Origin of the sequence: Streptomyces zhaozhouensis, from assembly GCF_900230195.1 — a bacterium.
Classification (GTDB): domain Bacteria; phylum Actinomycetota; class Actinomycetes; order Streptomycetales; family Streptomycetaceae; genus Streptomyces; species Streptomyces zhaozhouensis.
This window is the reverse complement of the sequence record NZ_OCNE01000003.1, coordinates 225,362-280,150: the sequence shown is the minus strand read 5'-3', so window position 1 is coordinate 280,150 and position 54,789 is coordinate 225,362. Positions and strand designations below refer to the sequence as shown.

Sequence of the window (54,789 nt, the reverse complement as noted above, 5' to 3'; positions counted from 1 at the left end):
TTGCTCCGGCGTGTCCCGCGATGCCGGAACATTCCGCGCAGCCGGTGCCCGACGGCGAACGGCGGGATCGCCGCGCTGGTCAGCGCCATCCGCCCGATCTCCTCCGCCGTGCGCGGCCCGGGACCGATCCGGGCGACCGCGAACTCGGCCGTCACCGCCAGCCACAGCGCGCCCCCCAGCGCCGCGGCCCGCGGCCGCCGGGCCAGCAGCGCCGCCGCCGCGCCGACCGCCGCCGCGCTGGCCGCCAGATGACCGGGGAACCGTCCCAGCGGCGCCTCGGCCCGCGCCCGCCAGCGGCGCCCGTGCACCCGCGCCATCAGCACGTCGTCCGCGTTGCCGGCCTGGGTACGCAGGGAGACCCAGTAGCCGGCCGGCCGCACCGGGTGCGTCGTGCGCCGCCTCCCGGTCGTCAGCCGCCAGCCGGCGTCCAGGACGCGCAGCGCCAGGTCGGCGTCCTCGCGGAAGGCCCGGGGGAAGCGTTCGTCGAACCCCCCGACCTCCGCCAGCGCCGCCCTCCGGTAGGCCATGTCCGCGGTGATCCAACGCGCCCCGGCCAGGCCGGCCGTGGCCCGTTCCCAGTCCGTCGGCGCCCGGTCCCCCGGCAGCGGCACCTCGATCCGGCCCTGGGTGCCGCCGGTCCCCTCGTCGGCCGCCGCCAGGTCGTCCGCCAGCGCCCGGCGCCAGTCGGGCCCCGGCACCACGTCGTCGTCGAGAAAGGCGATCCACGGCTCGGTCGCCCGGCGCCAGCCGGTGTTCCGCGCGGCGGCCGGGCCCCGGGCGCAGCCCGGGACGATCTCGGTGACCGGCCGCAGCGCCCTCGGCACCGCGACCGGCAGCGGCTCGGGGTCGTCGGGCGGCCGGTCGTCGACCAGCACCACCCGGGCGGGCGGCGGCCCCTCCCCGTCCGCCAGCGCCGCCAGGGCGGCGTCCAGCGAGGGGCGGCCCAGCGTCGGGATCACCACGGCGTAGGCGGTCGCGCGTGCCTCGCTCACCTGCCACCTCCGAAGGGCGTGTGCGTCGTTCCTTCGCGCCCCCCGTTCGCCCCCCCGTTCCCGCCCCCCCCGTTCGCGCCCCCGTTCCCGCCCGTCAGCCGGCGCCCGCGCCGAAGAGCGCGCGCCGGCGCACCACGAACGGACCCAGCGCCAGCAGGTCGACCGGGGAGGAACCGAAGCACTCCAGCGCGTCCCTCGGATCGTCCACCATCGGCCGACCCGCCGTGTTCAGGCTGGTGTTGACCACGACCGGCAGCCCGGTCGCCGCCTCGAACGCCTCCAGCATCCGCGCCACCAGCGGCTCCGCCTCCCGGTCCACCGTCTGCACACGCGCGGTGCCGTCCACGTGCACCACCGCGGGAATCCGCTCGCGCCAGTGGGGCAGCACCTCGTGGACGAAGAGCATGTAGGGGCTGGGCAGCGGTCCCGCGAAGATCTCCGACGCCCGGTCGGCCAGCACCATGGGCGCCACCGGGCGGAACTGCTCGCGCCCCTTGATGTCGTTCAGCCGCTCCAGATTCCCCGAGGGCCCGGGGTGTGCCAGCAGCGAGCGGTGCCCCAGCGCCCTCGGCCCGTACTCGGCGCGCCCCTGGAACCAGGCCACCACCGCGTTCTCCGCCAGCGCCCGCGCCACCTCGACGGCGACGTCCGCCGGACGCTCGAACGGCACCGCGGCCGTCTTCAGCCACCCCTCGAGCTCCGCGTCCGACCAGCCGCGCCCCAGGTCGACGCCCGGCTGCGGACGGGTGGGGGAGCCCGGGTCGGCGTCCGCCGCGTGCAGCAGCGCGCCGCCCAGCGCGGTGCCCGCGTCCCCGGAGGCGGGCTGCACCCACACCCGGCGGAACGGGCCCTCGGCGGTCAGCCGCGAGTTGGCCACGCAGTTCAACGCCACGCCGCCCGCCATCGTCAGCACCTCGTCGTGGGTCTGCCCGTGCAGCCACCGCACCAGGTCGAGCAGCGTCTCCTCCAGGCAGACCTGCGCCGCCGCCGCCAGGTCGGCCTGTTCCGGCGTCCACCCCTCCCCGTCGCGTCGCGCCGCGCACAACTCCTCCCACGGCACCCCCGCCGCCCGGAACCCGCCGTCCCCGGTGGCGTACACGTGGCGCCGCAGTTCGGGCAGGAACCGGCGCGGGTTCCCGTACGCCGCGAGCGCCATCACCTTGTACTCGTCGCTGGACCGCAGAAAGCCCAGGTGCTCGGTCAGCTCCTCGTAGAACAGCCCCAGCGAGTGCGGCAGCTCCTGCCCGTGCAGCGCTTCGAGCCGCGCGCCCTCCCGCCGCGCGGCCAGGTGCGAGGTGGCCTCGCCCCGGCCGTCGAGCACCAGCACGGACGCACGCTCGGCGCCCGGCGCGGCGAACGCGGACGAGGCGGCGTGCGCCATGTGGTGCGGCACGAACCGCACCTGCTCCGGCGCGAGCCCCGGCAGCGCCTCGCACAGGAAGGCCGGCGCCTCCCGCGCGTAGGTCTGCCGCAGCTCGTCCCACGGGTCGTGCAGCCCGAGCCGGTCGGCGGGCCTGGCCAGCGACGGGTCGTAGGAGTAGGTGACCGCGTCCAGGTCCTCGGGCCGCAGCCCCGCCTGGCTCAGACACCAGGCGGCGGACATCTCCGGCAGCTCCCAGGCGGAGAACGGCAGCGGCCGCTTCCCGTGCTTGCGACGGGAGAAGCGTTCCTCCTCGGCGGCGGCGACGGTCCTGCCGTCGACGACGAGGGCCGCCGCCGGATCGTGGAAGAGGGCGTTGACACCGAGTACGCGCATGGGTTCTCCGTCGGGTGGGCCGGGGCGAGCCGGGGGAACGGGACCGGGGCAAGTGGGGGAGGGCCGCGCTCAGCCGGCCGGACGCGCGGCGTCGGCCGGCTGTTCCGCGCCGGCCTGCTGAGCGGCGTCGGCCGGCTGTTCCGCGTCGGCCCGGCGCCCGGCGAACCAGGCGATCGTGCGGGCCAGCCCGTCGGCCGCCTCGACCACCGGCTCCCACTGGAGCTTGCCGCGCGCCAGCGTGATGTCCGGGCGGCGCACCATCGGGTCGTCCACGGGCCGGTCGACCATCCGCACGGTCGAGGAGGAACCGGTCAGCCGGATCACCGTCCTGGCCAGCTCCCGCATGGTGATCTCGGTCGGGTTGCCGATGTTCACCGGCGTCCGCAGGTCGGAGGCGGCCAGCGCCAGCACCCCGGCGACCGTGTCCGACACGTAGGTGAGGGAACGGGTCTGCCGCCCGTCCCCCGTCACCGTCAGCGGCTCGCCCGCCAGCGCCTGCCGCACGAACGTCGGCACCGCGCGCCCGTCGTGGCCGCGCATCCGGGGGCCGTAGGTGTTGAACAGCCGGACGATGCCGGTGTCCGTGCCGTTCACCTCGCCCTCGGCGACCGTCAACGCCTCGCTGAACCGCTTCGCCTCGTCGTACACGCTGCGCGGGCCCACCGGGTTCACGTTGCCCCAGTACCGCTCGCTCTGCGGGTGCTCCAGCGGGTCGCCGTACACCTCGGAGGTGGAGGCCAGCACGAACCGCGCGCCGTGCCGGCGGGCCAGCGCCAGCGCGTTGCGGGTGCCGAGGCTGCCGGTCTCCAGGGTGTGCAGCGGCAGCCGCAGATAGTCCGCCGGGGAGGCGGGGGAGGCGAAGTGCAGCACCAGGTCCACCTCGCCGGCCACGTCGAACGGCTCCGTCACGTCGGCACGCACCATCGTCAGCCCGGGCAGGTCGGCGAGCGCCGCGGCATGGTCGGGGTGGGCGGTGCACAGGTCGTCGACGCAGGTCACCTCCGTGCCGCCGGCCAGCAGCGCCTCGCACAGGTGGGAGCCGAGGAAACCGGCGCCCCCGGTGACGACGGCGTGCCGGAACGGCGTGCCCTTCCTGCCCTCCATGTCCTCTCCTTTCACCGCCTCCGAACCCGCTGCCCCGCTGACCCCAGGTACCCCGGATGAAACAGGACAAACAGCTATATACAGCCCATGTGGACGGTGCCTCGCGAGAGAGCGGGGTGAATAGGGGTGGGGGCGGCGGCGACGTCACGGCTAGGGTGTCGGCGCACTCAGCCCAGGAAGAGCTGAGAACGGACCGTGAGAAACGATCGGCGTGAACACGGAGCGCCGGTAGCAGAGGATTCGCGCGAACCCCGAAAACAGCCGGCCGCGGACCGGTAATTCGGCCGCCCGGCCGGGACCGAATTTCCCGCCGGTCAGCGCACGCGAATACTCGTCGGCTCCACCCCCCTAACACCCCTAATCCTCCGGCAGTTGACCGACACTTCTTGTGGTGAAGGAAATCCGCGTGCTAGAAAAACCCCGATATTCGCCGGGAGAACCTCATCGGAAAGGTGGCGCATGAGCTCCAACGGAACGCTTCCGCCCCGCGCGCACGCCTCGGTGGACAATCTGCGGACCTATCTGCTCGCCGCCGGGGCCAAAACGCCCCACCGGGCGGCCGTGATTCAGGCGGCACCGGGTGGCGGTCTGGAGACCGTCAGCTGGGGCGAGTTGGAGGCGCGCACCGACCGCTGTGTCGAAGCGCTCGACGCCCTCGGACTCGACGTCGGTGACCGGGTGATCATCGAGTCCGACACCTCGGCCGAGGCCGTGGCGACGCTTCTGGCCTGCGCCACGCTGGGGCTGCCGTTCGTGCCGGTCGCCCCCGGACTGCCGGACGAGCGACTGCGCGCCATCATCGCCAGCGCCGAGCCCGCCCTCTACCTCCAGACCGTGGACGGCAAGCGCGCCGACATCCCCGAGCAGGTCGGCACGGGCCGGTTCGGCCCCGAGGGCGTGGTCGTGGAGCGCCAGCCGGTGCGCCGCGGGCCGCGCCGCCGCAGGACCGTCACGCCCGTCGACACCGCGTACATCATCTTCACCTCGGGGACCACGGGCCGGCCCAAGGGCGTGGCCATGAGCCACCGCGGGGTCATCTCGTTCCTGCGCGGCGCGCGGGCCGCCGACTTCCTCACCATCGAGGACCGTGTCGCCGGCACGGCGCCGCTCCAGTTCGACTTCGCGCTGTTCGACATCGGGTTTGCCCTCAGTCACGGCGCCACCCTGGTGCCCGTCCCGCGTGACCGGCTCACCTGGCCGCGCCGCCTGCTGGCGTTCCTCCGCGAGGCCGAGGTGACGCAGGTCCACGCCGTCCCCTCGGTGTGGCGCCCGGTGCTACGCCACGAGCCGGAGATGCTGGCCGAGCTGGGGGACCGTGGCGCGCTGCGCGGCATCCTCTTCTCCGGTGAGGCCTTCCCCCTCAACGAACTGCGCGGCGTCCAGGCGCTCCTGCCGAAGGCACGCTTCATCAACCTGTACGGGCCCACCGAGTGCATGGCGGTCTCCGTCACGGAGTTGCCCAACCCGCTGCCGAACGACGCGGAGCGCCTGTCGATCGGCCGGGCGATCCCGGGCGCCGAGGTCACGCTGATCGGCGCCGACGGGCAGTCCGTGGAGGAGCCCGGGGTGATCGGCGAGATCTACCTGCGCAGCACCTCGCTCTTCAACGGCTACTGGAACGACCCGGAGACCACCCGCGCCACCCTCGTCCCGGACCCCCTGCACCCCAGGTCCGGCCAACTGGTGCTGAAGACGGGCGACCTGGCCTCCCGGGGCGCGGACGGTGAGCTGTACTTCCACGGCCGTGCCGACTCCCAGGTGCAGATCCGCGGCAACCGCGTCGAACTCGGTGAGGTGGAGACGCGGGTCGCCGCGTTCCCCGGCATCACCGGCGCGGTCGCCTCCGTCCTGCCGCACGAGGAGGACGAACCGCAGCTCCACGTCTTCGTCACCTGCGACCCCGGGGAACCCGCGCCGGACGCCAGGAAGGTCGCCGCGTTCTGCCGGACCGCGCTGCCCGTCTACATGGTCCCGCACAAGATGCACGTGGTGGACGAGTTCCCGCTGAGCGCCAACGGCAAGGTGGACCGCACCGCCCTGCGCGCCCTCGTGTCCTCCTGAGCCGCCGCGGCCCCGCGCCGTCCCGCCGTCGGGCAGCACCGCCCCCCGACGGCGGGACGGCGCCGCCGCGTGCGCGCACCCGGCCGGCGCCGTCCGGCGTCGGCGCGGGGGCCGGGGCGAACCCGCCCCGGCCCCCGCCGACCCCAGGAGACCTCAGGAGACCAGGCGGCGGACGCCCTCCTCGATCCTGCGCAGCTTCTCCGCGACATGGGGAAGCGCCAGCGGGTCGTCGGAGCGCAGGGACTCCCACTGGAGTGGGGGGGTGTCGCCGTAGAGCATACTGGTGGCGGCCTTGAAGCGCAGGGCGCCCGGATCGTCGCCCAGCAGGTGTCCGGCGAGCACGGCGAGGCCGGAGGCGTCGAGCAACTCACGCGCCAGCGAGGGGGAGTCGGTGACGCCCTTGGCGGTGAGCACGGGCCGCAGGGGCTCGAAGTCGGGATACACGTAGAACGCACCGGTGGGCGGGCGGCAGTCGGCGCCGGCGGCCGTCAGGACGCCGTGCACGGCACGCGCCACGACCCCGTGCAGGCGCGCGCTGTTGGCCAGGTGGGCCCGCAGCTCCGGCGGCTCGCTGAAGGCGTACCGCGCGACCTCCTGCATCGGTGCCGCCAGGGTGGACCACATCTCGCTGGCGACGGAGAGGACGTTGGCGCGCAGGGCCAGCCCGCGCTCGTCCGCGGGGAAGCGGGCCGCGCCGATGCGCCAGCCGCCCACCGCGAGGCTCTTGGACAACCCGCTGGTCACCACGGTGCGGTGGGGAACGACCTCGCAGGGGCTGAGGAAGGGGGTCGCCGGATCGTGCACGACATCCCGGTAGATCTCGTCCGAGACGAGGGTCAGGTCCTCCTCCTCGGCGAGGGCGCACAGCTCCCGGACGAGGGCGGGCGGCGCGAGGGTGCCGGTCGGGTTGTCGGGGAGCGTCAGGACGACCGTGCGCGGGTCGCGGCCCGCTCGGCGCTCGGCGCGCAGAGTCTCCCGCAGCAGCGCCGGATCGGGCACGCCGCCCGCCTGCGCGGGGATGGGCACCGACACGCAGTGCTTGCCGGCCAGCGCCGCCTGGGGCGCGTAGGTGTTCCAGGCCGGCCGGGGGATGACGAGGTCACCAGGCAGCACCAGGTTGAGCGCCATCAGCAGCGGCTTGCTGCCGGGGGCGACCACGACCTGCCCGGGGTCGGTCGGCAGCCGGCGACGCGTGAAGTAGCCCGCCACGGCCTCGCGCGTCGTCGCGTCGCCCTGGACCGCCCCGTACGCGTTGCGCCGGGCGCCGGCGACCAGGCGGTCCACCAGGCCGTCGAAGGCCGGCAGCCGGGACTCGCCGAAGCCCAGGTGGAGTATGTCCTCGCCCGCCGCCCTGCGTTCGTCCACCCGCTGGTTGAGCGCCAGGTTCGGGGACATCGGCAGGACCCTGGGCCGGGGGCTGGGCCCTGCCGGCGTCGGTTCCACCACGGTGGTCATGGCTGGCTCCCTTCCGCCAGAAGCTGGCGGTGCGTGCCGCCCCAGACGGCCGCGGCGATGTCCGCCGGCGTGTCCGGGACCGGTTCGAGTTCGTCCACCCAGGCGGCGGTCGGGGAGTAGTGGGCCCGGAAGGGCCGCCCGACCAGCGCGGGATCGCGCGCCTGGAGCATGCGCAGCTGGAAGTACCGGGCCCCGGCCGACTCCTCGACGCCGTCCACCAGGACCTTGCCCGACGTGGCGGACATGACCGGCCCGCGTACCGTCCTGGCCAGCCCCGGCAGGGCGCGGTAGGCCGTGCGGAAGACCTCGGCGGCCTTGGCCAGCGGCACCTTGAAGTAGTCGTACGGCCCGGTGTCCCGCTCCACGAACATGTAGTAGGGCACCGTTCCCTGGGCGAGTTCGGCCTGCCACAGGGAGTTCCACGTCTGGGCGTCGTCGTTGATCCGCCCGATCAGCGGCGCCTGGCAGTAGACCACGGCCCCGGTCGCCCGGATGCGGGAGAGCGCCTTCGCCACCACCTCGGTGCCCAGTTCCCTGGGATGGGTGAAGTGGGCCATGACGGCCAGCGTGCGGCCGCTGGCCGTCACGCGTTCGAACAGCCGCAGGGCGTCGTCCGCGTCCTTGTCCGAGACGAAGCGGTAGGGCCAGTACGCCAGGGACTTGGTGCCGATGCGGATGGTGCGGACGGAGTCCACGGCCAGCAGCGGCTCCAGGTGGTTGCTCAGCCGGTCGGACCCCATGATCATGGGGTCGCCGCCGGTCACCAGCACGTCGTGCACCTCGGGGTGCTCCCCGAGGTAGCGGATCAGCGGCTCCGGGCCCGGGGCCGCGAACCGCAGGTCGGCGTCCCCGACGAACTGGGCCCAGCGGAAGCAGTACGTGCAGTAGGAGTGGCACGTCTGCCCCTGGCTGGGGAAGTAGAGCACGGTCTCCCGGTACTTGTGCTGCAGGCCGGGCACGGGCGAGCCGTCGAGGCGGGGCACGTTCAGTTCCAACTGGCCAGAGGGGTGGGGGTTCAGGCGCCCCCGGATCTCCTTGACCGCCGCGGCGACCGCCTGCCGGTCTCCCGTGCTGCTCGCCGTCTCCAGCAGCCGCTCGTCCTCGGGGGCGAGCATGCCGCGTTGGGGGAACACCATCCGGAACATCGGGTCGTCGGGCACGCTTTCCCAGTCGACGAGTTCGGACAGCGCGTACTCGTTGACGCGAAACGGCAGTACCTGGGAGATCAACTCGACCGTCTTCACCTGCTCCGCGCTGAGGGGAAAGCGTTTGGCTATGGCGTGGATCTGCTTGGGGCCAAAGGCTCGGAAACGCGGGCTCTGGACGGGGCTGGGGCCCAGCAGGGGCATCATGCGGATCTCTTCCGTGAGACTTCGTCGAAGGTGGAGTGGAAGATGGGTCGGGTGTTCAGCTGGTTTCCCACGCCAGGGATCCGAGGGACTTTCCCGGCACACGGGGAAACCGCGTGACTGGCGGAAAAGACCCTCTTGCCCCCGCCCATCCCGTCGGGGAACCCCGAGCACGGCCGCGCGGCGCTGCGACGGATTCCGTGCGTGGGACATCGGCGAATGCGAGTGGACGAATATGGGTGAACACAGTGACGCGGCATGGTGGCGAGTGCTCCCTCGTCCCGCGCTCAAGAGAACGCCAGGAGGTGGCCAGCTTATGTCTGATGGCTGATCGTCGGCCTCGCCGGCCGACCCCAGCTACCCGTAGAACCCCCTAGATGAACTGACCCGCAGGTCAGTGGTCTCACGGCGCCACCGAACTGAGGCCCGTCACCGGGGTGCGAGGTCGTGCCCGGGAGCGGTGGCGCGTTCCGGGCCCGTGGGGGCCAGGCGCCCCGGCACACCCGCGACGGCGTGCCGGGGCGGCTCTCGGAGGCGGTCGCCGCGCCGCCGTCCGCCGAGCCGGCGACCCGCCCGGCACCAGGCCCGCGACGAGCCGCACCGGGAGGGCCTGCCTCACCGGGGCCCTCAGAACAACCCCTACGACGGCGACCAGTGCCGGAACCCCCCGCCGGGCCCGTGCTCCCGGGGGTGGGGCGCCTCCCGCACCGTCCCGGGCGCACCCGGGACACGGCCGGGCGGACACGACCGGGCGGGGTCGGCTAGGGGTGGCCAGGGGTTGCGAAGACGCCACCCCTCACTGCCGCGGAGCGACGGTGAGGGGCGGCACGCCGGGGCAGCGGGAGGGGTCAGTCGTCGGCCGGGCGGAGCACGAGCCGGGTGCCCGCGTGGCGCTCGACGGCCTCCGACGTGTAGACCAGCGGGAACGTCCCGTTGCCTGCCCAGAGTTCGTGCAGATCCCCGTAGTGAGGGCTGCCGGGGTCCCCGGACTGCCCCGGTGCGTTGATGGCGCGTGAGGCGTCCCAGTCACCCACGTCGACGGCCATGCGGAACACCTGACCCGCCATCTGCTGGAAGGTCACCGGGTGGTAGAAGGAGACCTGCAACGTCTGGAACGAGCCACCGCGCGGGATCGGCCCGAAGGTGTCGCCCAGCGGATGCGTGAAGGTGTGGGTGTGCAGGTCCCCCCAGCGCCAGTCGGCGGGGTCGGGACCGAGAGCGTCAGCGACGGTCTGGAACGCCGGCGCCAGGGTGTCCAGCAGCAGGGCGTCCCGGATTCCGGCGCCCCCGGGTCCGAACCACTCCTCGGGATCGGCGAAGGAGTCCAGCATGACGGTGACGTCGGGGACGGCGTAGAACCCGGGGTTGTCCGCGCTCTCCGGCACCAGCGCGCCCAGCCACGCGGCGCGCAGGGTGGTCATGGTCCACACCTCGAACAGCGCGGCGGCCCCGGAGTCCTCGTCGGCGACGCCGTCGTGGTCGCGCAGCACGTCGAGCGCCTGCCGGGTCGTCGGGTCCTCGGAGGTCAGCTCCTCCAGGTAGGGCAGCAGCCGGGTGGCGTACAGCGACTTCTGGTCGGTCTGGAGGTCCAGGGAGTCCTCGAGGGTGGCGTTCTCCGCGACTGAGAGGACCTCGTCCAACCGGTCCTTTCGGAACGGCTGTTGCCACTCGTACGTCGGCGTGACCGGGTGGCCCTCGGGGAAGTTGTACTCGTTGGCAGAGGCGAAGTAGCCCTGCTCCGGGTTGAGACTGTGGGGCATCTCGTCCTGGCTGTGGAAGCCGTCCCACTCGTAACGGCCGTCGCCCGGCACGGGAAGCAGCCCGTCATAGCCCTCGCCGGTGCGCCGGGGTACCAGGCCGACCGGCACCCAGCCGATGTCACCCTCGGCGTCGGCGTACGCGAGATGGGACCCCGGGGTCTTCCAGCCCTCCAGCCCTTCGGTGAACTCCTCGAAGTTCTCCGCCCGCTGGAAGGCGATGCTCCCGAGGTAGGGAGAGGTGCCCGGCTCGGTCCAGGCCGAACGGACGGCGTAGGCGCGGTTGTTCTCCTCGTCCGTCCGGATGACGGGACCGTGGCGGGTGAAGCGGAGGGTGGCCTCGGCGGGAGTGGCACCGGCGACGGGGATCTCCTCCCGGGCGGTCTCGAACGACTCCCAGCCGTCTCCGTAGCGGTAGCGGGTGGGGTCCTCCGGGTCCAGTTCGTAGACGTAGAGATCGTTCTGGTCGATCGGCATGTTGGTGAGACCGAAGGCGATATGGCCGTTGTGCCCGAAGCTCACGCCCGGGTTCCATGGCTCCCCGGCCCCGATCACGTCGATGCCGGGGGCTGTCAGGTGGATCAGGTAACGGTTGGCGGGAACGCCGGTGTTGACCCGGTGCGGGTCGGAGGCGAGGATCGGCCGCCCGGACTCGGTGCGCTCGGGTGCCAGCGCCCACACGTTGCTGCCGCCGGCACCGGAGGGCACCTCGTCCGCCGGGTCGGTGCGCCGGGCCTCCCCGTCCTGGAAGGTGACGCCTGCGGTCGCCAGGTTGAAGGTGTCCAGCACGTCGGCGGGGATGTCACACGGGTCGAGACCCTCGGGAACGCGCGGCGTGTGCGCGGGCTCCAGGGCCCGGAAGAACCTGGCACTCTCGATGCCGCCCTCGCAGGTGAGCTGGGCGCGGGTCAGCTCCGACGGCAGGTTGTCCCCGAGCGCGTGGGCGCGGATGCGCACGACGTCCTCGGGGTCCCAGTGCGCGGGCTCGTAGCCGAGCTGCCGGAACTCCTCGGGCATGGAATCCGGGTTGTCGGCCAGCCAGTCGATGTAGGCGTTGATCCCGGCGGCGTACTGGGTCGCGATGGCGCGGGTCTCGGGCGGGTAACTCGCCCACTCGTCCTCCATGTCGCCCCGGTACAGGAACAGCCGGGAGGCGGTGTCCTGTTCGACGTACTCAGGGCCGAGCACCTCGCTGAGCTCGCCCAGCCCGTCGCGCCTCCAGGTGTCGATCTGGAAGAGACGGTCGCGGGCGGCCGTGAAGCCCTGGGCGTAGAACAGGTCGTCGCTGTTCTCCGCCTGGATGTGCGAGACACCCCAGGTGTCGACCGTGATGTCGACCGGGCGGTCCAGACCGGGAACCTCGAAGGAGAGCGCGTCGGACGCCTCGCCGCTGGCCGAGCCAGTGGTGACGAGAACGGCGGCCAGACCGGCGAGGGCGAGCGCGGGAGCGAGGACTCTTCGGGTGGTGCGGTGCATAGAGAGCTCCGTAGCTGTCAGGTGACACAGCGGAGCGGTCCGACCGGGAACACGCCGGAGGAACCTTCCGCGGGGCGGGAATCGTCGCGTGCTCCGTCCGCCTGCCGTAACCCCTAGGCGCCCCCTCTCCCGTTTACCCGCCGTGGCAGTGGGGTAGGGAAGCTTGCCACCCAGCGTCAGTGCGCCCGGCCCGCGGCCGTTCGGCCGCTCGCACCACGACGCCGCGCCTGGCGACGATCCGCCTTGGGGCAGGACTCGTCAACCGGGGCGTGCGCCGTTTCACCCGCGTCGACGCGGAGCGCCTCGTCCACGTGGTACTCGCCGGCATCCGGGCCACCGCCCGGCGCCGGTGGGCTGACGCCCGCCGCTCCCCGCGCCACCGGAGCCCCTCGGGGCGGGGACGCCCCCGCCGCGCCGCGTCCGGGCCGTCGTCGCCGCCCCGAGCGGCGCGGCCGGTGTGGAACGCGGCCGGCCGGGTACTCGCGGCCCTCGTCCCACCGGCCCCGAACGCGCGAGGGAGCAACGACGGCATGACCGTTCCCGAGGAGAACCGGCCGAAGACCCCGACCACCGACCCCGAACTCACCGACCCCGACGCCGAGCGGCGGGACCCGACGGAGACGGGCGACGGCACCGGCCGCACCCTGCGCGAGGCGCTGGAGGAGGCCGACGTCACCCCCGACGACTACGAGGAGTGAGCGCCGGCCGTGCCTCGGCCGTCAACGCCGTCAACGCCGTCAACCGGGCGGCGCCTCCAACGGCCGCTCGGCCAGCGCCTTCGCGGTCCCCACCAGGTTCGCCGCCATGATCCGCGCCGAACGCGCCGAGAACTCGTGGCCGCGCTCGTCGTCCAGGTAGTCGGGCCCCGGCCCCGGGCCCAGGTGCCAGTAGGTCCACGCCTGCCCCGGCGCGGTGTAGCCGATGTCGCCGAGCGCGCCGTGGATCTCCGTGATGACGTGGTGCGCGCCGTCCTCGTTGCCGGTCACCACCACGCCGGCCACCCGGTTGTAGGCGACGGGCCGGCCCTGGTCGTCGGTCTCCGAGAGCATGGCGTCCATCCGCTCCAGCACGCGCTGCGCCACGGACGACGGGCGACCGAGCCAGGTCGGCGTCGCGACGACCAGGATCTCGGCCGCCAGGACCCGCTCGCGCACGGCGGGCCAGGCGTCGCCCTCGCCCATGTCGCTCTCCACGCCGGGGCGGATGTCGTGGTCCACGATCCGGACCAGCTCGGTCTCCACGCCACGCTGGCGCAGCTCCGCGATGACGACCCGCGCCAGCGCCTCGGTGTTGGACGGATGGGGGGACGGCTTGAGGGTGCAGTTGAGCACGATTGCTTTCACGGTCGCCCGGTACCCGCTGCCCGTCTGGCGAAGGCCACCGGTCGGGTGGCGCCCCGGGGCCGTTCGGGCGCCGGTGGCCGGGGCCTGCCGGCGTTCAGCGCCGCGCGGCCAGATACGCCTCCAACTCCGCCGCCCCCGCCAGCAGCGCTCGCCCGCGTGCCGCGAGCCGCCCGCGCCAGTCGCCGAGCGCCGCCTCCAACGCCCCGGGACCACCCGCCGCCCGCACCTGCTCGATCAACGGCGCGATCTGCCGCAACGGGTAACCACCGCGCCGCAGTTGCCGCACCAGCCGGGCGTCCCGCGCATCCGCCTCGGCGTAGACCCGGTACCCGGTCACCGGATCCCGGCGCGGCCGCAGCAGCCCGGCCCGCTCCCACGCGCGCAGCGTCGCCGCCCGCACGCCCAGCTCCCGCGCCAGCGGGCCGACGAACCGGGGCCGCCCCGCCCCGGACGCCCCAGCCCCCGGCGCCGGGGGACCCAGGCCGCCCAGGGCCCGCTCCACGGCCTGGAGGGTGCGCCGGTCCTCCAGCAGCCTGGCGTGACTCGCGTCGATGAGCTGGAACGCCTCGTCGTCGGCGCCCCCGTGCACCGCCCGCATGATCGCCGTCGCCGTCTGGTGCCCGTGCCCGGGCACCAGCGCGAGAAACGCGCGCAGCGCGTCCCCGTGCCGCGCGGTGTAGACCCGGTAGCCGGCGGCCGTGCGCGCGGCGGCGGGGAGGATGCCGGCCTCCTCGTAGTTCCGCACCGCCTGCGTGGACAGGCCGTGCCGCCGCGCCAGATCGACCGGCCTCAGCCTTCCCGACGTTTGAGGGTTCCGCCCCATGACTCCCCCTGATATCGGCGCTGTTCCTCCCCAAGTTTCCACCGGAAACTCAACGATACGGTGGAAGCCATGGCTCATCACCACGTGACCCGGATCGGGAAGGCCACCCACCCCCTCGACGCCGCCGCCGTCCAGCGGCTGCTCCCCAGGCCCCGCCCCCGGGTCCTCGCCCTCGGCGAGCCGACCCACGGCGAGGACGAGCTGCTCGACGTGCGCAACACCCTCTTCCGCGCCCTCGTCGAGACCGTCGGCTACCGGACCGTCGCCCTGGAGACCGACTGCCTGCGCGGTCTGCTCGTCGACGACCATGTCACCGGCGTCGCCCCGGGCGCCGAGGACGCCCCGGGCGCCACCGGGGACGCCGCCCTCGACGACGTCATGAAACGCGGCTTCAGCCACTCCGACCTCGGCCTCGGCGCCTCCCCGGCCAACCGCGCGCTGGTGCGCTGGATGCGCGCCCGCAACGCGCGCCTGCCCGCGGCGGAACGGGTGCGCTTCGCCGGCTTCGACGGCCCGCTGGAGATCACCGCGGCCGCCAGCCCGCGCCAGGCCCTCACCGCGCTCCACACCTACCTCGCGCCTCACCTGCCCACGGCCCTGCTGCCTCCCGAGACGGCCGACACACTCGACGCCCTCCTCGGCGACGACGACCGTTGGACCGACCCCGAGGCGATGCTCGACCCGGCCCGCTCGATCGGCCGTTCCCCCGTCGCCGACCGGCTGCGGCTGCTCGCCGACGACCTGGCGGCGCTGCTCGACGAGCACAGCCCCCAGCTGCTCGCCGCCACCACCCGCGACGCCCTCGACCGCGCCCGCCTCCACGCGCGCACCGCCACCGGCCTGCTCCGCTACCACCACTGGATGGCCGACACCTCACCCGCCCGCATGACGCGGCTGGTCGCCGTGCGCGACCACATGATGGCCGCCAACCTCCTCGCCCTCGCCGAACGCGGCCCCGTCCTCGTCCACGCCCACAACTCCCACCTCCAGCGGGCGCGCAGCACGATGGGCACCTGGGAGGGGACGGTCGAGTGGTGGAGCGCCGGCGCCCTGGTCGCCGCCCGACTCGGCGACGACTACGCCTTCCTGGCCACCGCGCTGGGCACGCTGCCGCACCGGGGCGTGCACGCCCCGGCGCCCGACACGGTCGAGGGCCTTCTCCACGCGCTCCCGCACTCCCCGTCCCTCACCCCCACCTCCCACCTGACCACCGCACTCGCCGACGCCCCGGCCACGCCGCGTACCTCCCCCTGGTTCGGTTACGCGCCCCTGGACCCGACCGATCTGGCCGGCAGCGACGGGGTGGTCTACGTGGGGGAGGTGGGACGGGCGCTCAGCGCGCGGCCTCTTAGCGCGGGTCCCTGAGTTCCCTGGCGAGGCGGGCACGGCCCGGTCGCGCGGCGCCGGCTCGCGGTCGCCCCGGGCCGGTGCGCCGACCGAACCACCGCCGCCGCCTCCACCCGATCGCCCGGTCACCTGACTACCTGACCACCTGACCACCCAGGGCTCCGGCAAAGTCGTTGGTCACGCTGTCAGGAGCGGGTTGATTGGGCGGGGGGCGTCGCGGGCGTGATGTCGGAGCGCGGCGGCGATGTTCTCGTGCCCGTGGATCCGCAGCAGCGTGATCGCCGTGTTTCGGAGGCTGGCCATGACGCGGGGCGCGTTGCCGGTGCGGACCTGGGAGCGGTCCTCGTCGAAGGTCACATCCCGCACCCAGTGCAGCCGGTTCTCCACCTTCCAGTGGCCTTGTATCCAGGTCGCGAGGACTTCGGGTGGCGCGGTGCGGGCGTCGGCGCTGGTGACCAGGTATACGACCTCGACGGTCCGTTTGCCCTTCCTCGTGATGGTGCGGCGCAGTTGGGCGATCTGCGTTGCGCCAGTGAACCGGATCCAGGCCGGGACGTCGGCGACCTTGATCGTGCGGGTCGCCCGGCGTCCGTGACCATGCTCTGTCGTCGTGTGACCTGGGATGTTGGCCCAGGGCAGCGCCTTGAGACGGGCGTACAACGTCTTCTGGTTCGTCTTTACGCTCAGCACGTAGTCGGCGCCCGCCGATGTCAGGGCGGTGGCGGTGTCGTGCTGGGTGTGCACCGCGTCCATCGTGACCACGGCGTCGGTGAGGTTCAGGAGGGCAAGCAGGTCCCGGGCAGCGGGGATCTCGTTGCTCTTCTCGCTCACGGCGACCTGTCCGATCACCGCCCCGGACCCGTGCGCGAGGGCTGCGACCAGGTGCGGGCCGACTGCTGCCCGCTGCGTGCCCCGCGGACGGTCTTGCCATCGATCGCGATCACCCGCCGGCCAGCGACGACCGCAGCCCTGGTCACAGCCCAGGCACCGAGTACAGCATCGAGCAGGTCCGCGTCCAACCGGGCGAACAGGCGCCGCAGGGTCGACTCGTCCACCGGGCCCCGGGCCAGGCCCAGCCGGGCCAACGAGGCCACGCTGGCATCTTGGGCCCACTCACCGACCGCAGTGAACCCACGAGCCCCGGCCAGTACCGCGCACACCGCGACCGCAATCAGCCCGCCTACCGGGTGACGGATCCCGCGGCGCTTGCGGGGGTCGGGTACTTGACCAAGCAGCTCGACAAGATACTCGCGATGCGAGACGGGCGTGCTCACAGGAGCCGGAATACGAGACGATGGCATGGCGCGGGCAGGTTCCCAGAGTTCGACAGAAGGCGTAGGAACCTCCCATCCAACCCAGCTGGAAAACGCCCACGCTTGGCCGTCCACCAGCAAAGACGCACGTCACAGCCCTACGTGACGACTGCACCGAAGCCCCGGGCGGTAGCCGACGACGAACGCCGTGAGCGTTCCGGGTGAGGTGGGCGCTCACGATGTTGGCTGGTCCGTCGGCTTGTCAGGCGTCTTGTCAGAGAGTCAGGTCCCAGATCCGTACGACGCCATCCCGACCGGCAGTCAGGGCAACCGGGCGATCCTGCATCGTGGTGACCACCACAGCTTCGACACTCCAATCGTGGCCGGTCAGCGGCGGCCCGACTTGCCGACCGTTGGCAAGGTCCCAGATCCGCACGGTCCCGTCCTCGCCGCCGGTCACCGCGACCGCACGGTCGCCGACCACTGTGGCATCCAAGGCGTTGATGCTGCCCTCATGGCCGGTGGACGGTTCGTGGATCGGATCGTCGTCTTCGTCCCCGGACAGGTCGAATACGTACACCTTTCCGGAGTCCGTGCCCGCCACGACGACCGGACGACCGTCGAGCTGGGACAATGCCACGGCGTAGGCCCTCTCCTCGTCGTCCACATAAAACGACGCGACTTGTTCGCCAGTTGCCGCATCCCATACCTCCACCCCTTCTTCCCCGCCCCCAGCGACCAGCGAGCGGCCGTCGACGCTTGCGGTGGCGAGACCCCAGATGGAGCCAGCGTCCAGCTCTACCGGAGGCTCCTCGCCGGACAGCCCCCACACTCGGACTCCGTCCCAGTGGATCCCACTGCTTGCCACGAACAGTGGCGGTCCCTCGCCTTTCACCGTGGCGATGGACGCGACGTAGAGCTCGTCGGTCGGCGCGCGGAGCAGCTCGCCGCTGTCCAGGTCCCAGATGGCCGCTGCCTGTTCGTCGCCGCCGGCGGCCACTACCACGCGACCGTCGAAGACGGCCATGGCCACCGAGCCGATATCGTTCTTGGCATCCGGGTACTCGGCGGCACGCGGGTCCTCGGCGAAGGCATACGCCAACGGCCTCTCCTCCCAATCGTTCTGCAACAGGGCCCAGCACCACAGCGTGTAGAAGCCGGTACACACCACCAAAGGCGACCCATCCACCTCCACCACAGCAAGGCCGTCGATCCGGGGATTGCCAGGCACCGCGCTACTCAGAATCAAACGTTCGTCAGTCATGGGGGCAAGATAGCCGGTGCGTCTGACGACCCGAAAAGCAGCAACTCCCGGACGGCCGCCAGGCGACCCGGCGTTACGGGCGAGTGGCGCCTCCAACATCGCCACCCTCACCCGCCATCACGCCCGGAATCCCACAGCTCTACCGGACCTGCTCGGCATCATCTGACGACTTTGCCGGGGCCCTGCCTGACCACCGGGTGAACTCCCCTCCTACGAGGAGGATTCGAGCTGTCTCACCAGGGCCAGGTCCGGGCGCGGGATGTCGCCGAAGAGGGGGTGGTGGTCGGTCTCCAGTCCCCGGACGGCCACGTTCAGCCGTGGGCTGATGCGGTGCGCGCTGTCGCGCTCGTGCCGGTCGAGGGCGGCGACCATGCGCAGGAGCATGGACTCCGCCGTCGCCGTGCCCCGCTGGTAGAGCAGCGGCTCGTCCCAGACGTAGAAGACGCGGCGCGGCGCGGCGCGGCGCCGTTCGGGGGTCTCCAGGGCGACGGCCTCCCTTGCCCAGTGGTGCGCGTCGCGCATGTCGCCCTGCTGGAGATGGAGCAGATAGAGGCAGAGGGCGGCGGTGGACTTGCCGGCGCCGGCGGAGAACTGCCACCAGAACCTCGCGCCGTCGTGCCGCCCCGACAGGTGGAGGAGGCAGGCGAAGACCATCGCCCCGTCGGGTTCGATACGGTCCACCAGGCCCGCGATGTTGGCGGCGGCGTGCGAGGTGCGGATGATCAGCCGGGAGAGCTGGGTGAGGTCCTGGCCGGCCCGGTCCTGGAGGATCACGGGAGGTCGGGGGCCGGGCGGCCGGTTGGCCGGCGCGAGGGCGAGGGCCTGGATCGCGAACTCCTCGCGTTCCAGGGCCTCTCGCCACAGCGCGTCGGCGATGTCGCGCTCGATGCGCCGCCGGGATTCGGCGATCTCCTCCGCGGCCTCCTCGGCGCTCAGGCGGGGAGGGCGGGCGAGGGCGTCGTCCAACAGGGCGTCGATGTCCGTCTCGTGGTGGTCCATCTCAGTCCTCTCGCTCGTCACGGAGGATGTTCCTCGGCCTGAGCTCCCTGGCGAGGCGGGTGCGGGCCATCATGCGGTGCGAACGGACGGTCGCGAGTTCGACCCCCATGATGTCGGCGATCTGCTGCGGGGTGTAACCCAGGACGAACTGGAGGACCATCACGTCGAACTGCCGCTCGGGAAGGTGCGAAATGGCGGTGAAAAGCCCCAACGAGCTTTCCAGCGCGGCGAACTGCGGGCGCGCGGCCTCCAGGGTGTGACGATTGGTCCGGCGGAAGGCGGCGACGGTGGTCAGCGCGGGCTCCATGCCTCGCCGTTCGAGCTCCTCGGCGATGCTGATCTTCAGGATCGCCCAGGCCGCGGCCTCGGGAGCGGGCTCGCTCATCAGCCGGGTCCAGCTCGACGCCAGGTCCCTCATCACCTGGTCCACGAGCCGGCGAGCCAACTGCTCGTCCTGGAGCTGGAGTTCCGCGTACTCCCGGTAGGTGAGGAGATAGCGCTCGTGGAACGCGTGGAAGGCGGCGGGCAGTCGGCTGGTGATCTCGTGCACCGCCCGCGCGTGCGGGTACATGTCGGGGGTCTCGTCGTTCACGCTTCCTCCCCTCCGACGGGGAGGGCGTTGGCCGGCTGCCCGGTGCGGTGTTCCGCCAGCGCCGCCGCGCCTATGCGGACACCGGCGCCCAGCAGGCGCCGCAGAAGGCGGAGTGCGTCGGGTCCGAGCACGCGCAGGGCGAGAACCAGAAGCACGACGTTGTAGCCGAGGTCGCTCACGAGGATCCCTCTCGGGGTAGGTGGTGACGGTGGCCGGTTCCCCGTTCCGGCCGCTGACTGATCGGTGGTCGCTGTGAGCCACCAGCCAACCCCAAAGCATGCGGAACGTTGAGGTCGATCTGAGAAGGCTGTGGCACCTGACGAGTCGCCGAACTGGTCATATGCCGACGGCGGCGTGCCAGCAGCGTTGACCAGTCCGCGGCACTGGTCACGGTGAGCGACCTGACCAGCGAATTCACGCCGGCGCACGCCCCCCGGGCGGCAGTCGCTGTCACGCCGGCGTATCCCGACGCGTCCGGGGGGCTGTGACGCGTATCACGGTTTGAAGCGGCGGGCGAGGCCGGTCCGTTTCTCCCGAACAAGCCCCGATGTGCCCGGAGTTGACGCTCCGGAGTCGCCGTTCCGCCGGGCGTCTTCCCGTCATCCGCGCGTCGGGTCGAGAAGCGGCCTTGGCATGCTGGCCGGTGATGAGGAAACTCTTTCGCGTACACGTCGTCCGGGCAGGCGACGACGAGACGCCCACACGCATCGGAGTCCTGCTGCTGCACCACGAACCGTGGTGGGACGCGGAGGATCCGCTGCCCGAAGGCCCCGGCTTCTTCGTCCAGGTGCTGCGGGAGGCGGCGGACGGGAAGAACGGCCGTCCCGGCGGGCCGCTCGGGGACGAGTTCACCGTGGAGCAGTCCCTCGACACCGAGTGGATCGAGGAGAACGCGCACCGCTACGTGGCACGCGTCGAGCGGGTGGAGGTGCGCCACCACCCCGTCGACGAGGCCCTCTGCGCCTGGTACCGGGACAACCACGACGCACTCGAACGGCTCACGTACGTCTCCACCTTCAACCGCCGCTACCGCGCCGCCAGAGACCTCCCCCTGGAGGAACGCCTCGTGCGGGCGGATTACGACGTGTGGGTCACCGCACCGCGCTGGACGCGCACCCTCCGGGCCGGAGACCGCTGGGGCACCGACGCCTGGGGGCCGCTGACCACGGCGGGAGACGCGTCGCTGCGCCGGGCGTTCATCCGCCGAGAAGAGGGGCGCCCGGACGCCGTCGCCGCGTTCGAGCGCGCCCTCGCCCTCGGCGACGCCGAGACAAGGGTGCGTGCCCGCCTTGCCCTCGACGACCTCCGTTCGGGGCGAGGCGAAACGGCGACGACCGACGTTCCCGCGCGTGAGTGCGAGGCCCGCCTGGAACTGGCCCTCCGGCTGCACGCCGAGGGAGAGGAGGAAGAAGCCAGAGCCGCTTTCGCCCTGGCCGTCCGGATGGACTCCCATGTCATCGGGGAGGCCAGACGGCGCGCGGAGCTGGAGAGCCCGGCCGAGTACGGATACCGGCTCGCGCGGCGCGGCGAACTCTCCCGCGCGGTCGCGCATCTGCGGCTGGCCTATCACGAGGACCCGGCCGTGGTCTCCTTCGCGCTCGCCGTCTACGAGGGCGAGGTGGAACGCGCGCTGGGCATCGATTTCGGCGGCGACCTGGCCCTGCGCCACGGCTATGAGATCGCCGCCGAGCTGGCCTTTCTCCACGCGCGCGACTCAGGCGTCGAAACGGCCCGCAGGCTCATGGAGTTCGCCCGGGGCGCGGCCGGGGCGCTCGGCGGCGCCGGCGACGCCCTCGGCTACGCGTTGGCCACCGGCGCCGCGCAACCGGCCGCGCTCGCCCGCGAGTTCGCGACCCGACTGGCCGGTACATGCGTCAGCCCCGCCGACGACCAGCCCATGAACTCCCTCGTCGAGGCGACCCGCCGCCATTTCCCGGACGTGGCCGCCCTGGGATGCCGGCTCCAGGCCAAGTGCCACGAGGAGTACGCGCAGTCCGAGGAGGCGGCACACTGGCGCGACCGCCTCGCCGAACTGCGCGCGGCGCCGCCCGGGAACGTCCCGTGAGGACTCCCGCGCCGGTGCGCGCGGGAACGGTTTTGCCCGCCCCGGGAGTCATGTCGACAATGCCGTGATGACCAATCTCTATACGGTGCGGGTGCTGGCCACCGACCCGCTCCGTCGCCACCTGCGCCTCCGGGTGACCGCCATCAACCCGGATGTCTGGAGCGACGCCGACCCGCTGCCCGACGACGTGAGCTTCTTCCTCTGCGACCTGGAGGAGAACGGCGCGATTCTTGCGCTTCTCACCGAGGGCGATGACGGGGACGGAGACGAGGAAGCCGCCCTGGACCCGGACGCGGACGAGTTCGACGACCGTTTCGTCGAGCGGGCGGAGCGCCTGGTGACGCGGAACTCCCCGTTCACGGAGGAGGCCGAGTGGAGACTGTGGGAGGGAGCCGGGGGCGAGATCAGGCTCCCCGGGGAGATGCCGTTCCACGAGATGCCGGCCGAGGACGCCGCGAAGGTGACCTTCCTCGAAGGGGCCTGCCCGGGAGCCGACTACGACCTGACCGTCACCGATTCCCGGTTCGCCGCACCGTTCGCGGCGGGGGACTGGTGGCCCACCCCCTCCTTTCCGCGCTGCCCGTGCCACAGCGACACCGCGGACCGGGGAGCGGGGCGGCCAGCCGACCGGACGGCGACCTGAGCGGCCTACCCCTCGTCCTCCCACGGCGGTTCGTCCTCGACGACCGTCCAGTCGACCAGCGCCGGCACCTTCTCCTCCGGCGGCTCTGGGTGGACGCCGAGGAGGGCCAGGGCGGGGAGGTCGTCGCGTTCCCTCAGCTCCCGCCACTGCTCCGCGGTCACCTCGAGGAAGCGCAGCTCCTTCAGCTCGGCCACCACGGCGAGGTCGGCGACGGTCGCCGACGCGAGGTCCAGCGCCCACAGGCGGGGCAGCGTGCGGAGCGGACGCAGGTCGACGGGGTCGGAGCAGGCGAGCGACAGCAGGCGCAGCTCCGCGTTCCGGGCCAGCGCCGTCAGGTCGGCTGACGCCACGTCGAGCCGCAGATGCTCCAGCGGGTGGTCACCGAGCGGCGTCAGGTCCGGCGAGCCGTCGCTGTGCAACGTCACCTCGCGCACCTCGGGGAGCGCGGCGAGGAACGCGCAGTCCTCGACGTCGCTCACCCGGGCGGCGCGCATCAGCGCACCGCCCGCCTCCTCGGCTTCCGCGGGGGAGGGGCGCCGAGCGACGTAAGTCGTGTCCGCCGTCCGGAAGTTCGGCAGGTCCACCGTGATCCCCGCCCCGTCGCCGGGCCCCTGATGGTCGCCGCGTTCGAGCGCCTCCACCAGCCGGCGCAGCAGCGTCGTCACGGAGTCGGCGACATACAGCGGCCCCTCGGCGAAGTCGATCCCGACCGCGATGACCTGCCCGGGGCGGCCGTTCGGCCCGGGGTCCATGTCCACGGCGAGCCAGTTGCCGCCGGTGTCGTCCGCGAACCGGACCCAGCCGTCACGCAGTGGCGACCTGCGGACGGCGCCCGGCGGGTCGGCGTCGCGCACCGGCGTGCCCCAGGGGGCGTACTCCCACTCCCGCTTGATGTCGAGCCACTCGTCGTCCAGGGCGCCGGCTTCGCTCAGGCCGATCCAGCTCCAGCCGCAGAACACGCCGGGATGCGCGAGCTCGAAACCCTCACCGTCCGCGATGCCGTACAGGGCGCGGAGGTCCGGCGGAAGCGCGACGCCCAGCTCGTCCTCAAGCGCGGCGATCTCCTCCTCGCCAGCGGGGCCGGGAAGTTCGTCCTCCGATCCGGTGAGTTCGGCGGTCAGTCGCCGACTGACGCGGAACAACCGCACCGCCTCGTCCGGATCGCCGGCCGGAGCCGCGGAGCCTGGCCCGACCTGCTCGTCGCCTCGGTCGGGCAGGGAGAAGTCCTCGTCGCGCACGTGGAGGAACGGCTGCCCCTTGGAATAACTTGTCATGGCCCGGAACCTACACCCCCCCACTGACAACGCGCGTGGCCGAGATGGGGCCCGGACACCAGACGGAGGAGTGAACGGGGCGCCCCGTCCACCCGGCCCGGCTCAGGGCCCGCACACGGCCTCGGACGGCGTCAGTGCCACCCGTACCCGTCGCCGAAGTTCAGCGTGTGTTCCAGGACGTCCTCCAGCGGGTCGTCGATCTGCCCGGTGCTGACCAACATGACCCGGGGCCCGTTGTGCGAGTGGTGGTGGGTCTCGTCCGCGTGTGCCGTCCCCACCTGGATGGCGCTGGCCGCCGCCACGGTCGCACCGGCCGCCATCCATCGACGCAGCCGTCGTGCAGCGCTGTCGTTCATTGTCGACTCCTCGTTCGCTCAGTCCTCGCGGGCAGGCAGCCGGCGCGGAATTCGGCTTGCCTACCGAGCAGTTGGCCGAGAAGTTACGCGGCGCACGCGCCGTGCGACGCGCGCCGGGAAGCGAACTCCCCGCGCGCGGCGCCCGATTGGGGGCGCTCGCCGCCCAACGGCCGCCCCCGGCACCGGGGATCACCCTTCATCGGCGCGCGACGGGGTCCCCGGAGGCCACGGTGCCGCACGACTCCGGCACCTGCGCCGGCCCCGTCGAGCGGTCCTTCTCCTGTGGCGGCGGGGCGATCGAGGTGGCCAGGGCGTAGCGGACCAGGACGTCGCGGTAGGGGGTGCCGGGGGTGACCTGGTCGGGGAGGTTGTGCCGGTCGTCCGCCGACAGGGACGCGTGGCAGGGCTCGCCGTGGAAGGTCACCTCCGCCTCCGGCCGGCTGCCGAAGAGGACCTCGTCCGCGTGGACGAGGGCGGCGAAGGAGAGATCCGGCTCCGCGGCCGGTTCCTCGCCGCGCTCGGCCTGATCTCTTCAAGTCCCCCCGGACCTGGTCGCGGCCTTCTTCGCCAGGTCCTTGGCGACGTCCGACACCTTGCCCGCCACCGACAGCCCGTGGCCGTCTCCGGAGATCTCCTCTCCGGTCCGCTCCACGGTGCCGCCCAGCCGGTCGACCGCCCCTCCGGCGGTCGTCGTGGCCTGTTGCACGACCTGTTCGATGATGCGCGGGTTCTGGTCGATGGTGGTCAGGACCTGCTTGATGATGGCCGCCACCTGGTCCAGACGGACCTTGAGGAGCGCCTGGGCGTCCACGCCCTTGAGGTCGAGCTCCAGCTTGCCGAGGGTGACGTCGGCGCCCACGTTCAGCCTGAGCAGGCTCAGCACCTCAGCGCTGAGCGAGACGTGCGCCCGCAGGTCCTCCGCCTCGATCTTCAGCTCGTCCAGCTTGAGGACCGGCACGTCGAGGAAGACGTCGGCCTCGTCCGGGTCGTACTCCTGCCGGGTCTCGACCTCGTCACTCATCATCCTGACCTTCCCGCTCGTCCCTGTCGTCGCCCCGGTTCTTCGAACCCCCCGCGTCCCCCGCGTCGTCCGTGCCGCCCGAGTCCCCGTCGCCTCGCACCACCTCGCCGTCCCTGATCTCCCCGCGCCACCCCTCGACCTCCTCGTCGGCGGCCAGGGTCACGTAGCGCTGGAAGTGCTTGAGGTCCAGCCGCACCCGGCGGCCGACGGCGCGCCACAGGTTGCCGGTCTTCTCGAAGAAGCCGGAGGGCCGGTACTCGATGACGGCGACGATCCTGGTCAGGGTCGGCGTCAGCTCGTGGAAGCTGACCGCGCCCCTGGCGGTGCCCTTGGCGCCCTCGGAGCGCCAGACGATGCGGTCGTCCGGCAGTTGCTCCTCGATGGTCGCCTCGAAGCTCCGCTCGGAGAAGGCGATCTTGGTCTTCCACTCGGTGGTGGTGTCGTCGCTGGTGGAGACGTTGCTGACGCCCTTGGTGAAGACGCCGAACTTCTCGAACTGGGTCCAGTGGTCGTAGCAGGTGCGCAGGGGCACGCCCACGTCGATCACCTCGACGATGTTGGTGACCTTGGTGTCGCCGGCCTCCTGCTCGCCGCCGCTCTGCTTCGCGCCCTCGTCGCCGTCGCCGTCCTCGTCGTCTGAGGAACCCTTCCCAGGCGTCACCTTGTCCTTGAGCCCGCGCAACGACGAACCGGCCGCCGCCTTGGCCGGGTTCTCGCCCTTGAGCATGCGGGTGGCCGCGTCGGGGACGGCGCCGCTCCCCTCGGCCGTCTCACCGAGCCGCTGGGCCACACCGGTGAGCTTCTCTCCCGCCTTGTCCACCAGGTGCTCGGCCTGGGCCCCGAGGAAGCGCATCAGCTCCTCGCGCACCCGCCCCAGGCCGGTGGCGTGGTGCTGCTCGTCCTGGCTCTCGCCCTGCTTCTCGTCCGACGCGGTGGTCATCAGCGGTCACCGCTGTCGGCGCCGGCCGTGGCGCGGCGGGCGGGGCGGCGCGGGGCGCGCTCGCGGCGTTCCAGGGGTTCGCCGGGCCGACGGCGGCCGGAGGGGCGGGCTCCCTTGCTCCCGCTGCCGGAACGGCCGCTCCCCGCGCCCTCGCCGGAGCTCGTCTCCTCGGCCGCACGTGAGCGCGTCGCCCGCCGTTTGCGTTCGGTGCCGGCGGGCGGCTCGTTCCCCTCGCCGTTGTCGGCGGAGCCATCGGTGGCGTTAACGCTGTTGTCGTTGTTATCGCTGTTGTCGCTGTTGTCGTCCTTGTCGGCGGGGCCGCCGGTGGTGTGGTCGTCGGAGTCGTCGCCGGTCACCACGTCGCTCAGTCGGCCCTCGGCCAGCGCCCTGGTGCGCTCGGCCAGCGCGTCGGCGACGTTGTCGTAGCCCCGGTGCAGCGCGGCCGTCACCACAGAGCGGCCGCCGCTGAGCAGCTCGCCCCTGACCCGTTCGCCGAGCTTTCCGAAGTGCTCGGAGCCGGCCAGCCGGTGCACCCCCTCGCCCATCAGCTCCTTGGGGTTCAGGCGGACCCGCCGCCCCAGGGCGTAGGAGGCGACCACCAGCGCCAGCTTCGCCTTCTTCGTTCTGCCGAGGAAATAACCGGCGGCCAGACCGGCGGCCACGGCCGCCCGGGTGGAGGTGTCGGTCATGCGCGTGTCCTTCTCTGTCGCCCAGCCCGAGGCGCGCCGGTCGCACGAGCCTCGCCGTGCGTCCAGCCAACGGCGCGCGGGCCGGCCCCGCACCCCGGACGGGCCCGAACAGGTGGCGCGGGCAGCGGCCAGGACGGGGCACGCGGGCGGGCTCGGGCTCCACCGGCCGGCCGGTGGCCTCGCGGCCGTTCCGCGCCATCACCCCGCCCGGCCCGCAGGGGCAGCGGGGGGCGGGCCGGTCCCCGCGTGCGCGGGGACCTCGCCCGCCCGGCCGGGAACGCGGAGCGGCTCGCGCGGCTCGCGCAGCGGCGCGTCGGCGAACTCCCGCATCCCCGGCGCGAACGCGACGCGCGGCGACCAGCCGAGCGCGGCGCGGGCGCGCGCCGGGGACGCGGTGATGTGGCGGACGTCCCCCATGCGGTACTCGCCCGTGACGACGGGCTCGGGCCCGCCGTGGGCGTCCGCCAGGGCGCGCGCCATCTCGCCGATGGTGCGCCGCTCGCCGCTGCCGATGTTGAACGCGCGCAGCGCGCCCTCCGGGCAGGCCGTGGCGCTGGTCAGGGCGGCGACGTTGGCGGTGGCGACATCGGTGGCGTGCACGAAGTCCCGCAGTTGGCCGCCGTCCTCGAAGACGCGGGGCGCGCGGCCCGCCGCCAGTGCGGAACGGAAGAACGACGCGACCCCCGCGTAGGGGGTGTCCCTCGGCATCCGGTCGCCGTACACGTTGTGGTACCGCAGGCTGATCGCCCGCCCGCCGGTGGACCTGGCCCAGGCGGCGGCCAGATGCTCCTGCGCGAGCTTGGTCGCGGCGTAGACGTTGCGCGGGTCGGTCGGGGCCTCCTCGGTGACCAGCCCGGGGACGAGCGGCGCGCCGCAGCGCGGGCAGGGCGGCTCGAACTCCCCGGCGGCCAGCCGCTCCGCGCCGCGCGGACCCGGCCGCACCCGGCCGTGGACGGGACAGTCGTAACGTCCCTCGCCGTAGACCACCATCGACCCGGCCAGCACCAGCCGCCCGACGCCCGCTTCCGCCATGGCCGCCAGCAGCAGCGCGGTGCCGTGGTCGTTGACGCTCACATAGGCGGGGGCGTCGCCGAAGTCCCTGCCGAGCCCGACCATGGCCGCCTGGTGGCAGACGGCGTCCACGTCGCGCAGCGCGCGGCGCAGCGGCTCGGGGGCGCGGATGTCGGCGTGGTGCCAGGGGACGTCCGCCTCCCCGGCGGGGGGCGGCGGGGGCTGGCGCACGTCGAGCAGGGTCGGCTCGTAGCCCTGGAACCGCAGCTCCTCGACGATGTGCGACCCGATGAAACCGGCGCCGCCGGTGACCAGTACACGCATGGCCCGCACGCTAGCCCCGCGCCGCCCCCCAACGGCCGCCCGTGCCACCGACGTCACACTTCCGTAAGGGCCGGAGGCGCCGGATCCCGAGGCGTCGGATCCGGAGGCGTCGACGGTTCGGCCGCGTCAACGGTTGGGTCGCGTCAACGGTTGGGTCGCGTCGACGGTCCGGTCGCATCGATGGGCTGGTCGCATCGATGGGCTGGTCGCGTCGGTGGTCCGGTCCGCGTCGACGGTCGGTCGGGCCCGCGTCAGGTGGCCGGCAGGATCACCTCGAAACGGCAGCCGCCCTCCACGTTGTGGACGCCCGTGCGGCCCTGGTGCGCCTCCACCAGGCCGCGCACGATCGCCAGTCCGAGCCCCGCGCCCGCCGGAGGCGTCCGCGCGTCGGACCCGCGCCAGCCCGTGTCGAAGACGCGGGGCAGTGCGTCCGGCGGGATGCCGCCGCAGCCGTCCGTCACCGACAGCACCACGGTCTCCGCGCGGCGCGCCGCCGCGACGGCGACCGTTCCGTCGGGCGGGGTGTGCCGGATCGCGTTGACCAGCAGGTTGGCGAGCACCCTGTGCATCTCCTTGCCGTCGACCTCGACGGACACCCGCTCCACGCCGTGGTCCGCCAGGACCACGCCGTGCTGCCGCGCGAGCGGGTCGGCGCCGGCGACGGCGTCGCTGACGAGGTCGTAGACCGACAGCCGGGTCGGGCTCAGCGACAGCGACCCCGCCTGGATGCGGGACAGTTCGAAGAGGTCACCGACGAGGGAGCCGAGCCGTTCGACCTCGACGCGGATGAGCCGGTGGTAGCGGTCGGGGTCCTCGGCGACGCCGTCCTCCAGCGCCTCCGCCATGGCCCGCAGCCCGGCGAGCGGGGAGCGCAGATCGTGGGAGATCCAGGCGACCAGCTCCCTGCGTGAGGACTCCAGCGTCCGCTCGCGTTCCCTGGCGGCCGCCAGCTTGTCCTGGGCTGCGGCCAACTGGCCGGCTAGGGAGGCGAGTTCGGCGGGCATGGGACTGGTGGGCGGGGTGAAGGAACCGGTCTCGCCCAGTGCGCGCGCTGACCGCTGCAACGCGCGGTGCGCGCCCGTCACCCAGCGGCCGAGCAGCAGTGCGGTGGCGGTCGCCGCCACCGCGCCGACCGCGTTCACGGTGACCACCACGGCCAGGTCGTGGGCGGACAGGAACATCGCCCAGGCCACCGAGAGGGTCCCCGCGAGAAGGGCGCTGACGGTGATCGCGATCAGCACGGCCAGCGACACCGAGACCGAACGCCGTCTGACCGCCGCGAGGACGCCCACCCCGGCGACGCCGGCGACGGCCGCGCCGGCCGCCGCGTAGAGGGCGATGAGCGGGAGGTCCCGCAGCAGTTCCTGGAATCCCACGCGGCCTCACCCGGCGTCGAAGCGGTAGCCGACCCCCCAGACCGTCGTGATCAGGCGCGGCTTGGCGGGATCGGTCTCGATCTTGTGCCGCAGCCTGCGGATGTGCACGGTCACGGTCGACAGGTCGCCATAGTCCCAGCCCCACACGGTACCCATCAGCTCCTCCCTGGCGAACACGCGCCCGGGGTGGCGCAGAAAGTGGGCGAGCAGGTCGAACTCCCGCAGGGTCAGCCGCAGTTCGCCCCGGGCGTCGGAGGCGGTGTGCGCCCTGGGGTCCAGCACGAGGGAGCCGGCCCGCAGCACGCCCTCGCCGGCGAGGGGACGGGCCTGGGACCTGCGCAGCACGGAGGCGACGCGCAGCACCAGCTCGCGGGGGCTGAACGGCTTGGTCACATAGTCGTCGGCGCCGACCTCCAGGCCGAGCACCCGGTCCTCCTCGTCGCCGCGCGCGGTGAGCATCACGACGGGCACGGGCCCCCGTTCGCGCAGCCCCCGGCAGACGGCCAGGCCGTCGAGGCCCGGCAGCATCAGGTCGAGGACCACCAGATCGGGAGGGCACTCGGCGGCCCTGGTCAGGGCGGCGGGTCCGTCGCCGACCCGGTCCACGACGAAACCGGCCCGACGCAGATAACTGGTCACCACCTCCGCGACGGTCGGGTCGTCGTCGACGACCAGGACCCGGGACGGCGGGTTCGTGGGGTTCGGCTGGCGCATACCAGCGAGTGTCACACCGGGTGTTGCCACGGCCGAGGGCGCGGCGCCCGCGCCGGGCCGATGTCAGCGTTCCGTAAGACCTCATGCCCCGATTCGCCCGATTCGGCTCCGTAGGGTGGTGTCGCGTGACCAACTCCCCGATCACGCAGGGCGATCTCGTGCTGCCCTGCCTCGACGAAGCGGAAGCGCTGCCCTGGGTGCTGTCCAGGATCCCGGACGGCTGGCGGGCGCTGGTGGTGGACAACGGCTCCGCCGACGGCTCGGCGGCACTCGCCGAACGGCTGGGCGCCCGGGTCGTCCGCGAGCCGCGCCGCGGCTTCGGCGCCGCCTGCCACGCGGGTCTGCTCGCGGCCACCGCGCCGCTGGTGGCGTTCTGCGACTGCGACGGCACCCTCGATCCCGCCGAACTGCCGCGCGTCGCCGCGCCCGTCGCCGCGGGCGACGCCGACCTCGTGCTCGCGCGCCGCAGGCCCACGGTCCGCGGCGCCTGGCCGCCGCACGCCAGGGTCGGCAACCGGGTGCTCGCACGGATGCTGCGGCGGCGCACCGGGGTCCGGCTGGCCGACCTCGGCCCGATGCGCGTGGCGCGCCGGGGGCCGCTGGTCGACCTGGGGCTGACCGACCGGCGCAACGGCTACCCGCTCCAGATGGTGGTGCGGGCCGCCGAGGCGGGCTGGCGGATCGGGGAGACCGAGGTCGCCTACGGCCCGCGCACCGGCCGTTCGAAGGTGACGGGCACCTGGCGCGGCACCTGGCGTGCGGTCTCCGACATGCGGACGGTGCTCAAGTGACGGGCGGAGGAGGGGAGTCGGCGGGTGCCGCGCCGGGGTCCGCGGCTCGTGGGCGGGGGTCGGCGGGTGCCGCGCGGGAGTCCGCGGGCGGCGACCGCGGGCCGGTCGGCGTTACGACGCTGCTGGTCATCGCGAAGGAGCCGGTGCCGGGCCGGGTCAAGACGCGGCTCACCCCGCCGTACACACCGGAGGAGGCCGCCGCGCTGGCCGAGGCGGCGCTCGCCGACACGCTGCGCGCCGTGCTGCGCGCCCCGGCCCGGCGCCGGATCCTGGTGCTCGACGGGCGCCCGGGGCCGTGGCTGCCGCCCGGCTTCACCGTGCTGCCGCAGGCGACCGGCGGGCTCGACCTGCGGATCGCCGCCGCCTTCGCGGCGTGCCGGGGCCCGGCCCTGCTCGTCGGCATGGACACCCCCCAACTGACCCCCGCACTCCTCGCCCCGGCCACCGCCCCCGACGCCTGGCCACCCGGCAGGGCCTGGCTCGGGCCCGCCGCCGACGGCGGCTTCTGGGCCCTCGGCATGGCCGAGCCCCGCCCCGAGGCCGTCGTCGGAGTCCCCATGTCCCGCGCCGACACGGGCGCCGCGCAACGCGCCCGGCTGCGCCGACTCGGCCTCGCCGTCGAGGAGTTGCCGACCCTGCGCGACGTCGACACGGCCGCCGACGCCGCGCGGGTGGCCGCCGAGGCGCCGCCCGGACGGTTCACCGCGCTGCACGCCGCGCTGCGCGGCGCGCCCGCGCGCGAGGAGGACTCCCGGTGACCGCCGTCGCGGCGTCGCCCGCGCACCCCTGGACCGCCGACCCCTATGCCGCCGCCCTGCGCGCCGGGCACGGACCGCTGTATCTGCTGCGCGCGGACGGCGCCCGGCTGCCGCTGGACGTCGCCCGCTGGTGCGCCCGCCCCGACGCCGCCGACCTGTCCGTCCTGGACCGATGTCGGGGCGAAATCCTGGACGTCGGCTGCGGCCCGGGGCGCATGGTCGCCGCGCTGGCCCGCGCCGCGCGCCCGGCCCTGGGCATCGACACCGCGCCGGCCGCCGTCGCCCGCACCAGGGCCTCGGGCGGAACGGCGCTGCTGCGCTCCGTCTTCCAACCGCTGCCCGCCGAAGGCCGGTGGGGCAGCGCGCTGTTGGTGGACGGCAACATCGGGATCGGCGGCGACCCGTCCGCGCTGCTGCGGCGGGTCGCCGCCGTCCTGGAGCCGGGCGGCCTGCTGATCGCCGAGACCGCGCCGGACCCGGTGGACGAACGGTTCGAGGTCCGCCTCGCCGGCGCGGCCGGCGCCTTCGGCGAGGCGTTCCCCTGGGCCCGCGTCGGGCCCGCCGCGCTGGGCGCCCTGGCCCGACGCGGCGGCTGGCGGCCGGTCGACCGCTGGACGGTCGACGGCCGGGCGTTCAGCGCCCTGCGTCGGGGCGCGCGCTGAGCGCGCGCGCCCGGCGGGCCGCCAGCAACCTGCCGCCCAGCGCGACACCGGCCGTGACCACCGCCACGGCCGCGAGCAGCGCCGCCAGATTGCTCCCGTAGTCGAGCGACAGCACGGTCGGGTTGCGGGGAGCGCCGGGGCGCAGCAGGATCGGCGACACCACCAGCGTCGCGCACCCGGCCACCACCAATCCGCCGCGCACCGCCCCGCGTCCCGGCCCCCGGGGCACCGCCAGCCCCGCGAGCATCACCAGCGACGCCAGCACCACGTCGTGCGCCACCAGCGCGCCGCCGAGCCACACCGCCACCTCGAAGGGCGCGCCGGACGGCGTCGCCACCCACATCAGCCGGGCCCCCGCCAGCATCAGCGCCAGACCGGCCACGGCCAGCACCCCCCGCGCGATCCTCATGACAGCACCTCGATCCGGCCTATCCACTTGGTCTGGAGCACCCCGGGACGGTGGGGGGCGATGATCCGGGCGGGAAACCCGTGGTCCGGGGAGAGTTCCTCCCCGTTGATCCGCAGCGCCAGCAGCGTCAACGGGTCCCACGCGTGCGGGGGCGGCAGTACGGAGGTCCGGTAGCCGCCCCGGCTCTGGAGGGACTCGACGCGGACCGCCGCACCCTCCGGGGCGTCCACGCGTGCCAGCAGGTCACGCACCCGCACCCCGGTCCAGTCCGCCGAGGCGCTCCAGCCCTCGACGCAGGCGATCGGCAACCGTGCGGTGTGCTGCGGCAGTTCGCGCAGCTCGGCCAGCGTGAGGGAGAACGGGCGCGGCCCCGCCACCTCCAACCGCCACTCCGCCGCGACCAGACCGGCCACGCCCGCCTCGGCCGCCGTCCGGTTGACGGGCACGCCCTGGGCCGACGCGTCGGGACGGCGCGGCGCCAGCAGCGTCAACGGACGCAGCGGAGCGAACGACTGCCCGGCCGTCGCCAGCGTCACCACGCCGACCGCCGCCCCCGTCCCCCGCAGCAGCGACCTGCGGTCCGGCCCCTGCGGATCGGCCGGCACCCGCCGCCAGTTGGCGGCGATCTCCGGCGCCTTCAGCGCCACATGGAGCAGCGTCGCGCCCACCAGCACCCAGGCCAGCGCCCAGTGCACCGCCCGGAACGGGAACGGCCACGGGTACCACTGCGCCGTGTTGACCAGCCCGAGGAACACCTCGAGCAACGCGGCCGACACCAGCACCCCGACCGAGGCCCGCTCCGCCGCGTGGCGCACGGAACGCACCGGCGGCCAGACGAACAGCTTCGGCCGGACCGCCCACAACTTGACCAGCAGCAGCGGTACCAGCGCGATGCCGGTGGCCACGTGCAGCCCCTGGGTGAACTGGTAACCCCAGACCGGGCGGGTCGGCAGGTGCGGCGCCAACCAGCCGGGCGGCGTCTGAAGGTGGTGGCTGACCAGCCCGGTCACAAAGCAGACCACCACCCCTGCCCCCAGCCAGCGGCCCACCGCCGTGGCCGTGCGCGCGTCGTGCAACCGGGCGCGTTCCCGCGTCGTCGACTCCTCGGGCATCGTGCCCTCCCCTTCGCTCCGGCTTACCAGCGGGTGAGCCACAGGTGGTTGACCAGTAGCGCCGTCGCGGCCTGGGCCACCAGCCACGAACGGGCCAGCGCCGCCGGCAGCAGCGCGGCGGCCGGCAGCAGCCAGACGGCGAACGGGAGCCAGATCCGCTCCGTCTCCGCCTTGCTCATCCCGGACAGGTCGGCCGCGAGCATCGCCACCGCGCCCGCCGCCAGCAGGCCGACCAGCGCCGAACGCCCGGCGTCCTCCGGCCGCCGCGCGGCCAACTCCCGCACCCCCCGGGCCCCCTCGACCACACCGCGGCGCAGCCCGGCGACGGTGGCCAGGCCGAGCGAGGCGACCTGGGCGGCGAGGTTGGCCCACACGAAGTAGGCGTAGGGCCGGTAGCCGCCGGCCCCCGCGTGGTACCGGTCGACGAGGACCGTGTAGCCGTCGAACCACCAGAACCCGGCCGCCGTGAAACCCGCGACCCACGGCGCCACCCCCAGCAGCACCCAGGGCAACGGGCGCGCGTCCCACGCGACCAGCAGCACCGCGACCCCGAGCGCCGCCATCAGCACCAGCCCGTAGGACAGGTAGAGCAGCAGCCCGAACAGCACCCCGGACCCGACGGCCGCCAGCCGGCGCCCCGTCCGGCCCCGGAACCCGCGCACGGACAACGCCAGCAGCGCCACCGCCCACGCCGCCACCCCCGCGAAGTAGCCGTCCGCCGACACCCCCATCCACACCGCGGCGGGCGCCAGCACCAGGAACGGCGCGGCGCTCCTGGCCGGTTCCTCCCCGGCCAGCGCGCGCACGGTCAGCAGCACGGCCGGCACGGCGGAGGCCGCGACCACCACGCAGAACGCCGCGGCCCAGCCGCCGCCCGCCAGCCCCACCCGGTCCAGCAGGACGAACGTCAGCGTGGCGCCCGGCGGATGACCCGCGACATGGGCCGGCCAGTTGTCGGGGGAGTCCAGCGGTATGTGGTCGGTGAACGTCCGCAGGAAGGGGCCCACCGCGCCGATGTCGTCCAGCGCCGTCAAATACTCCTCCCCGGTGGCGAGCCGCTCCGTCACCCCCCGCCGCCAGCCGTCGACCAGCGCCAGCGACGTGATCCACACCAGCGAGCCGAGCCCCGACCCCCACACCAGCGCCCGCCAGCCCGACCGGCGCGCCCAGGCGGGCCCGTTGACCACCACCACGGCGGCCACCAGCAGCGCCGCCGGCGTGCCTGGCCCCAGATGGGGCTCCCACTCCGCGAACAGCGGAGGCCAGTCGAGAAACAGCACGTCGTCGCCGTTCACGGCGGCGCCGACGACGGCGGAGACGACGAAGAGCAGCAGCGCCGAGACGGCGGCCACCAGGTCGGAGGACGGCTTTCGGACGTTCACGCGGTCACGCTAGGCGCGTCCGGCTCCGCACGGGCGCCCCGGCGCCGGGACGTCACGGCTTCGTCAGAAACGGCGCCCGCGGGCTACCGGCGCCCGTCGTGCCCGTGCGGGGGCCACTCCGGGATCGGGTCGTAGGCGTGCGTGTCGTGGGCGGGAACGACGTGCGTCCGGTCCGCCAGGGCGATGACGCGCGGCAGTCCCTCCCGCACGCGGGCCGGCTGGACGTCGGCCAGCATCCGCGCTCGCGGACCGTCCTGCCGAGGCGGTGCGGGGTGCGGCGGTAGGACGGCATGGCCGCGAGGTGCGTCTCGACGCCGTCGCCGGCGGGCGGCTGGCGTCGCCGCGCGCTACGGGGCGGTCAGTGTGTCGAGCCGGGCGGCGAGGTCGGGGTGGGTGGCGGCCAGGTGGGGGCGGGCGGCGGACAGGGGGGCGAGGAGGTCGGCCGGATCGTCCCGGGCGAGGGCGGCGTGGAGCTCGCCGAGCGGGCGGCGGGCGGCGGCGGGCAGGTCGGTGAGCGCGGTGATCTGGCCGGCGAGGCGGCGCAGGTCGGCCGCGTTGCGGCGGGCTCGGGCGGCGGTGGTGCGGTCGGCGGCCCTGGCCTGGCGGGTGGCCGTCACGCGCTGCTCGCCGGTGGTCCCGGCCGGGCCGGGGCGGCCGCGCAGGTAACGGCGCTCGGCGGCCTGTCGGCTGGCGACGCCCAGGGGCGGGGCGAGGTCGGCCCAGCTGGCGCCCGCGTCACGGGCGGTTTCGATCAGGCCGGTCTCCCATCCGGCGAGCTGCGTGCGCACCTGTCGCAACAGCAACAGTGAGGCCAGGACCTGTTCCGGGGCCGGCCCGGCGTCGGAAGCGTCGGGGGTCTCCCGCCGGGCTTCGCGCAAGGCGTCGTCTATGGCGTGGAGGGCCGCCGCGGCGGCGAGGAACGACGCCGGGCTGTGGGCGTCGGTGCCGGTTGTGGACGGCTGGTCGGCCGGGGTCACGGGCCACCTCCCTGGGGCTGTCATCGAGCTGACGACATCTTGTTTGTCATCCATTGGATGACATGGTACAACGGTGTCAGTGAGGCGCATTGGCAGTAACTGCCTGAACCTGCTGGAGGTGTTTTCACGATGTTGATGCGCACTGACCCCTTCCGTGAGCTGGACCGGGTGACGCAGCAGCTGCTGGGTCCGGGGACGTGGTCGAGGCCGTCGGCGATGCCGATGGACGCCTACCGCGAGGGCGACCAGTACGTGGTGGCCTTCGACCTTCCCGGCGTCACCGCTGACGCGATCGACATCGACGTCGAACGGAACATGCTCACCGTCAAGGCCGAACGCCGGCCGGTGGCGAAGGCCGACGACGTGCAGATGGAGCTCTCCGAGCGGCCGCTGGGCATCTTCTCCCGCCAGATCGTGCTCGCCGACACCCTCGACACCGAGCACATCCAGGCCGACTACGACGCGGGCGTGCTCACCCTGCGCATCCCAATCGCCGAGCGCGCCAAGCCCCGCAAGATCTCCATCGGCGTCGGCCCCGGTCACCGGGAGATCTCCGGCTGACACGGGCCGAACCGGCGCGGAGGACGGGCACCTGCTCTTCCCTCACCCGTCCTCCGCCGCCCCATGTGGCAGGCAGAGAAGAGCGGGAAGCGGTGGCGGCCGAGGTGACACCGCGAGGCGAGGCGTCTCTCGACCGGGGCGAGGAACGCGGCGAGTACCGCACGGCGGAGGAAGCCGAGCGCGCTCCCCGGGTGGCACTCGTCTCGCTCGGCGCCCCCCACCGAGCGGACCGCGCCCCGGGACGCCAGCGCCGTGCTGTCCACGGTCGCCGACCCCGTCGGCGACGACCCGCTGGGGCAGACCCCGCTCCAGCTCCCCGCCGCCCACGACCTCCACTCCGGCCGCCCCCCACCACCTGACCGGGTGCGCCACGAAAGGCGCCTCCCCCGACCACGAGCGAGCGGACGAGGTTTCCGCCCGGCCCCGGCAGGGATGGGGACGCCGACTGACCGGCGACGGACGCACGCGTCGACCTGGCCGTCGACCTGTCCGTCGACCCGGCCGTCGACCCGGCCGTCGACCTGGCCGCTGGCGGCGCACGGTGGACAGCGGGCGCCGGCTCGCACTCGGGCGCTCGGCCGGGCGGGGCGCCGGGGCACACGCGGGCGCCGGTCAGGCGAACGGCTGCGGCCACGGGTTCAGTTGCCCCTCGGCGTGCACCGGGTGCCCCGCGCGGGCCGGCGCCTCGTACAGCCGCCGGTGGCCCTTGAACTGCGCCAGCGGGTCCACGCTCATCGGCTGGAGGTCCGGGATCACCACGTTGACGGCGGTCAGCCCGCAGGCGGCCAGCTCCCGGGTGGTGCGGTCCACGACCACCGGGCGGGCACCGATCTCCGCCAGCCGGCCGGTGACCTGCCGCAGCGCCAGCGCCGGGTCGGCGGGCAGCGCGGCGGTGGCCCGGCCAGGACGGTCCTCGGCGCCGTCGAGCAGGAAACCGAACGCGCCGGCGCGTTCCGGCGCGGCCATGTACCGGGAGGCAGCGGTGAGCGCCGTCATGTCCTCCACGGCGACCGGCTCCGCCCCCTCCTCACGCCGCTCGTCCTGGTGCTCGTGCAGGAACTCGATGAGGGAGACCGCTTCGAGCACGGCCCCGACCGCCGCGTCCGCGAGGCCGCGGCCGGTCCCCGCCGCGACCGTGGTGCGCACGGCGGGATCGTGCGGCGCCACCAGGACGCAGTACACCGTGGGCACGCCCAGGTCGCCGGTGGCGTCGAAGAGACAGGTCCGCACGAACCGCTGCTCCAGCTCCCGCGCGAGGTCCCGCACGGTGTCCCCGAGGGCGGCGGGGGCCAGCGAGGGCAGCGCCATCCGCTGGAGCCACAGCACCGCGACGGCGTCCCGTTCGATGACCTCCAGCGCGCCGCGCAGCACCGCCTCCACCGGGTCGGTGTGCACGGCGTACCCGGTGGAGATGGGGTAGCAGAAGCGTTCGGCGTCCATCGGGTCGGCGAGGCCGTAGCAGGCCATCGCGGCCGGGACCCACAGCTCCCGCCGGGTGCGCAGGTCCGTGCCGCGCACCCACCGGATCGGCGCCCGCGGATCGAAGGGCACGAGCCGGCACTTGGGATGGGCGTACTCGGCCGCCGACAGGCGCGGGAACCGCTCGGGCTCCAGGCACGCGCCCGCGAGCTCGGCGGCACTCGCCACGACGCGTTCCTCACCGAGGGTGTCGCAGCCCGCGTACCGTTCGGCGGCTTCCGCGACGGCGAGGAAACGGGCCAGGTCGGGTGAGTGCGGCGCCCGCCCGCCGCCCTGTGCCTGGGTGCCGATGCCGAGACCGCGCGCCACAGCGGGTTCCCCGACCTCGGCGGAGCAGCGGTAGGTGCGTGGCAGCAGGGGCGAGCGTCGGGGCGCGCTGACGCCGGAGACCACGCCGTACGGGGAGACCAGGGCGTCCAGGGCGCGCAGCCCCGCCGGGACCTGTGGGGCGTGCTCCATGGGACGTACTCCTCGCGCGACGGGGCCAGCGGGACCCACCCTGTGCGCGCTCCCGGTCGCGCCCCGGTCCCGCGTCGGTCCCGCGTCGGTCTCCCGCGGACCGGGTCACGACCGGGGGACCCCCGAGGCTGTGCGGCGTGGCCGCCACGAGGCGGCCACGCGCACAGCACCGTGCCGTCGGAAGGAGAACACCGTGAGCGACAACGGAGTGGATCTGGATCTGGAGCTGGAGGCGGAGGACTACGAGGAGTCCGGGCCCATGACCCCGATGGACCTGGCCTGTCAGGGCTCCAGCTGCGGCGGCGCCTGCATGTTGCCGGCGTGCTTCATGAAGCCCCGCCCCTGACCCGACCGAGGTCTCCAGCTCCGGGAGGCGTGGCCGCGCCGGCGTCAGCGGACGTGGGCGCGGCCACGCCTCGGCGGCCCGTCCGGTGTCGCACCGCACCGACCGGGCCGCGCCCGGAGAAGCCCAGGGAAGAGGAAAGACGCGACATGGTGGAACCGACACCGCCGCCGTCCCCCGTACTGCTCGGGCTCGGGGCGTTCGGCCTGCGGGTGACGCGGCTGCTCGCCGACCGCCTGCCCACCGCCCGGGTGGTGGGCGCCGACATGATGGAGCGGACGCTGCGCCAGCGACCCGGCCCGCTGGTGGTCGCCTCCTGGCGGCCGGCCCCCGGACTGTGCGAACGGGCCGACGGCCTGGCGTACGCACTCGGTGTGCCCTGGCTGCCCGTCATCGACGAGCACCCGGCCGTGCTGATCGGTCCGCACGTCATCCCGCCCGGCGGACCGTGCTTCGCCTGCTACCGCGACCGCTGCGCGCAGCACGATCAGCACCATCGGGACACCGAGGCCGTGCACCGCGCCTACGACCGCGACCCGGGACTCGGCCCCACCGGGTATCTGCCCGCCCACGCCCGGGTGGCGGCCGGTGTCGCCCTGGGAATGCTGCGCCGTCCCGGCGCGCACCCGGGACGCGTGGTGCGGCTCGCGAAACAGGACATGTCCTTGGGCGGTCACCCCGTCATCCCGCGCCACGGCTGCCCCCGGTGCGCCCCGGTGAGCGCCCGGCCGGGGCCCGCGCTGCCCGCACTGCTGGACGCGGCGTACGAGGAGGCCGGCGATGTCCGTTGATCACCACCGCGGTGGCCGACCGGCCACCGGCGCGGGCACCGTTCTCCCGGGCCCGGCGGGTCCCGGGCCCGCGGAACACGGCGGGGAGGGCCGACCCGCTCCGGCCGGTGCCGCGGGTCCGGCGCTGCGGCGCGGACTGGCCGTGATCGCCCACGAGGGGGGGACCATCGTCCAGGGCGGCACCCGCCGGCACGTCTTCCGGGGGAGAACGGCACGCGAGGTCCTGCCCGCACTGCTGCCGCTGCTGGACGGCACCCGCACGCGCCCCCGCCTGTGCGCGGCGGTGGGGCTGTCCGCGCCGCAGCTGGACGCGGTGCTGGCCCTGCTGCGCCGGCGGGGGCTGCTTGAGGAGCGCCGCGGGTGGGGCGCCGAGCGGGTGGCCGACCATGTGGCGGACTTCGTCTCCCGCGGCGTCGAATGGACCGGCGCGCACCGCGACGCCGGTGGCTGGCTCGACGCCCTCGGCCGGACATGCGCCCTGGTCTACGGCCCGGCCGGTACCGCCGGTGTCATCGCCGCCGACCTCGCCGAGAGCGGAGTGGGACACACCGGGACGCCACCGCCACCGGGACGGGCCCCGGAACAGGCCCCCGCCGCCCCCGCCTCCCGGGGCGCCGCGCGCACGCTCCTCGTCGTGGTGGACGAACCCGGGCAGGACGGACTGCTGGAACGGGTCGCCGCCCAGGGCGCCGCGTGGGACGTCCCGGTGCTGCGGGTGGCCGTCGACGGCGCCCGGGTGGAACTCGGCCCGGTGTTCCTGTCCGGCTACACCGCCTGCGTCGCCTGCTGCCGGGCCGGCCGGGCCGCCGCCGGCTGGGGCGAGCCGCGGGCCGTGGACCCGGACACCCGCGACCTGCTGGCCGGTCTGGCGTGCTCCGAGGCGCTGGCGCTGCTGGGCGGGTCGAGTACGACGGCCCCGGCCCGCACGCTGCGCGCGGTCTCGGTGCCGGACGGGCGGAGCGAACGCTTCTTCGTGGCCCCCGAACCCGGCTGCCCGGCCTGCGGCACCGGTCCGGCCGCCGAGGACGGTGCCGCCGTCGCCGAGCTGTACGAGTGGACCGTCGAGCGGCCCCCGCCGCCGGCGGTCAGGCCCGGCGACCCGCCCCAGGACGTCGCCGCCCGCTGGGCGGACCTGGCCGGGGACCGGCCGGCGCGGTCCTTCCTCACCCGGCCCCGGTGCCCGTTGCCCGCGGCCCGGCTCCCGGTGCCCGGCACCTTCGGCGTGCGGACCGCCCGGCCGGCCGGCGACCCCTCGGGGACGGCGGAGATCGCCGACGTCCTCGCCCGGGTCGGCGGCTTCCGGGACATCGACGACCCCGCGGCGGGCCGCTGGGCGCCCAGCGGCGGTTCGCTTGCCTCGGTGGAGCTGTACCTGCTGACCCGCGAGGGGCAGGTGGACCTGCCCGGCACGGTGTTCCGCTACGACGACACCCGCCACGAACTGATCGCCGTACGACCGGAACCGGTGCCTCTCGACCGGGCGCTGCGCTCCACGGACCTCCGTGCCGAGGACGTCGGCCACGTCCTGGTCATGGTGGCGGCGCACCAGCGGCTGGCCGCCAAGTACGGCGGCTTCGCCTACCGCCTGGCCCAACTCGACGCGGGCTGCGCCACCACCCAGCTGTCGGCGGTGCTGCACAGCCGTGGCGCGTCCGTGGACTTCGCCTCCGCGTGGGGGCCCGACCTCGCCGTGACCCTCGACCTGGTGCCGGGGGACCAGTACGTGACGGCGGTCGCGGCGGTGGGCGCACCGCCGCGCGCCCCGCGCGCGCACGCCCCGAGAGAGAACTGAGAGAAGGCCCCCTCATGCCGCTCATCCCCGAGGACGAGACGGAACGCCTCATGCCCGCCCTGGTGGGGCCGGCCCGCCGCGCCCTGCCCGCCACCGGCGGCCGGCCCCCGGCACCGGCGAGCGTCGCCGCCGCGCCCGCCGCCACGCGCCCGCTGGACGCGGTGCTGCGCGAACGCCGCTCGGTGCGCGCGTTCGCCCCGCGCCCGCTCGCCGCCGCCCTGCTCAGCGAGGTGTTCGCCCGCGCCCGCGCCACGCAGACCCGTCAGTGGCCGGTGGCGCGGCACGGGGACGTCGGCCTGCGGATCGTCCTCGCCGCCCCGGCGGTGGACGGCCTGGCCCCGGGCCTGCACCGCTGGGACCACGCGCACGGCTTCCGCCCGCTGCACGCCGGGTCAGGCGTCACCCGCTCGCTGTGCGAGGCGTACACGGACGCCCCGGCCTTCGCGCTGGTCTGCGGCGCACCGGGCAGGACGGCGGACGCGGCCTACGCGACGCTGCTCACCCGGGCCGGTGCCCTGGGGCACGCGATCCTCCTGTCGGCCTGCACCCACGGGCTGCTGTGCTCCCCCTGGGGAGGGGCGAGTCACCAGGTCACCGGCGCGCTCCGCGCCTCGGGCGGCGCCGGGCGCCACCTGTTCACCATCGCCCTGGGCACGGCCGGGGCCGGCCCGGCGCCTGGCACGGCGGAAGGCCGGGCCGTATGAGGGGCGACCGGCCCGGGGCACCGGGGGAGGAGCGGACCACCGGGCGGCTGACCGTACGGCGGGCGGCCCGGCGCATGGCGGGCCGCTTCGCCCCGTACCGGTGGCAGGTCGCGGCCTCCCTGTGCGTCGTGGTGCTGGTCGCGGGGCTGTCCGTGAGCACCAACCTCGTGATCGCGCGGATCATCGACGACGCGCTGCCGTACGGGGACACCGCGCTGCTGGCGCGGCTGTGCTCGCTCATGCTGGCCATCGCCGTCGCGACGAGCGTGCTCAGCGTGGTGGAGACCGCGCTGACCCAGTGGATCGGCCAGCGGGTGACCGCCGACCTGCGGGTCGAGGTGTTCGACCGGGCGCACTCCCAGTCCCTGGACTTCTACACCGAGCACCGCGAGGCGCGCGTCCAGGCGCGGCTGGTGAGCGACATCGACGGGGTGAGCCGCTTCCTCACCGGGACGGCTCAGACCATCCTCTCGTCGTTCACGCTGCTCATCGTGTCGCTGGTGATCATGCTGACCCTCAGCTGGCCCATCGCGGTGGCCTCGATGCTGCTGGCCGCCGTCCTGGGCTGGGTGAACAGCCGGTTCGCCCGCAAGCGGCGGCTGCTGTTCAGCCAGAGGCAGCGCCACCTCACCTCCCTTCTGCGGTACGTGGCGGAGGACCTGTCGCTGGGCGGGGTGCTGCTGGGCCGCACGCTGGGGCGCAGAGGAGCCCAGCGCGCGCGTTTCGTGGAGAAGGCCGAGCTCATACGGGACCTGACGTACCGCCAGCGGATGGCGGGGGCCACGGCGACGGCCCTGATCGGCGCCACCTTCGCGGGCGTCCCGCCGGTCATCTACTGGCTGGCCGGGACCTGGTTCGCGGATCTCTCGGTGGGGACGGTCGTGGCCCTCGTCATCCTCCAGTCGCGCCTGGCCGGGCCGATCCAGAGCCTGCTCCAGCTGAGCGGCAGCCTCCAGGCGTCCATGGCCATGTTCGAGCGGATCATCGAGTTCCTGGACCTGCGGATGACGGAGCCGGCGGCCGGGCCCCCGGAGGCCCAGCCCGGTGCGCCCGGTCCCGGCCCCGGCGGCCCCGCGCGTCCCGGCAGCGCGCTCGGGGTGCGCGTGCGCGACGTCTCCTGGCAGTACCCGGGAACGGCGCGCTCCGCCCTGGACGGCGTCACGCTGGACCTGACGGCCGGCGCGGTCCATCTGCTGGTGGGCCGCAGCGGCTCGGGCAAGAGCACCCTCGCGCTGCTGCTGGCCGGCCTGCTGCCACCGCAGCACGGCTCACTCCGCACCGACGACACGGAGGGCCCACCCGACCCGTCCGCCGCCCAGGACCGGGACGCCATGGCCGCCGTGCGGCGATCGGTGGTGCTCGTCCCCCAGCACACGACCCTCTTCGACGGCTCGCTGCGCGAGAACCTCGCCTTCGTCCGGGACGGGGTCAGCACCGCCGAGATGGACGCCGCGCTCTCCGCCGTCCGGCTCGACGGGCTGGTCGCCTCGCTGCCGGACGGCTACGACACGCCCGTCGGGGGCGACGGCCACCGCCTGTCCGGGGGCGAGCGCCAGCGCGTGGGCATCGCCCGCGCCCTGCTGGCGGACTGCCGGATGCTCATCCTGGACGAGGCCACCAGCGCCCTGGACCCGGAGACCGCCCGGGCCGTGGACCGGGCCGTGCGCGACCACTGCCGCGACCGGACGCTGGTGATGATCTCCCACCGGGCGCCGCGCGTGGAACCGGCGGACCGCGTCATCGTCATGCGCCGGGGGGCGGTCATCGAGCAAGCAGTCGGGGCGATACCCCGTTCCACCACGGAGAACGACGAGGAGAACCATGCCGGATCGGGCGGCGAGGACCAGCGACGTGCCCAGGCTCGGGACCGGGTTGGGATACCGGAGTGAACTCCACGACTACGTCATGGCCGGGAGGGGGACCATCGAATGGCTGGAGATCATCACCGACAACTACCTGACCGGGGACGGGCGGCTGGACGAACTGAGGGCCCTGCGGGAGGACTTCACCGTGATCCCGCACGGCCTTGAGATGTCCGTCGGCTCCGAGGGCCCGCTCGACCTGGAGTACGTCGACGCCGTGGCACGGGTGGCGGACGCCGTCGACGCCCCGTGGTTCAGCGACCACCTGTGCTTCACCCGCGAGGCGGGCATCGACCTGGGCAACCTCGTGCCCACCGTCCAGACCCTCGACAAGGCCCGTGGCATCGCCGCCCGTGCCCAGCAGGTGCAGGACCGGGTCGGCAGGCCGTTCCTGCTGGAGAACATCGCCACCTACCTCGACATGCCGGGCGAGCTGTCCCAGCCGGAGATGATCCGCGCCGTGCTCGACCACTGCGACTGCGGCCTGCTGCTCGACCTCAACAACGTCGTGGTCAACTGCGTCAACCACGGCTTCGACCCGTACGCCTACCTGGCGCGGCTCCCCCTGGACCGGGTCGTCCAGGTCCATCTGGCCGGCAACACCGAGAACGCGTACGTGGCCGGCCTCCTGATCGACAGCCACGACGCTCCGGTGGGCGAGCGGGTGTTCGCGCTGCTGGAGTGGCTGCTGCGCCGGCGGCCCGACCTGCCGGCGGTGATGATCGAACGGGACAGCGCGTTCGCCTTCTCCGTCCCCGAGATCGACGAGGACCTCCGCCGGACGCGCGACCTCATGGCCCGGTACGCCTCCGCGGGAGCGCCCCGGTGACGCCCGCGCCGGTCTCCTTCCAGGCGCTCCTGGCCCGAGCGCTGACGGCCCCCGGTCTGCTGCGGGAGATACGCGAGGACCCGGACGCGTTCGCCGACCGGGAGGGCCTGCCCCGGGACGAGGTGCGCCGGCTCGCCGACATGCGGCCCCAGGGCCTGGACGCCACCTCGTGGATCGCGGGGGAGAAGACCCGCGAGCAGATCAGGGCGCTGTACCCGGCGACGATCACAGTGGCGGGCACCCTTCCGGGGGCAGGGGAGCTGCTCGCGTACGGCCCCCCGGGCGGTCGCCTGGACCGCCCCGGGGAGGCAGCGGCGGTCGGCCGGCGACTGGAGGAACTGGCGGCGCGGACGGAGGTCCCGGGGGAGGGGCGCCGGTCCGTGTTCCTGGACCTGATCCGGTTCGAGACGCTGTGGTACGAGGCGCGGGCCGCTCTCCCGGCCGGGCGCGAGACCGCCACCGCCCCGCGCGGCCCGGCGCTGCGGCCCGGCACCCTCCTGGCGTCCTTCGGCTGCGAGGTCGTGGCGGCGCACCGCGCGACGCTGGCAGCGGGTCGACTGGCGGACACGGCGGAACGCCCCACCACCTACCTGCTGGCGGCCGGAGCCGGCGAACGGGTCGCCACGGTGCGGCTGACCCCGTCCGCCCACGCGGTGCTCGCGGCCTGCGACGGGAGCACCCCCGTGGCCCGGCTGGCGGAGGCGACCGGCCACCGCGCCGACCGGATCGACGCGCTCCTGGCGGGCCTGTGGCACAAGGGCCTCGTCCTTCTCCCCCGGGACCCCTCCCGTCCTCCGCCGCCCGCTCACGGCCACCGCTGACCCCTCCCCGGAGCTCCTCCCGGAGACCACGCACGTGACGTCAGCTTCGTCGCGTCCGCCCCCGTGGTCGCCGGCAGGGTGGTCACGGGACGAGCAGGAGCTTGCCGCCGGGGCGGCGGGATCGGCTGAGCTCGGCGGCTTCCCGGACCTGGTCGAGGGGGTAGGCGTGGGCGACCGGTATGAGCAGGACGCCTTCGCCGGCGAGTCTGGCGAACTCGTGCATCTGGTCGTAGCGAATCTCGGTGGTGGTCCGGGCGCCGAGTTCGGCCGCGGCGGCGAAGTCCGAGACGGTGAGGACACGGTCGGGGTCCCCGGTCAGCTCGATGAGGGCCGGTAGCGAGCCGCCGGCCGGGCTGGGCTGGTCGGCGCGGTCGATCCGGCCTCCGGTCGGCGCGGCGTCCAGGGCGCGGTCCACGGGGCCCAGGGTCAGTGCGCTGACGCGTGCGGCCATGCCCTCGCCGTAGGCGGTCACCTGGGCGCCGATCCCTTCCAGGGCGGCGGCCCGGTTCTGTCCGGCGGTGGCGATCACCCGGATTCCCCGGTGCCGTGCGAGGCGTGCCGCCGCCTCGCCCACGGTGGTGCCCGCGCCGTGGACGAGCAGCAGCTCGCCCGGCTGGACGCCGAGGTCGTCGAGCGCGCGCCAGGCCGTCTCGGCCGCCGTCGGGAGCGCGGCGGCTTGCTCGAAGGGGACGCCTTCGGGGACGGGCGCCCAGGCCGGCATCAGCGCGTATTCGGCGGCGCCGGCTGTCGGGCCGTCGAAGGTGGCCGGGCCGAACACGCGGTCGCCGATCCGGACGCCGGTGACGTTCTCGCCGAGCGCGTCGACGGTGCCCGCGACCTCAAGGCCGAGCCCGCGCGGGGGCGGTGGCAGACGGTCGGCGAGGAGGCCGTCGACGAGGTGCCAGTCGGCCGGTGCCAGGCCGCACGCGCGCACGGCGACCCGGATCTGGCCGGGGCCCGGCTCCGGGTGGGGGACGTCGCGGAGCAGGATCACGTCCGGGGAGCCGAACCGGTCGAACTGCAGAGCCTTCATGACGATCTCCCGACTGATGACAGCATCTGTTGTCATCGACCGTACCAGCTGACGACAGCTCCTGTTGTCGTACTCTGGCGGGTATGCCGCGATGGGAATCCGACGCACAGGGCCGGCTCGAACGCGCGGCGCTCGATCTGTTCGAGACGCAGGGGTTCGAGCGCACCTCGGTCGCGCAGATCGCGGGCGCCGCCGGTCTGAAGGAGCGCTCGTTCTACCGCTATTTCCCCGACAAGCGGGAAGTGCTGTTCGCCGGCGACGCACTCGAGGCCCACCTCGTCGCCCAGGTCGAGGCGTCGGATCCGGGCCTGGCCCCGATCGAGGTGCTGCTGACCGCGCTGGGGACCGCGGAGGGGATCTTCCGCCCGCGCGAGTTCCTGCTGCGCCGTGGGAGAGTGATCGCCGCCAACCCGGCGCTGGCCGAGCGTGATCTGATCAAGCTCGCCGCCGTCGCCGACGCGCTGGCGTCGGCCCTTGAGCGCCGCGGCGTCGAGCCGGGCGAGGCGCGGTTCGTCGTCGACGTGGTGCTGGCGATCCACCGGCGCGCCATGCCCCGCTGGCTGGCTGAGCCGGACACCACCCTCGCTCAGCTCCTGGCCGAGGCCGCCGCCGAGCTGCGCGGAGTGGTCGCGCCGCCAGCCGCGACGGTCGACTGAGCCGGCCGCGCACAGACCTCGCAGACAGGCGTGGTACCGGCTGTCCGGGGAACGGCTCTACCTCAGTGCGGTCTCCTGCCCATGTGGTCGGTTCCCTGGGGGAGCGTCGCCGGTAGTGGCTGCGTCGAGTCGTTGACTGGTGGTGTCGGCGCCGGCTTGACCAGTGCGGCAGGTCGGCCGTGGTGCTGGCCGGCGAGTGAGGACTGTGGGCCGGTGGGGTGCCGCGCTGGCGCTGGCGACGGCGGTGGGGAAGGCTCGGGCGAGCAGGGCGAGGGTGATGTGCCGGTGCCATGCCCGCTGCCGTGGGTCGCCGCCCCGGCTACCCCTATACCGACGGCCTCGTCCAGCAGGACGCGCTGCGGGACGAACTGGCCCAGCCCGGCTTGTGACACGCGGCTGAGCCCATGTCGCCCCCGGCGGATCGGGGCCGCGCCAGGCCGCGTCGCGGGGTGACTCGACGGGACTACGTCGGTGGCGGGCAGTCACGGTCACCGAGTGCCGCCTCGATCCGGCGGGCGATGTCGATGAATGTGTCGACCTCCTCCGGGCTCAGCCCCCGCACGGATGTTTCCTCCAGCGCCCGCCACATCGCCGTGAGGGGTTCCCGCAGGGCGCGGCCTTTGTCGGTGAGCCAGATGACCGCCGCCCGCCGGTCGTGCTCCGCCGGCTCGCGGGTGAGGAGTCCGGCGTCCCGCATCCGGCGCAGGGACTTGGAGACGGTGGAGTGGTCCAGGCCGACGCTGTCCAGGAGTGCGGACTGGGGCTGGCCGTCCTTGTCGAAGAGCCGCATCAGCAGCAGTTCCTGCCCCGGGTGGAGATCCAGGGCGCGGAGCATGGCCGCGGCCCGGCTCCGGTGGGCTCGCGCGAGCTGGAAGACCGCGTGGCTCAGGCGTCCTTCGCGGGCCGAACTCGGCACCGGCGGTTCGGAATCGTTCAACGCTGCTGCTCCTCGGATGGGGTGGGCGGCGGGCCGGAACGCCGGCCGCGGTGAAAGAACCCCGCGGACGGGAGTGCCGCCGCGGTGCGGACCGTGCTCCCCCGTCATCGCGGCGGGCCGACGATGACGTTTCCATACCGCTCGGAAGCCTCTGCCAGCAGGGAAGGGGAGATCTCGAAACCCTCGGGACGCGGCGTGGCCAAGTCCCGTCCGGCATGGCGGAACATGCCCTCGATGCCGCCGGGTGTGGTGATCACGAGGAGGTCCGCGCGTTCGGAGGTGATGCGGTAGGAGTGCGGAACGCCACGCGGCAGGTAGACGATCCCTCCCTCGCCCAACTCGTGTTCCTCCTCGCCGCACCACACCAACGCGGTGCCTCTGACGAGCAGGAACACCTCGTCCTCGCGTGTGTGCAGATGGAACGGCGGTGCCTCGCCCCGAGGGACGTCGAACCGGCCCACGGTCAGCTTCCCCTCGGTGTCGTCCTTGCCGAGCAGCACGGAGAACGTGCCCCCGTCGAGCCATTCGAGCTTCTGCTGTTGCTCCCGCTGCGCCAGATGGGCCAGGGCCATGGTCATGGGATTCTCCTCGGTGGTAGAGGACGGTCCGGGATGGTCGGTCGTGCGGAGGCTGGTCCGCAGGACCGATTTAAGTGGCCAGCCACATAAATGTAGCCCAGTAATCAAGTGGCTGGCAACATAAATGTTCGCGCTCCGGCGCCTGGGCGCTGGCGGACAAGGCCGGGTCTACCGCCACCTCGGGCTGCGCGCAGGGGCTGGGCGCACGGCTCGGCCTCGCGGCCTCCACCCGGGGCTTGCCGTCTACTCCCGACCGCTGTCTTCCCCGCGTTGGCCACGTGACGGGACCACCGTCGGTGCCCTCGACGCCGTGCACGAGCAGCGGCCGCCGTACCGTGCCGTCCGGCCTCGGTCCGCCCGACGTACTCCGCGATCGCCGGGCCGGCCTCGCCGTCCTTCAGTCAGGCGATCGCTTACGCGCGGGGCGCCGTCATGCCGGCACCTTGTCCAGGAAGCCGTGCACGTCCTGGATCCGGCCTGACTCGTCCAGCACCAGGACGTCGAATCCGATCACCAGCGGCTCGGCTCCCTCCGGGCCCAGGCCCCAGCGGAAACGCACCAGGCGATGGTGGGCGTCGGCCTCACCGACCTGGGCGAACACGAACCCGGGAAACCGCGCCCGGACGCCGTCGACGACCGCCGTGATCCCCTCGTGGCCGGAGACCTCCGCCAGCGGATCGGTGTAGGTCGCCTTGGGCGACCAGTGCTTGGAGAGCAACGTCGCCCGCTCGTCGCCGGTCGCGTTCCAGGTGGCCAGGTACTGCGCAACAACAGCCTTCATGGTTGCTTTCTCCCGTTCGTTCCGATCGGCTGCCGGCATCCTGGCCCGGGCCCGGCCGGCGGATCCACGACCTCCCAGGTCATGGCCCCCCGGATACGGACCCTTAGGCTCACGGGCATGAGCGTTGCAGTCGAAGCCCCGCCGGTCGGTGCGCTGTTGCGGACCTGGCGCGAACGACGTCGGTTCAGCCAGCAGGAGCTGTCCAACCGGTCGCGGGTCTCCACCCGGCACCTCAGCCGGGTGGAGACCGGCAAGGCGCACCCGACGCCGGAGATGCTCATGCGTCTCTCCGACAACCTGGATGTGCCGCTGCGGGAGCGCAACCGACTCCTGTTGGCCGCCGGCTACGCACCGCGCTATCAGGATCGCCGGTGGGACGACGCGTCGATCGCGGTGGTGATGGACGGTCTGCGCCGGCTCCTCGACGCCCATCTGCCGTATCCCGCGCTACTGTTGGACGATCACTGGGACATCGTCGACGCCAACGCCGCCGTCGACCGGCTGCTGACCGGTTGCGCGCCGGAGTTGCTGGAGCCGCCGGTCAACGTGGTCCGGGTCTGCCTCCATCCGGACGGGCTGGCCCGCCGGATCGGCAATCTCGCGGAGTGGGGCGGCCACCTGCTGCGGCAGGCGAGTCACCGTGCCGAGCGCACCCATGATCGGCGCCACCACGAGCTTGCCACGGAGATCGCCGGGTACCTCGGCAAGCCCGACGTCCCCACTCCCCCCACGGGGCCGGTGATCACTCTCGAGATCGACGTCGACGGCGACCCGCTCCGATTCTTCAGCACCTCCGCCACCCTCAGCACCGCCTCCGACGCCGCCTTGGAGGGGCTGCATCTGGAGACGTTCCTGCCGGCCGACCACGAGACCCGACGCCGGTTCGACCAGCGGTAGACCATGCCAGGAGGTCCCGCCGCGGGCCAGGCTCACGGAATCGGCGCGCGTGCGGGTCCGCGCGCGCGACGCATGAAAGCAGGCTTGTCTCCTGGCTGTTCGGCGGCGAGATCACTCGCGTTGGTCACGCGGTTGTCCACACGGGGCCTCCGAGAGCCCCAGCCGGAGAGAAACCGCAGGTCAGCCCTGGGAAGATGTGGTGTCCGAGGGGGGACTTGAACCCCCACGCCCTTAAACGGGCACTAGCACCTCAAGCTAGCGCGTCTGCCATTCCGCCACCCGGACGAGGTGAACGCGCGACCTCCGGGGCCGCGCCGACGAGGGAAACCATAGCAAAGGTCCGGGCCCCGATGACGCGCCGGCCCCCGGGCCCGTTCCGCGGGCGGCGACCGGCCCACGGCCTTGGGAACGGGGCCGGTCGGGGGGAGGATGAGGGGACGTACCGCAGGAGGAGGCAGTTGTGAGCGCAAGCAGCCCCGGCCAGGGCGGCGCCGCCCGGGAGAGCGCGGCGGGTGGCGGCCTCGGCCGCGCCGAGGAGGAGGTCGTCGACCTCTGCCGCGAGCTGATCCGGATCGACACCAGCAACTACGGCGACCACTCGGGCCCCGGGGAGCGGGCCGCCGCCGAGTACGTGGCCGAGAAGCTGGCCGAGGTCGGCCTCGAACCGCGGATCTTCGAGTCCCACCCGGGCCGCGCCTCCACCGTCGCCCGCATCGCCGGCGAGGACCCGTCCCGGCCGGCGCTGCTGATCCACGGCCACACCGACGTGGTGCCGGCCAACGCCGAGGACTGGACCCACGACCCGTTCTCCGGCGAGATCGCCGACGGCTGCGTCTGGGGGCGCGGCGCGGTCGACATGAAGGACATGGACGCGATGACGCTGGCCGTCGTGCGTGAGCGGCTGCGTTCGGGGCGGAAGCCGCCGAGGGACGTGGTGCTGGCGTTCCTCGCCGACGAGGAGGCCGGCGGCGTCTACGGCGCGCGCCATCTGGTCGACCACCACCCGGAGTTGTTCGAGGGCGTCACCGAGGCGATCAGCGAGGTGGGCGGCTTCTCGTTCACCGTCAACGAGAAGTTGCGGCTCTATCTGGTGGAGACGGCCCAGAAGGGGATGCACTGGATGCGGCTGACCGTCGACGGCACCGCAGGCCACGGGTCGATGACCAACGACGACAACGCCATCACCGAGCTGTGCGAGGCGGTGGGCCGGCTGGGGCGGCACAGGTTCCCCGTGCGGGTGACCAAGACGGTGCGTTCCTTCCTCGACGAACTGTCCGACGCGCTCGGCACCCCGCTCGACCCGGAGAACATGGACGAGACGCTCGCCAAGCTCGGCGGCATCGCCAAGATCATCGGCGCCACGCTCCAGAACACCGCGGCCCCCACCCAGCTCGACGCCGGCTACAAGGTGAACGTGATCCCCGGCCAGGCGACGGCCGCGGTGGACGGGCGGTTCCTGCCGGGTTTCGAGGAGGAGTTCCTCGCCGACCTGGACCGCGTGCTGGGCCCCCGCGTGAGGCGGGAGGACATCCACAGCGACAAGGCGCTGGAGACCACCTTCGACGGGGCGCTGGTCGACGCGATGCAGACGGCGCTGGTCGCCGAGGACCCGATCGCGCGGGCGGTCCCGTACATGCTCTCGGGCGGCACCGACGCGAAGTCGTTCGACGACCTGGGGATCCGCTCGTTCGGCTTCGCGCCGCTGAAGCTGCCGCCGGAGCTGGACTTCGCCGGGATGTTCCACGGTGTGGACGAACGGGTCCCGGTTGACGGGCTCCAGTTCGGCGTACGGGTGCTCGACCGCTTCCTGGACCAGTGCTGAACGGAGGGCGGCCCTAAATCGTTCGGGCGTGCGGAATTCCTCAGGTCAGGTGAATGCCGGTGGGGTTTCGTGCCCTTGTTTTGACCCTCTCGTTGCAACACATGCAGTCCCCGGCTGGGGTCCGCGTTGTCAATGAGGAGGAAGTAATGATCAAGAAGGTCGTCGCCACTGCGGCAGCCGCCAGCGGTCTGGCGCTGGCCGGTGCCGGGCTCGCGGTCGCGGACTCGGGCGCCGCCGGTGCCGCTGTCGCCTCCCCCGGCGTGATCTCGGGCAACAACATCCAGGTGCCGGTGCACGTCCCGATCAACCTGTGCGGGAACACCGTGAACATCGTCGCCCTGCTGAACCCGACGTTCGGCAACACCTGCGTCAACGCCTGAAGCCCGTCCCCCATCTCACCGAGGGCTTGAGCCGGCGGCCTCGGAGCGCCATCGCGCGCTCCGGGGCCGCCCAGGCGCTACGTCGGGCGCGGGTGCCCTCACCCCCCACCCCGCGACCCATCCCGAGTCAGTCAGGGGAAACAACCATGCGACAGGTCACGCGAAACGGCCTGCTCACCGTCTTCGCCGCCGGCGGCGTGCTGGCAGCTACCGGCGGTATCGCGTTCGCCGACTCCGAAGCGGAGGGCGGCGCGGCCAACTCACCCGGGGTCGTCTCCGGGAACTCCGTGCAGGCGCCGGTCCACGTGCCGGTCAACGTCTGCGGGAACACGATCAACGTCGTCGGGCTCCTCAACCCGGCGTTCGGCAACACCTGCGTCAACGAGGGCGGCGGCGCGCACGCCAGCGGCGGCGCCAGCAACTCGCCGGGCGTGATCTCGGGCAACAACATCCAGGCGCCCATCGAGGTGCCGGTCAACGCCTGCGGCAACAGCGTCGACGTCGTCGGCGTCGGGAACCCGGCCTCCGGCAACGAGTGCGTCAACGGAGCGGCCCCGCAGGAGCGGGCGCCCCACCCGGAGCAGGAGCCCGAGGAGCCGAAGACCCCGGCGGAGGAGCCGGAGCAGGAGCCGGAGGGCCCGTCCCCGGAGTTGATCTCCGAGACGACCCCGGTCGAGGAGGACACCCCCGTCGTCGAGACGCAACTCGCCGCGACCGGCGGCAACTTCGCGCTGATGGCCGCCGTGCCGGTCGGCGCGGGCCTGGTGCTCGGCGGCACCCTGCTCTACCGCAGGACGCGGACGGCCCAGCAGGGCTGAGTTCGCGCGCCCAACGGCGCACGCCACCTGAACGAGTGGGTCCGAGCGGACCCACTCGTTCGTCGTCTCCGGGGCACTCTCCGCCGGATCACCGCGCCCTGGGCGTCACCACGTGGGGCGCAGCTGGCGGATGATCCGTCGTTTCAGCCGCACCTGGCGGCTCCCGTCCGGCTGGAGGCGGAGCTTGGCCAACTCCCAGTGTCCGTACTCGGCGTGCTCGGTCAGCAGACGGGTCGTGGCGGCTCGCGAGACCCCACGTGGCACATACACATCGCGAAACTCGTATTCCGGCATCGAATCTATTGTGCGGCCAAGCCCTGGATGCCGATACCGTCTGCACCATGTCTGATGCTGCGCAGCCGACGGCTGCCGAAGTCCGTGCCGCCTCGGAGGCGCTCAAAGAAGCGCTCGACCGGCATCTGGCCGCCATCGAACGACGCGCGGCGGCCACCGACGCGGAGGTCGAGGCGGCCGACGCCGACGTCTTCGCCGCGTTCAACGAGATGGCGGCCGCGGGCGAGGTGTACGACGAGCTGCTGTACGAGGTCTACGACGAGGTCACGCCCTTCGAGGTGCCGGCCTCCGACGGCGCCGCCTACGACGGCCCCGAGGACCCCGAGGTGATCAGCGTCTTCATGCGGCGGGACTACCTGGTCTCCGAGCCCAGGCGGCTGCTCGGCCAGGCCGAGCGGATCGCCGAGCTCGACGCCGAGGGCGTGGAGAGCGAGGGCGGTTCGGCCGAACCGGCCGCCGGGCGCAGCGTCAAGGCGGCGCTCGGGGTGCTCTTCGGCGAGTTCGACCCCGACGAGATCGCCTCCCGGCACGAGGAGTTCGGCCTCGCCGAGGGCGACGCGACGCTCTGGGTGACCGCCCAGGAGGAGCCCGCCGAGCCGGGGGAGTGGCTGGCCGCCCCCTTCGACGCCGTCGACGCCGAGCGCGTCATCTGCCGCTTCGACATCAGCGATGCCTTCGACGACGAGGCACTGGACGCGGTCGACGAGGTGCCCCGCTGGCTGGGCGGCTGACTCAGCCCGCCGGCGGCGCCTGCGGCTGCTCGCGCACCAGCGCGCGCAGCCGCGTCTCGCGCTCGCCCGCCGGGGGCGCGGCGACCGCGCGCTCCAGCGCCGGCCCGCAGCCCTGCACCACCGAGAGGTGGCGCGCGGCGCGGCCG

The 54,789-nt window shown here is 73.7% G+C and carries 57 protein-coding genes and 1 tRNA gene (2 of these 58 only partly in view); 22 read left to right on the top strand and 36 right to left on the bottom strand.

Annotated elements, in window-relative coordinates:
- The 3 genes from CRP51_RS07130 to CRP51_RS07120 form a co-directional block, all read right to left on the bottom strand.
- Positions 1 to 992: the 5' portion of a glycosyltransferase family 2 protein gene (locus CRP51_RS07130; RefSeq protein WP_097230152.1), read on the bottom strand. Its footprint begins 46 nt before the window's first position; 992 of the gene's 1,038 nt are visible here — the first part of the coding sequence; the start codon lies at positions 990 to 992; its stop codon lies beyond the left edge, outside the window.
- 94 nt (positions 993 to 1,086) lie between these two features.
- Complete coding sequence (locus CRP51_RS07125) at positions 1,087 to 2,748, bottom strand: carbamoyltransferase family protein (RefSeq protein ID WP_097230151.1); 1,662 nt, start codon at positions 2,746 to 2,748, stop codon at positions 1,087 to 1,089.
- Between the two features lie 69 nt (positions 2,749 to 2,817).
- Complete coding sequence (locus CRP51_RS07120; RefSeq protein WP_097230150.1) at positions 2,818 to 3,852, bottom strand: NAD-dependent epimerase/dehydratase family protein; 1,035 nt, start codon at positions 3,850 to 3,852, stop codon at positions 2,818 to 2,820.
- Positions 3,853 to 4,311: 459 nt separating this feature from the next.
- Between CRP51_RS07120 and CRP51_RS07115 the strand changes: the two genes are divergently transcribed.
- A complete protein-coding gene (locus CRP51_RS07115; RefSeq protein ID WP_097230149.1) occupies positions 4,312 to 5,913 on the top strand; it encodes an AMP-binding protein in 1,602 nt (533 codons plus the stop codon).
- 153 nt (positions 5,914 to 6,066) lie between these two features.
- On the opposite strand, the gene CRP51_RS07110 is transcribed toward CRP51_RS07115, so the two are convergent.
- From CRP51_RS07110 to CRP51_RS07100, 3 genes are all read right to left on the bottom strand, one after another.
- The gene (locus CRP51_RS07110; RefSeq protein ID WP_245880421.1) at positions 6,067 to 7,368 is read right to left on the bottom strand and encodes a pyridoxal phosphate-dependent aminotransferase; all 1,302 of its coding nucleotides are present in this window, start codon (positions 7,366 to 7,368) and stop codon (positions 6,067 to 6,069) included.
- Complete coding sequence (locus CRP51_RS07105) at positions 7,365 to 8,717, bottom strand: KamA family radical SAM protein (RefSeq protein ID WP_097230328.1); 1,353 nt, start codon at positions 8,715 to 8,717, stop codon at positions 7,365 to 7,367. The genes CRP51_RS07110 and CRP51_RS07105 overlap by 4 nt, the downstream gene beginning before the upstream one ends.
- Before the next feature lie 848 nt (positions 8,718 to 9,565).
- A complete protein-coding gene (locus tag CRP51_RS07100) occupies positions 9,566 to 11,950 on the bottom strand; it encodes a penicillin acylase family protein (RefSeq protein ID WP_097230148.1) in 2,385 nt (794 codons plus the stop codon).
- Positions 11,951 to 12,480: 530 nt separating this feature from the next.
- On the opposite strand from CRP51_RS07100, the gene CRP51_RS28760 reads away from it, so the two are divergent.
- Positions 12,481 to 12,648, top strand: coding sequence for a hypothetical protein (locus tag CRP51_RS28760; protein ID WP_170970456.1), 168 nt, complete (start codon positions 12,481 to 12,483; stop codon positions 12,646 to 12,648).
- A gap of 39 nt (positions 12,649 to 12,687) precedes the next feature.
- On the opposite strand, the gene CRP51_RS07095 is transcribed toward CRP51_RS28760, so the two are convergent.
- Together CRP51_RS07095 and CRP51_RS07090 are read right to left on the bottom strand one after the other, a co-directional pair.
- Positions 12,688 to 13,293, bottom strand: a complete 606-nt coding sequence (locus CRP51_RS07095; protein WP_097230147.1) for a flavodoxin family protein — start codon at positions 13,291 to 13,293, stop codon at positions 12,688 to 12,690.
- Between the two features lie 94 nt (positions 13,294 to 13,387).
- Positions 13,388 to 14,116, bottom strand: a complete 729-nt coding sequence (locus tag CRP51_RS07090) for a MerR family transcriptional regulator (protein WP_097230146.1) — start codon at positions 14,114 to 14,116, stop codon at positions 13,388 to 13,390.
- A 69-nt stretch (positions 14,117 to 14,185) separates the two neighbouring features.
- On the opposite strand from CRP51_RS07090, the gene CRP51_RS07085 reads away from it, so the two are divergent.
- On the top strand, positions 14,186 to 15,481 hold the full coding sequence (locus CRP51_RS07085; protein ID WP_097230145.1) for an erythromycin esterase family protein: 1,296 nt from the start codon (positions 14,186 to 14,188) through the stop codon (positions 15,479 to 15,481).
- Between the two features lie 159 nt (positions 15,482 to 15,640).
- On the opposite strand, the gene CRP51_RS07080 is transcribed toward CRP51_RS07085, so the two are convergent.
- From CRP51_RS07080 to CRP51_RS07060, 6 genes are all read right to left on the bottom strand, one after another.
- Positions 15,641 to 16,345, bottom strand: a complete 705-nt coding sequence (locus CRP51_RS07080; protein WP_245880439.1) for an ISAs1 family transposase — start codon at positions 16,343 to 16,345, stop codon at positions 15,641 to 15,643.
- Positions 16,309 to 16,737 carry a transposase family protein gene (locus CRP51_RS29350; protein ID WP_245880420.1) on the bottom strand — a complete coding sequence of 143 codons (429 nt, stop codon included), beginning with the start codon at positions 16,735 to 16,737 and terminating at the stop codon, positions 16,309 to 16,311. Before CRP51_RS29350 ends, CRP51_RS07080 begins: the two co-directional genes overlap by 37 nt.
- Before the next feature lie 253 nt (positions 16,738 to 16,990).
- Positions 16,991 to 17,980 (bottom strand): WD40 repeat domain-containing protein, encoded by a 990-nt coding sequence (locus tag CRP51_RS07075; RefSeq protein ID WP_170970455.1) that lies wholly within the window; start codon positions 17,978 to 17,980, stop codon positions 16,991 to 16,993.
- Positions 17,981 to 18,190: 210 nt separating this feature from the next.
- The gene (locus tag CRP51_RS07070) at positions 18,191 to 19,000 is read right to left on the bottom strand and encodes a hypothetical protein (protein ID WP_141514559.1); all 810 of its coding nucleotides are present in this window, start codon (positions 18,998 to 19,000) and stop codon (positions 18,191 to 18,193) included.
- The gene (locus tag CRP51_RS07065) at positions 18,981 to 19,571 is read right to left on the bottom strand and encodes a sigma-70 family RNA polymerase sigma factor (protein WP_245880419.1); all 591 of its coding nucleotides are present in this window, start codon (positions 19,569 to 19,571) and stop codon (positions 18,981 to 18,983) included. The genes CRP51_RS07070 and CRP51_RS07065 overlap by 20 nt, the downstream gene beginning before the upstream one ends.
- A complete protein-coding gene (locus CRP51_RS07060) occupies positions 19,568 to 19,750 on the bottom strand; it encodes a hypothetical protein (RefSeq protein WP_097230142.1) in 183 nt (60 codons plus the stop codon). The genes CRP51_RS07065 and CRP51_RS07060 overlap by 4 nt, the downstream gene beginning before the upstream one ends.
- 467 nt (positions 19,751 to 20,217) lie before the next feature.
- Between CRP51_RS07060 and CRP51_RS07055 the strand changes: the two genes are divergently transcribed.
- Together CRP51_RS07055 and CRP51_RS07050 are read left to right on the top strand one after the other, a co-directional pair.
- On the top strand, positions 20,218 to 21,636 hold the full coding sequence (locus CRP51_RS07055; protein WP_097230141.1) for a hypothetical protein: 1,419 nt from the start codon (positions 20,218 to 20,220) through the stop codon (positions 21,634 to 21,636).
- A 67-nt stretch (positions 21,637 to 21,703) separates the two neighbouring features.
- Positions 21,704 to 22,279 (top strand): hypothetical protein, encoded by a 576-nt coding sequence (locus tag CRP51_RS07050; protein WP_097230140.1) that lies wholly within the window; start codon positions 21,704 to 21,706, stop codon positions 22,277 to 22,279.
- A gap of 5 nt (positions 22,280 to 22,284) precedes the next feature.
- Here the strand turns inward: CRP51_RS07050 and CRP51_RS07045 are convergent, their stop codons facing one another.
- From CRP51_RS07045 to CRP51_RS07005, 9 genes are all read right to left on the bottom strand, one after another.
- The gene (locus CRP51_RS07045; protein WP_097230139.1) at positions 22,285 to 23,553 is read right to left on the bottom strand and encodes an SMI1/KNR4 family protein; all 1,269 of its coding nucleotides are present in this window, start codon (positions 23,551 to 23,553) and stop codon (positions 22,285 to 22,287) included.
- A 131-nt stretch (positions 23,554 to 23,684) separates the two neighbouring features.
- Positions 23,685 to 23,873 (bottom strand): hypothetical protein, encoded by a 189-nt coding sequence (locus tag CRP51_RS07040; RefSeq protein ID WP_097230138.1) that lies wholly within the window; start codon positions 23,871 to 23,873, stop codon positions 23,685 to 23,687.
- A gap of 232 nt (positions 23,874 to 24,105) precedes the next feature.
- Positions 24,106 to 24,333, bottom strand: coding sequence for a hypothetical protein (locus tag CRP51_RS07035; RefSeq protein WP_097230137.1), 228 nt, complete (start codon positions 24,331 to 24,333; stop codon positions 24,106 to 24,108).
- Positions 24,334 to 24,441: 108 nt separating this feature from the next.
- The gene (locus tag CRP51_RS29100) at positions 24,442 to 24,930 is read right to left on the bottom strand and encodes a hypothetical protein (protein WP_212615848.1); all 489 of its coding nucleotides are present in this window, start codon (positions 24,928 to 24,930) and stop codon (positions 24,442 to 24,444) included.
- Entirely contained in the window at positions 24,923 to 25,870 is a 948-nt protein-coding gene (locus CRP51_RS07025) for an SRPBCC family protein (protein ID WP_097230136.1), read from the bottom strand. The genes CRP51_RS29100 and CRP51_RS07025 overlap by 8 nt, the downstream gene beginning before the upstream one ends.
- Positions 25,870 to 26,559, bottom strand: a complete 690-nt coding sequence (locus tag CRP51_RS07020; protein ID WP_097230135.1) for a hypothetical protein — start codon at positions 26,557 to 26,559, stop codon at positions 25,870 to 25,872. Before CRP51_RS07020 ends, CRP51_RS07025 begins: the two co-directional genes overlap by 1 nt.
- 198 nt (positions 26,560 to 26,757) lie before the next feature.
- The gene (locus tag CRP51_RS07015) at positions 26,758 to 27,894 is read right to left on the bottom strand and encodes an NAD-dependent epimerase/dehydratase family protein (protein WP_097230134.1); all 1,137 of its coding nucleotides are present in this window, start codon (positions 27,892 to 27,894) and stop codon (positions 26,758 to 26,760) included.
- Between the two features lie 251 nt (positions 27,895 to 28,145).
- The gene (locus CRP51_RS07010; RefSeq protein WP_097230325.1) at positions 28,146 to 29,252 is read right to left on the bottom strand and encodes a sensor histidine kinase; all 1,107 of its coding nucleotides are present in this window, start codon (positions 29,250 to 29,252) and stop codon (positions 28,146 to 28,148) included.
- Between the two features lie 24 nt (positions 29,253 to 29,276).
- Positions 29,277 to 29,984, bottom strand: a complete 708-nt coding sequence (locus CRP51_RS07005; protein WP_097230133.1) for a response regulator transcription factor — start codon at positions 29,982 to 29,984, stop codon at positions 29,277 to 29,279.
- Positions 29,985 to 30,067: 83 nt separating this feature from the next.
- On the opposite strand from CRP51_RS07005, the gene CRP51_RS07000 reads away from it, so the two are divergent.
- The 3 genes from CRP51_RS07000 to CRP51_RS06990 all read left to right on the top strand — a co-directional run bounded on the left by CRP51_RS07000 (position 30,068) and on the right by CRP51_RS06990 (position 32,195).
- Positions 30,068 to 30,775: a glycosyltransferase family 2 protein gene (locus CRP51_RS07000; protein WP_097230132.1), complete on the top strand. Its 708-nt coding sequence runs from the start codon at positions 30,068 to 30,070 to the stop codon at positions 30,773 to 30,775.
- A gap of 122 nt (positions 30,776 to 30,897) precedes the next feature.
- Positions 30,898 to 31,533, top strand: a complete 636-nt coding sequence (locus CRP51_RS06995; protein WP_097230324.1) for a TIGR04282 family arsenosugar biosynthesis glycosyltransferase — start codon at positions 30,898 to 30,900, stop codon at positions 31,531 to 31,533.
- Entirely contained in the window at positions 31,530 to 32,195 is a 666-nt protein-coding gene (locus CRP51_RS06990; protein WP_097230131.1) for a methyltransferase domain-containing protein, read from the top strand. Before CRP51_RS06995 ends, CRP51_RS06990 begins: the two co-directional genes overlap by 4 nt.
- On the opposite strand, the gene CRP51_RS06985 is transcribed toward CRP51_RS06990, so the two are convergent.
- The 5 genes from CRP51_RS06985 to CRP51_RS06970 form a co-directional block, all read right to left on the bottom strand.
- Entirely contained in the window at positions 32,167 to 32,604 is a 438-nt protein-coding gene (locus CRP51_RS06985) for a hypothetical protein (RefSeq protein ID WP_097230130.1), read from the bottom strand. The two genes, CRP51_RS06990 and CRP51_RS06985, sit on opposite strands and share 29 nt — an antisense overlap.
- Positions 32,601 to 33,716, bottom strand: a complete 1,116-nt coding sequence (locus CRP51_RS06980) for a molybdopterin-dependent oxidoreductase (protein WP_097230129.1) — start codon at positions 33,714 to 33,716, stop codon at positions 32,601 to 32,603. The genes CRP51_RS06985 and CRP51_RS06980 overlap by 4 nt, the downstream gene beginning before the upstream one ends.
- A 23-nt stretch (positions 33,717 to 33,739) precedes the next feature.
- Positions 33,740 to 35,098 carry a hypothetical protein gene (locus CRP51_RS06975; protein ID WP_097230128.1) on the bottom strand — a complete coding sequence of 453 codons (1,359 nt, stop codon included), beginning with the start codon at positions 35,096 to 35,098 and terminating at the stop codon, positions 33,740 to 33,742.
- 83 nt (positions 35,099 to 35,181) lie between these two features.
- A complete protein-coding gene (locus tag CRP51_RS28755) occupies positions 35,182 to 35,334 on the bottom strand; it encodes a hypothetical protein (RefSeq protein WP_170970454.1) in 153 nt (50 codons plus the stop codon).
- A 111-nt stretch (positions 35,335 to 35,445) separates the two neighbouring features.
- On the bottom strand, positions 35,446 to 36,075 hold the full coding sequence (locus CRP51_RS06970; protein WP_097230127.1) for a type III effector protein: 630 nt from the start codon (positions 36,073 to 36,075) through the stop codon (positions 35,446 to 35,448).
- Between the two features lie 129 nt (positions 36,076 to 36,204).
- On the opposite strand from CRP51_RS06970, the gene CRP51_RS06965 reads away from it, so the two are divergent.
- Complete coding sequence (locus tag CRP51_RS06965) at positions 36,205 to 36,636, top strand: Hsp20/alpha crystallin family protein (RefSeq protein ID WP_097230126.1); 432 nt, start codon at positions 36,205 to 36,207, stop codon at positions 36,634 to 36,636.
- 612 nt (positions 36,637 to 37,248) lie between these two features.
- Here the strand turns inward: CRP51_RS06965 and CRP51_RS06955 are convergent.
- The gene (locus CRP51_RS06955) at positions 37,249 to 38,574 is read right to left on the bottom strand and encodes a YcaO-like family protein (RefSeq protein ID WP_097230125.1); all 1,326 of its coding nucleotides are present in this window, start codon (positions 38,572 to 38,574) and stop codon (positions 37,249 to 37,251) included.
- A gap of 193 nt (positions 38,575 to 38,767) precedes the next feature.
- Here CRP51_RS06955 and CRP51_RS28750 point away from each other — a divergent pair, with 193 nt between their 5' ends.
- From CRP51_RS28750 to CRP51_RS06925, 7 genes are all read left to right on the top strand, one after another.
- Positions 38,768 to 38,920: a hypothetical protein gene (locus CRP51_RS28750; protein ID WP_170970453.1), complete on the top strand. Its 153-nt coding sequence runs from the start codon at positions 38,768 to 38,770 to the stop codon at positions 38,918 to 38,920.
- A 146-nt stretch (positions 38,921 to 39,066) separates the two neighbouring features.
- Positions 39,067 to 39,708: a TOMM precursor leader peptide-binding protein gene (locus CRP51_RS06950; RefSeq protein ID WP_097230124.1), complete on the top strand. Its 642-nt coding sequence runs from the start codon at positions 39,067 to 39,069 to the stop codon at positions 39,706 to 39,708.
- Positions 39,698 to 41,500 carry a nitroreductase family protein gene (locus CRP51_RS06945; protein WP_141514558.1) on the top strand — a complete coding sequence of 601 codons (1,803 nt, stop codon included), beginning with the start codon at positions 39,698 to 39,700 and terminating at the stop codon, positions 41,498 to 41,500. Before CRP51_RS06950 ends, CRP51_RS06945 begins: the two co-directional genes overlap by 11 nt.
- A gap of 14 nt (positions 41,501 to 41,514) precedes the next feature.
- Positions 41,515 to 42,204: a nitroreductase family protein gene (locus tag CRP51_RS06940; protein WP_097230122.1), complete on the top strand. Its 690-nt coding sequence runs from the start codon at positions 41,515 to 41,517 to the stop codon at positions 42,202 to 42,204.
- Positions 42,201 to 44,093 (top strand): ABC transporter ATP-binding protein, encoded by a 1,893-nt coding sequence (locus CRP51_RS06935; protein ID WP_097230121.1) that lies wholly within the window; start codon positions 42,201 to 42,203, stop codon positions 44,091 to 44,093. Before CRP51_RS06940 ends, CRP51_RS06935 begins: the two co-directional genes overlap by 4 nt.
- Complete coding sequence (locus CRP51_RS06930; RefSeq protein ID WP_097230120.1) at positions 44,026 to 44,895, top strand: MbnB/TglH/ChrH family RiPP precursor modification enzyme; 870 nt, start codon at positions 44,026 to 44,028, stop codon at positions 44,893 to 44,895. Before CRP51_RS06935 ends, CRP51_RS06930 begins: the two co-directional genes overlap by 68 nt.
- On the top strand, positions 44,892 to 45,716 hold the full coding sequence (locus tag CRP51_RS06925; RefSeq protein ID WP_097230119.1) for a hypothetical protein: 825 nt from the start codon (positions 44,892 to 44,894) through the stop codon (positions 45,714 to 45,716). Before CRP51_RS06930 ends, CRP51_RS06925 begins: the two co-directional genes overlap by 4 nt.
- Positions 45,717 to 45,798: 82 nt before the next feature.
- Here the strand turns inward: CRP51_RS06925 and CRP51_RS06920 are convergent, their stop codons facing one another.
- A complete protein-coding gene (locus CRP51_RS06920; RefSeq protein ID WP_097230118.1) occupies positions 45,799 to 46,749 on the bottom strand; it encodes an NADP-dependent oxidoreductase in 951 nt (316 codons plus the stop codon).
- An 83-nt stretch (positions 46,750 to 46,832) separates the two neighbouring features.
- Here CRP51_RS06920 and CRP51_RS06915 point away from each other — a divergent pair, with 83 nt between their 5' ends.
- Positions 46,833 to 47,405, top strand: coding sequence for a TetR/AcrR family transcriptional regulator (locus tag CRP51_RS06915; protein WP_097230117.1), 573 nt, complete (start codon positions 46,833 to 46,835; stop codon positions 47,403 to 47,405).
- A gap of 463 nt (positions 47,406 to 47,868) precedes the next feature.
- On the opposite strand, the gene CRP51_RS06910 is transcribed toward CRP51_RS06915, so the two are convergent.
- From CRP51_RS06910 to CRP51_RS06900, 3 genes are all read right to left on the bottom strand, one after another.
- Complete coding sequence (locus tag CRP51_RS06910) at positions 47,869 to 48,342, bottom strand: MarR family winged helix-turn-helix transcriptional regulator (protein WP_097230116.1); 474 nt, start codon at positions 48,340 to 48,342, stop codon at positions 47,869 to 47,871.
- A 104-nt stretch (positions 48,343 to 48,446) separates the two neighbouring features.
- The gene (locus CRP51_RS06905) at positions 48,447 to 48,920 is read right to left on the bottom strand and encodes a cupin domain-containing protein (protein WP_245880418.1); all 474 of its coding nucleotides are present in this window, start codon (positions 48,918 to 48,920) and stop codon (positions 48,447 to 48,449) included.
- Positions 48,921 to 49,350: 430 nt separating this feature from the next.
- Positions 49,351 to 49,701 carry a nuclear transport factor 2 family protein gene (locus tag CRP51_RS06900; RefSeq protein ID WP_097230115.1) on the bottom strand — a complete coding sequence of 117 codons (351 nt, stop codon included), beginning with the start codon at positions 49,699 to 49,701 and terminating at the stop codon, positions 49,351 to 49,353.
- A 117-nt stretch (positions 49,702 to 49,818) separates the two neighbouring features.
- On the opposite strand from CRP51_RS06900, the gene CRP51_RS06895 reads away from it, so the two are divergent.
- Positions 49,819 to 50,598: a helix-turn-helix domain-containing protein gene (locus CRP51_RS06895; protein ID WP_097230114.1), complete on the top strand. Its 780-nt coding sequence runs from the start codon at positions 49,819 to 49,821 to the stop codon at positions 50,596 to 50,598.
- Between the two features lie 197 nt (positions 50,599 to 50,795).
- Here CRP51_RS06895 and CRP51_RS06890 read toward each other — a convergent pair.
- Positions 50,796 to 50,883 (bottom strand) — tRNA-Leu (locus CRP51_RS06890).
- A gap of 175 nt (positions 50,884 to 51,058) precedes the next feature.
- On the opposite strand from CRP51_RS06890, the gene CRP51_RS06885 reads away from it, so the two are divergent.
- The 3 genes from CRP51_RS06885 (at position 51,059) to CRP51_RS06875 (ending at position 53,618) form a co-directional block, all read left to right on the top strand.
- Positions 51,059 to 52,420: a M20/M25/M40 family metallo-hydrolase gene (locus tag CRP51_RS06885; protein ID WP_097230113.1), complete on the top strand. Its 1,362-nt coding sequence runs from the start codon at positions 51,059 to 51,061 to the stop codon at positions 52,418 to 52,420.
- A gap of 146 nt (positions 52,421 to 52,566) precedes the next feature.
- Entirely contained in the window at positions 52,567 to 52,800 is a 234-nt protein-coding gene (locus CRP51_RS06880; RefSeq protein ID WP_097230112.1) for a chaplin, read from the top strand.
- A gap of 146 nt (positions 52,801 to 52,946) precedes the next feature.
- Positions 52,947 to 53,618 (top strand): chaplin, encoded by a 672-nt coding sequence (locus CRP51_RS06875; protein WP_097230111.1) that lies wholly within the window; start codon positions 52,947 to 52,949, stop codon positions 53,616 to 53,618.
- Positions 53,619 to 53,723: 105 nt separating this feature from the next.
- Here CRP51_RS06875 and CRP51_RS06870 read toward each other — a convergent pair whose 3' ends face one another.
- A complete protein-coding gene (locus CRP51_RS06870) occupies positions 53,724 to 53,912 on the bottom strand; it encodes a DUF5703 family protein (protein ID WP_097230110.1) in 189 nt (62 codons plus the stop codon).
- 47 nt (positions 53,913 to 53,959) lie between these two features.
- Between CRP51_RS06870 and CRP51_RS06865 the strand changes: the two genes are divergently transcribed.
- Positions 53,960 to 54,643: a hypothetical protein gene (locus CRP51_RS06865; RefSeq protein WP_097230109.1), complete on the top strand. Its 684-nt coding sequence runs from the start codon at positions 53,960 to 53,962 to the stop codon at positions 54,641 to 54,643.
- A 1-nt stretch (position 54,644) separates the two neighbouring features.
- Here CRP51_RS06865 and CRP51_RS06860 read toward each other — a convergent pair whose 3' ends face one another.
- Positions 54,645 to 54,789, bottom strand: partial view of a helix-hairpin-helix domain-containing protein gene (locus CRP51_RS06860; protein WP_245880417.1) — the 3' portion only. It continues 1,766 nt past the right edge of the window; 145 of the gene's 1,911 nt are visible here — the last part of the coding sequence; the start codon falls outside the window, past its right edge; the stop codon is at positions 54,645 to 54,647.

Coding starts and splice junctions, on each gene's coding strand:
- CRP51_RS07125 (WP_097230151.1), bottom strand. CDS start 2,748: ATGCGCGTACTCGGTGTCAACGCCCTCTTCCACGATCCGGCGGCGGCC.
- CRP51_RS07120 (WP_097230150.1), bottom strand. CDS start 3,852: ATGGAGGGCAGGAAGGGCACGCCGTTCCGGCACGCCGTCGTCACCGGG.
- CRP51_RS07115 (WP_097230149.1), top strand. CDS start 4,312: ATGAGCTCCAACGGAACGCTTCCGCCCCGCGCGCACGCCTCGGTGGAC.
- CRP51_RS07110 (WP_245880421.1), bottom strand. CDS start 7,368: ATGACCACCGTGGTGGAACCGACGCCGGCAGGGCCCAGCCCCCGGCCC.
- CRP51_RS07105 (WP_097230328.1), bottom strand. CDS start 8,717: ATGCCCCTGCTGGGCCCCAGCCCCGTCCAGAGCCCGCGTTTCCGAGCC.
- CRP51_RS07100 (WP_097230148.1), bottom strand. CDS start 11,950: ATGCACCGCACCACCCGAAGAGTCCTCGCTCCCGCGCTCGCCCTCGCC.
- CRP51_RS28760 (WP_170970456.1), top strand. CDS start 12,481: ATGACCGTTCCCGAGGAGAACCGGCCGAAGACCCCGACCACCGACCCC.
- CRP51_RS07090 (WP_097230146.1), bottom strand. CDS start 14,116: ATGGGGCGGAACCCTCAAACGTCGGGAAGGCTGAGGCCGGTCGATCTG.
- CRP51_RS07085 (WP_097230145.1), top strand. CDS start 14,186: ATGGCTCATCACCACGTGACCCGGATCGGGAAGGCCACCCACCCCCTC.
- CRP51_RS07075 (WP_170970455.1), bottom strand. CDS start 17,980: ATGACTGACGAACGTTTGATTCTGAGTAGCGCGGTGCCTGGCAATCCC.
- CRP51_RS07055 (WP_097230141.1), top strand. CDS start 20,218: ATGAGGAAACTCTTTCGCGTACACGTCGTCCGGGCAGGCGACGACGAG.
- CRP51_RS07050 (WP_097230140.1), top strand. CDS start 21,704: ATGACCAATCTCTATACGGTGCGGGTGCTGGCCACCGACCCGCTCCGT.
- CRP51_RS07045 (WP_097230139.1), bottom strand. CDS start 23,553: ATGACAAGTTATTCCAAGGGGCAGCCGTTCCTCCACGTGCGCGACGAG.
- CRP51_RS07040 (WP_097230138.1), bottom strand. CDS start 23,873: ATGGCGGCCGGTGCGACCGTGGCGGCGGCCAGCGCCATCCAGGTGGGG.
- CRP51_RS29100 (WP_212615848.1), bottom strand. CDS start 24,930: ATGAGTGACGAGGTCGAGACCCGGCAGGAGTACGACCCGGACGAGGCC.
- CRP51_RS07025 (WP_097230136.1), bottom strand. CDS start 25,870: ATGACCACCGCGTCGGACGAGAAGCAGGGCGAGAGCCAGGACGAGCAG.
- CRP51_RS07020 (WP_097230135.1), bottom strand. CDS start 26,559: ATGACCGACACCTCCACCCGGGCGGCCGTGGCCGCCGGTCTGGCCGCC.
- CRP51_RS07015 (WP_097230134.1), bottom strand. CDS start 27,894: ATGCGTGTACTGGTCACCGGCGGCGCCGGTTTCATCGGGTCGCACATC.
- CRP51_RS07005 (WP_097230133.1), bottom strand. CDS start 29,984: ATGCGCCAGCCGAACCCCACGAACCCGCCGTCCCGGGTCCTGGTCGTC.
- CRP51_RS07000 (WP_097230132.1), top strand. CDS start 30,068: ATGCCCCGATTCGCCCGATTCGGCTCCGTAGGGTGGTGTCGCGTGACC.
- CRP51_RS06985 (WP_097230130.1), bottom strand. CDS start 32,604: ATGAGGATCGCGCGGGGGGTGCTGGCCGTGGCCGGTCTGGCGCTGATG.
- CRP51_RS06980 (WP_097230129.1), bottom strand. CDS start 33,716: ATGCCCGAGGAGTCGACGACGCGGGAACGCGCCCGGTTGCACGACGCG.
- CRP51_RS28755 (WP_170970454.1), bottom strand. CDS start 35,334: ATGCTGGCCGACGTCCAGCCGGCCCGCGTGCGGGAGGGACTGCCGCGC.
- CRP51_RS06965 (WP_097230126.1), top strand. CDS start 36,205: ATGTTGATGCGCACTGACCCCTTCCGTGAGCTGGACCGGGTGACGCAG.
- CRP51_RS06955 (WP_097230125.1), bottom strand. CDS start 38,574: ATGGAGCACGCCCCACAGGTCCCGGCGGGGCTGCGCGCCCTGGACGCC.
- CRP51_RS06950 (WP_097230124.1), top strand. CDS start 39,067: ATGGTGGAACCGACACCGCCGCCGTCCCCCGTACTGCTCGGGCTCGGG.
- CRP51_RS06945 (WP_141514558.1), top strand. CDS start 39,698: ATGTCCGTTGATCACCACCGCGGTGGCCGACCGGCCACCGGCGCGGGC.
- CRP51_RS06940 (WP_097230122.1), top strand. CDS start 41,515: ATGCCGCTCATCCCCGAGGACGAGACGGAACGCCTCATGCCCGCCCTG.
- CRP51_RS06935 (WP_097230121.1), top strand. CDS start 42,201: ATGAGGGGCGACCGGCCCGGGGCACCGGGGGAGGAGCGGACCACCGGG.
- CRP51_RS06930 (WP_097230120.1), top strand. CDS start 44,026: ATGCCGGATCGGGCGGCGAGGACCAGCGACGTGCCCAGGCTCGGGACC.
- CRP51_RS06920 (WP_097230118.1), bottom strand. CDS start 46,749: ATGAAGGCTCTGCAGTTCGACCGGTTCGGCTCCCCGGACGTGATCCTG.
- CRP51_RS06915 (WP_097230117.1), top strand. CDS start 46,833: ATGCCGCGATGGGAATCCGACGCACAGGGCCGGCTCGAACGCGCGGCG.
- CRP51_RS06905 (WP_245880418.1), bottom strand. CDS start 48,920: ATGACCATGGCCCTGGCCCATCTGGCGCAGCGGGAGCAACAGCAGAAG.
- CRP51_RS06900 (WP_097230115.1), bottom strand. CDS start 49,701: ATGAAGGCTGTTGTTGCGCAGTACCTGGCCACCTGGAACGCGACCGGC.
- CRP51_RS06895 (WP_097230114.1), top strand. CDS start 49,819: ATGAGCGTTGCAGTCGAAGCCCCGCCGGTCGGTGCGCTGTTGCGGACC.
- CRP51_RS06880 (WP_097230112.1), top strand. CDS start 52,567: ATGATCAAGAAGGTCGTCGCCACTGCGGCAGCCGCCAGCGGTCTGGCG.
- CRP51_RS06875 (WP_097230111.1), top strand. CDS start 52,947: ATGCGACAGGTCACGCGAAACGGCCTGCTCACCGTCTTCGCCGCCGGC.
- CRP51_RS06870 (WP_097230110.1), bottom strand. CDS start 53,912: ATGCCGGAATACGAGTTTCGCGATGTGTATGTGCCACGTGGGGTCTCG.
- CRP51_RS06865 (WP_097230109.1), top strand. CDS start 53,960: ATGTCTGATGCTGCGCAGCCGACGGCTGCCGAAGTCCGTGCCGCCTCG.